This window comes from Roseovarius autotrophicus, from assembly GCF_018069895.1.
GTDB classification, from domain to species: domain Bacteria; phylum Pseudomonadota; class Alphaproteobacteria; order Rhodobacterales; family Rhodobacteraceae; genus Roseovarius; species Roseovarius autotrophicus.
The window spans coordinates 1-54,392 of sequence record NZ_JAGQDH010000002.1 but is presented as its reverse complement, the minus strand read 5'-3'; the positions used below and the strand labels follow the sequence as shown (position 1 = coordinate 54,392).

Here is a 54,392-nt window from a genome sequence, read left to right as displayed (position 1 = left end):
TGCGAATCGCAGAACGCCACCACCCAGTGATCGTCCATCATCACAAAATCGAGTACCGCGCCGAGAAACTCGGCCTCCGCCGCGCGCGCGCGGAAATCCGCCTCCGAGGCCCCGGTCGCGCCGAGAAACACCGGCCACAACTCATCATTCCCGGCCAGCCAACCCAACGCCTGTAGCGCGACAGTTTCGGCGGTTTCCCGCATCATGGTCATGTTTATCAAATCCCGGAAAGGTTTTCTTAACCACTTAGCGCGAGAGTAAGCGAAAGGTAAACGCTAAGGGCAAAGGCGCAACCGCGATGTCGGGCACCATTCTCATCGTTGACGATCTGGCCACCAACCGGATCGTCCTCAAGGTCAAGCTCGCGACCGCGCCCTATCGCGCGGTGCAGGCGGGTGCGGCGCGCGAGGCACTGCGCATGGCTATGCGTGACGCGCCCGACCTCATCCTCGTCAATGCCCGCCTCGGCGGACAAAGCGCAGAGCCGTTCGTGCGCGCGCTGCGCCGTGTGGACCGGCTCGCTCATGTGCCCATCGTCCTGCTCCAGAGCGAGGACGACACCGCCGAACGTCTGGCATTGCTGCGCGCGGGCGCCGACGAAGTGCTGAGCAAGCCGATCCCGGAACCGCTTCTTCTGGCACGGTTGCGCAACTTCTTGCGTCAGCGCATGGCCACAGAGGAACTGCTGGCCCAGATCGGCAGCGTGACAGGCTTTGCCGAGACCCAGGCCGCGCTTTCCCCGCTGGGCCGTGTCGCCCTGTTCGGGCCGGGCCGCGCCGAGATGCTCGCCTTGCGCGCATCCCTTGCCGATCAGGTGCCACATCGCCTGACCTGTCTCACGCTCGACACCCCTCCCAATCGCGAGCCACAGGATGTATTCGTGATCCGCCTCGCCATGGCGCAGGCCGAAGAGGGGCTGCGCCTTCTGGCCGATCTAAAGGCCGCACCCGGCACGCGCCATTGCCCGGTGATAGCCATGCTCGAGAACGATGCCGCTCCGCTTGCCGTGACGCTGCTCGACATCGGCGCGGATGAGGTGGTACCGGCCCGGATCAGGCCCGAGGAACTCGCTCAGCGGATCGCCCGCCAGATGCGCCACAAGCGCCTGAAAGAAGGGTTGCACGCGCATATGCGCTCGGGGCTGGAGGCGGCGCTGCGTGACCCGCTCACCGGGGCCTATAACCGTCGCCATGCCCTGCCCTGGCTCGAACGGCAGATCGCGCGCCTCACACTCAACCGCAAGAGCCTTGCCGTGATGGTGGCCGATCTCGATTTCTTCAAGCGGATCAATGACCGGCATGGCCATGTCGCGGGCGATGCCGTGCTGTGCGCGGTGACCGAGCGGTTGCGCGCGCATCTGCGCGAAGGCGATCTTCTGGCGCGCATCGGCGGCGAGGAATTCCTGATCGCGCTGCCCGACACGTCGCGCGCCCAGGCACAGGAGGTGGCGGCCCGGCTCTGCGAGGCGGTCAGCGCCACCCCGGTGATCATTCCCGGCGGGGGGGCGCCGATTCCGGTCACCCTCAGCATCGGCGTCACCGTGGCCGCCTCCCGCCCCGGACTTCCGCCGCCCCTCATGCAGACCCTGCTGGAACAGGCCGATCGCGCTCTTTATGCGGCCAAGGCGCGTGGACGCAATCAGGCGCGGTTCTGCGCACGATCCGCCGCCTGAGCGCCGCGCGCGCGAAAGGCGCGCGGCGCTTCGCCCCACATGGCGACAAAGGCGCGGCTAAAGGCGCTCCGGCTCTGGAAACCCACCGCACGCGCCACCTGATCCACCGGCGCACGCCGCTCTGTCAGCATCTGCGCGGCGCGCGCAAGCCGCAAATCGCGCAGAAGCGTCATCGCACCCTGGCCGTAAGCCGCCTGAAACCGCGCCGCAAAGCGTGACCGGCTCATCCCTGCCGCCCCGGCAAGGCTTTCCAGCGTGTGGGGGCTGCCGGGTTCGTCAAGCATCGCGCGCAAACCCCGCCACAACCCCGGATCGGCCAGCGCCGCCAGCCATGTCACCCCCGGATCGCCCGCCTCCAGCCGCGTGCGCAACATCTCGATCAGGCATTGCAGCAAGAGCGCGCGCACCATTGCGCCTTGACCGGGCCGCGCGCTGCCCATCTCGGCCACCAGCGCTGCCATCGCCTGCGCGGCCACCGGGCTCGCGGTCACATCGAGGCTGAGCGGCGCGCGCAAAAGGTCAATCAGCCCATGCGTCCCGCGCAACCCCAGCGAGATGGTCGAGCACAGCACGACCATCACCCCCGCCCCCTCGCCACGCGCCAAATGCGCCTCCAGATCGAGCCCGACCGGCCGACACGCGGGCAAGCCCACCTGCCCACCCCCGCGATTGTTCAACGAATGGCTTCGGCTCGCCGGCACCAGCACAAGCCGCCCCGGTTGCAGCTCCAGCGGTGCCATCCCCTGCACCGACAAGACACCTTGCCCGCCCAGCACATAATGCAGCGTGGCGCGCGGATTGCGGCCCAACCCCATGCTGCACGCGCCTTCAAGCGCACAGATCGCAAAGGGGTCGGCGCTAATCTCAAGCGCGTCGAGAATCCGGTCGTGGGGATGCTCCTGCATGGCCTCACCTTGCCGCAGCCTGCAAGGAAAGGCACGAAAAATTCATCTCTTGCCCCAGATTCGGGACGCAAAGGCACATCGCCCCCGCCAGACTACCGCCAACACTCACCAAGGGAGGACCCCATGTGCAATTGCCCTGACCACGATCATGACCCCAAATTCACCCGCCGCGCCGCGTTGACCGGCACCGCCGCACTTGCCGCCGCCACCGGCCTTGCGACCACCGGCGCGCGCGCGCAAGACAACCCCTACGCGCCACCCGCAGAGCCGTTCCTGCCACCAAGCGACATGGTGCTCGACCTCAGCCGCGCCGCGCTCGTCGTCACCGATCCGCAGATTGACTTTCTCTCGCCCGACGGCGTCGCCTGGGGCGCGGTCGGCGCGAGTGTCACCGCCAACAACACCGTCGCGAACATCGAACGGCTGTTCAAGGCGGCCAAGGGCGCGGATATCCCCGTCGCCATCTCGCCGCATTACTACTACCCAAGCGATCACACGTGGAAATTCGGCGGCGCGCTGGAAAAACTGATGCATGCCATCGGCATGTTCGACCGCACCAGCCCGGTGAGCATGGAGGGGTTCGAAGGCTCGGGCGCCGATTACATGCCGCAATACAAGCCCTATATCCTTGACGGCAAGACGATCATTTGCTCGCCGCACAAGGTTTACGGGCCGGAAACCAACGATCTTGCGCTGCAATTGCGCAAGGCGGGGGTGGATCAGGTGATCCTTGCCGGCATGTCCGCCAACCTCTGCACCGAAGCGCATATGCGCGAACTGCTCGAACAAGGCTTCGAGGTGGCGGTGGTCTCGGACGGGACCGCGGCGGCGATGCTGCCCGAGGGTGACGGCTATCTCGCGGCGCTCATCAACTTCCGTTACATGGCCAACGCGCTCTGGACCACGGATGAGGTCGTGGCGATGCTCGGCTGAGTGCGCCACCGGCCGTTGCCGGGGATGAACGAGGCCGCCCGCGCGGGATCACGCAACCGCGCGGGCATTTTCTTTTGCCGCGATCCGGCCTAAGCCTGCATCAGACCAAGACGGAGTCAGGGCAATGGCAAAGACCATGATCGGGGTGATCGGCGGTTCGGGACTGTATGATATCGACGGGCTGGAAGGCGCCACATGGCAGAACGTCGAGACGCCCTGGGGCGCCCCCTCGGACGCGATCCTGACCGGGCGGCTAGACGGCGTGCCCATGGCTTTTCTGCCGCGCCACGGGCGCGGCCATGTCCATAGCCCCTCCTCTGTCCCCTACCGCGCCAATATCGACGCACTCAAACGGCTGGGCGTGACCGATGTGATCAGCGTCTCGGCTTGCGGATCGTTCCGCGAAGATCTGGCCCCCGGCGATTTTGTCCTTGTCGATCAATATATCGACCGCACCTTCGCGCGCGAGAAATCCTTTTTCGGCCCCGGCTGCGTGGCCCATGTCAGCGTTGCGCACCCGACCTGCGCGCGCCTTTCGGACGCCTGCGAGCAGGCCGCGCGTGACGCGGGTATCACCGTGCATCGCGGCGGCACCTATCTGGCGATGGAAGGTCCGCAATTCTCGACCATGGCCGAATCGAAACTCTACCGCGATCAATGGGGTTGCGACGTGATCGGCATGACCGGGATGCCCGAGGCCAAGCTCGCCCGTGAGGCCGAGCTTTGCTATGCTTCGGTCGCCATGATCACGGATTATGACAGCTGGCACCCGGATCATGGCGCGGTCGATATCACCACGATCATCGCCACGCTCGGGGCCAATGCCGACAAGGGCCGCGCCCTTGTCCGCCGCCTGCCCGCGCTTCTGGGCGCGACCCGCGCCCCCTGCCCGCATGGCTGCGACCGCGCGCTCGACTTCGCGCTGCTCACCACGCCCGAGAGACGCGCCCCCGAGGCTCTGGCGCGGCTCGACGCGGTGGCGGGGCGGGTGCTGTAGAGGCTTCAGTCCCTGACCGCGCCGTCGCCCGTCACCAGATATTTGAAGCTGGTCAGTTGTTCCGCCCCCACCGGGCCGCGCGCGTGCATCTTGCCGGTGGCTATACCGATTTCCGCGCCCATGCCGAATTCGCTCCCGTCGGCAAATTGCGTCGATGCGTTGTGCATCAGGATGGCGCTGTCGAGCCGGGAAAAGAAGCGCGCCACCGCGCCCGCGTCCTCGGTCACGATGCAATCGGTGTGGCTCGACCCATACTGCCGGATATGGGCGATGGCGGCGTCAAGGTTATCGACCACTCTGGCAGCGATGATGCTGTCGAGATACTCGCGCCCCCAGTCCTCGTCGCTGGCAGGCGTCACGCCGGGGATGGATTGAAGCGCCGCGTCGGCCCGCACCTCCACGCCCGCGTCGATCAGCGCCCGAATCACGCCCTGCCCTATGGTGTCGGCGATCTCGCGGTGGATGAGCAGGCATTCGGCGGCGCCACAAATCCCTGTGCGCCGGGTCTTGGCGTTGAGCACGACCTTGAGCGCCTTTTCCGGGTCCGCCTCGGCGTCAAGATAGATATGCACGATGCCTTCGAGATGGGCAAAGACCGGCACCCGCGCCTCGGCCTGCACCAGGCCCACAAGGCCCTTGCCGCCGCGCGGCACGATCACGTCGATATGGTCGGTCATGCCCAGCATGAGCTGCACCGCCGCACGGTCGGTCACCGGCACGCGCTGGATCGCATCCTCGGGCAATCCGGCGGATTTCAGCCCCTCGACAAGGCAGGCATGGATCGCGCCCGAGGAGTGAAAGCTCTCGGACCCGCCGCGCAGAATCACCGCATTGCCCGATTTGAGGCACAGCGCACCGGCATCGGCGGTGACGTTGGGACGGCTTTCGTAGATCACGCCGATCACGCCCAGCGGGGTGCGTACCCGCTGGATATGCAGGCCATTGGGCCGATCCCATTCGGCAATGATCTGCCCCACGGGATCGTCCTGCGCCGCCACCGCGCGCAACCCTTCGACCACGCCCCAGAGCCGCTTTTCGTCGAGCATGAGCCGGTCGAGCATGGCCGGCGTCAGCCCCTTGTCGCGGCCGGCCTCCATGTCCTGCGCGTTGGCGGCCAGAATCGCGTCGCGGCCCGTCCAGACCGCCTCGGCAGCGGCTTCGAGGGCGGCCTGCTTGGTCTCTGGTGTGGCGGTGGCGAGGTCCGCGGCGGCCACGCGGGCGCGCGCGCCGATTTCGGCCATGAGGGCGGGAATGTCGGTGAGATCCTTCATCGGCTTGCCTTCCGCTGCTGAGGGCCCCTTATAGCCCGGCACCGCACCCGCCTGCAACGCCCTCGCCCGCAGATGGCAGGTCAAGGACCGATCAGCGGATCGTCAGTCCCGAAATCGGGACGATGAGAACCACACCGCACTTGCGCGCGCTGACAAGTCGGCCTCCGGACAGCCGCCCCGCAGGAAACCGGATCAAGCCCTATCACGTCAGGCATCGGGGTCGGCGAGGCGCGGCGCAATCCCGCCGAGCAAGCGCCTGCGCCGCCTCACGACAAGGGCACCAAGCCACGCAACTCGGGCCATTCCCCGGGCGCACCGCCCTCGCCTTCGGGCCGCGCAAGCAGCACCTGGGCATGGAAATGGCCCGTGGTCTCGTAGCCCTCGGGCGCGTGTCCGGCCGCGCGGGCATTGGCGATGGCGCGGGCCTGCTCCTCGGGGCTTTCGAAACGGCGGTGGATGAAGGGCGCCACCGGCAGCACCTCCTGCCGCATGCCGTGGCGCACCAGCACCTCGACCGCTGCCGCGCGCTCGTTGCCGCGAATGGGCGAGGTCATGATCCAGGGCTTCCTCTCGCCGCAGGCCGTCAGAACACGGTCAAGCGTGCGCGGCATGAGCTGCGCGACCGAACCGCATTCCACGATCATGTCCACCTGCCCGAGCGCGGCCGCCAGAGCGGGCGAGGCTGCGTCCACTTCGAGGTTCTCGGCAAAGCCTTCGTCGAACAGCCCCACGGCGTGACCATAGGCGATGGCATTCGGCATCACGTCGAGGCCAATCACATGCAGGGGCGGCGAGTAGCAGGGCAGACGCGCCAGCCAGGTGCGATCCCCCGCGATCACCTCGGCGGGCGACATGCGATCGAAGTCCGGCGCGCGGTAGCGGTCGAACACATCGATCAGCGAAATCTCGTGGCGCATCAGGAGCGTGACAAGCCCATAGCTTGACGCGAAATCCAGAAGGCGCGGCGCGGCAAGGCCGCGCACCCGGCACAACGCACCCAGCCCCTTGCGAAACAACGCCACAGCATGCATCTGGTTGCGATAGCCAAGCGCGTCCAGCATGCGGAAATAGGCGCGGCAATCGGGCTGGTCATAAGTGTCATCGAAGATCGTGACAAAGCTTTCGTCTTGTGGCTGGTTGTTCATGGCCTTGGTCCCTCGGGTCACGGGATGGATGGGGCGAACCTGCCCGCCCGGATACGCGATTACAAGCGGCACAGGCGGTTTCGCAATACGGCGCACGGTGGCGTGATCGGCGCGGCGTGCACACAAGAGCGCCTGAAACAATGTTGCGCCGCGATTTACCGAAAGTGAACGCCTGTGCGGTAACGTCATTTGCAAGCATGGATTGTGCAGCGCATGTTGGGGCAGCCGTTCATGTGCTCACAAGGATTATCTCGATGGCCGAGGCCAGCACTCAAACCCTGCCCGACAATTCCCGTGTGATGATGGGCGCAAGCCTCGCCTGGCTGGCAGTGGTGATTTTCGCTGCGGGCAATTCCATCGTCTCGCTTCTGGCTGAGATCGGCATGGAAAACCGGGTGATGGGGCGCAATGTCATCACCTATTGCAACCTGCTGTTCGTGGGTTCGCTCATGTCGATCGTGCCGATGAGTTTCATGTTCTGGCGTGAATGGACGCTTGAAAACCTGCGCAAGCTGACGCGCCGGCACTGGATGATCCTGACACTATCGGCCTTCCTGTCCTCGGCGCTGACGCCGGGGCTTTTCTTTTATGCACTGGAAAAAACCACGGTGACCAACGTGGTCCTTGTGGGTCGGATCGAACCGCCTCTGTTTTTGCTCGCGGTCTGGCTCTTCCTGCGCGAGGAGTTCGAGCCTTGGGCCTTTGTCGCCGGTCTCGTGGCGCTTGGCGGCGCGGTGCTGATGCTTTGGCTGAACGGCGGCGGCGGCTTCGACATCGGCAAGGGCGAGATCGGGGCGCTTCTGGCGACATTGTCCTATATAGCCTCGACACTGGTTGCGCGCACCGGTCTGCGCGGTATCCCGATGGGGATTTTCGCGATCTACCGCACCGTGGTAGGCACCATCTTCTATTTCTTCCTCGCGATCTATCTCTTCGGCCCTGACCATTTCCAGGACGTGTTCCATCCGCTGGTGTGGGAATGGGTCTGGATCTATGCGCTTATCGTGGTGATCGGCGGACAGTTCGCCTGGGCGCTCGGGCTGAAATACGCGCGCTCGGGCGATGTGTCTCTGGCCACCTCGTTCTCGCCACTCGCCGCCATCCTCATTGCCATGATCCTTCTGGGCGAGGATCCTGGTCCGGGCCTCATTCCCGGCGGGGCGATCATCCTGCTGGCCATCGGCCTCGGGCAATACGGGCGCATCCGTTCACAACGGATGCGCGAGGATTGCGCAACGAGAAGACAGGCGGCGGAACGCGCGCTGGAACATGAGGGCGAGGTGAATTTCAAGGGCGCGTGAGCGGAAACCCCGTCATCCTCGGGTCAAGCCCGAGGATGACGGGCGCGATCATTACCCCTCGGCCACCACCCGAAAAACCTCGCGCGGGGAAACCGCGCCCGACAGTCCCAACCGGTCCAGCGCCGCGCGCTTGAGCGCCCCCCCGGCGCCGGTCCCGACCGAAACATCCGCCGCAAATCCCGCCGCGCCGGGCATCTCCCAGATGTCCACCGGCACGGGGGCGCGCATCGCCTCGGGCCGGATGGCGTGCGACGCAATTACCCGCTGCCGTGCCGCATTCGCGTGGGGCACATGGCGCGCGGCCTTGGCAAGCGGCGCACGACGATAGGTGGGATAGACCGCAAACACAGCGTCAAGCACCCCGCCGCCCTCGGCCAGATAGACGCTCACCCGCGCCCCCGAGATCAGCTTTCCTGCGATCACCCCCCCCGCATGACGCGCGACATCCGTCTCGGTCTCGGCCATAACCACCACTTCTTCCAGCAGCCCAAGCGGTTGACGCGAGAGGAAAAACGCGAGGATCTGCTCGGCCATGGCATTGTAATGGCCCACGTCCCGTGCATCATGCACGATCCGCCCGATATCGACCTCCGCCACCCCCGCCCCCGCCGCGTAAACGCGCAGCATCACGTCAAGATCGACGGCGTAATCGCCAGTCAGCTGCTCGTGGGCAATCATGGAACGATCGAAAAGATAAATCCCGGTATTGGGCGCGTTGAGCCCCCCCAGCCCCGGAAACATGAGGCGCAGCGCGGGCCGCACCAGAAGCCGCGTCATCGGCATGTTGTCGTGCGGATCGTTCCAGGCACCTTTCACCAGCCCCACGCCCGGCGCGCGCGCCTCGGCCATGCGGGCAAAAAGCGCCGTGTCGAACCGCCCCAGATCGGCATCGACCTTCATCACCCAGTCATGCCGCGCCGCCGCCACGCCGCACCGCACCGCGTGCCCCATACCGCGCCGTGCCTCGCTGACGACAGTGGCGCCCGCCATACGCGCAGCCTCGGCCGTGCCGTCCTCAGAACCGTTGTCGATCACCACCACCTCGGCCACAGGGGCCATGGCCCGCATGGTGGTGACGACCTTCGCGATGGTCGCGGCCTCGTTGTGGGCGGGAATGATGGCGCTGATGGGGGCGTGCATGGCGGCTCCTCCTGTTTGGGCGGAGCCTAGAACGAAGCTGAGCGCGCCACAACGGGCGCGCTCACACCGATAGCGTCGCCGTGATCGCCCGCGCCCAGGCCGCACATTTGCGCGCGCGGGTCTCGGCGGGCATTGTGGGCAGGAACTGCCGCTCGAGCGCCCAGCTTCGGGCAAATTCCGCCTGTCCGGGATAGATCCCCGCGCGCATTCCCGCGAGCCACGCCGCGCCGAGCGCCGTCGTCTCAAGCACCTGAGGACGGTCCACCGGCGCGTCAAGAATGTCGGCCAGAAACTGCATGGTCCAATCGCTCGCGCTCATGCCCCCATCCACCCGCAGGACGGCATCAGCCCCCTGCCCCGCCCAGTCGGCACGCATCGCCTCAAGCAGGTCGCGGGTCTGGAAACCCACGCTTTCAAGCGCCGCGCGCGCCAGTTCCGCAGGCCCCGTGCCGCGCGTAAGGCCAAAGATCGCGCCCCGGCAATCGGGGCGCCAATAGGGCGCGCCAAGCCCGGTGAAGGCGGGCACAAGCACCACCTCCTGATGCGGGTCGGCGGCATCGGCCAGCGGCTGCGTCTCGCGCGCCTCGCGGATCACTTTCAGCCCGTCGCGCAGCCATTGCACCACCGCGCCCGCGACAAAGATCGAGCCTTCGAGCGCATAGGTGGGCTGGCCGTCCAGCTGATAGGCGATGGTGGTGAGCAGGCGGTTCTTCGAGGTGACCGGCGTCTCGCCCGTATTCAACAGCGCGAAACAGCCCGTGCCATAGGTGGATTTGAGCATTCCGGGCTGAAAACACGCCTGCCCCACGGTCGCCGCCTGCTGATCGCCCGCCACGCCCAGAATGGGGATTTCGTGGCCAAAGAGATCGGCACGCGTCGTGCCATATTCGGCCGCGCTGTCGCGCACCTCGGGCAGCATCTGCATGGGAATGTCGAGCAGATCGCAGATGGTCGCGCTCCACCGCCCCTTGCGGATGTCGTAAAGCAACGTGCGCGCGGCGTTGGTGGCGTCGGTCGCGTGAACCCGCCCGCCTGTGAGCTTCCAGATGATGAAACTGTCCACCGTGCCAAAGAGCAGATCGCCCGCGCGCGCCTTCTCGCGCGCGCCCTCCACATTGTCGAGGATCCAGCGCAGTTTCGTGCCCGAAAAATAAGGATCGAGCAGCAGGCCGGTGCGGGCGTTCACCATCTCCTCATGCCCGGCCTCGCGCAGCCGCGCGCAGAATTCGGCGGTGCGCCGGTCCTGCCAGACGATCGCGCGATGGATCGCGCGGCCGGTGTGGCGGTCCCAGACCACGGTGGTTTCACGCTGGTTGGTGATGCCGATGGCGGCCACATCCGCGCCGGTGATCCCGGCCTTCTCGATGGCGGCGCGGCAGGTTGCGGCGGTGGTGGACCAGAGGTCATCTGCCTCGTGCTCGACCCAGCCGGAATCGGGGTAATGCTGCGGAAATTCCTCCTGTGCGCTGGCTATGGGGCGCATCGCCGCATCGAAAAGGATCGCGCGGCTCGACGTGGTGCCCTGGTCGATGGCTAGGATATGGGTCATGACTCGGTCCATTATATTTTGCACGTCATCCTCGGGCATGACCCGAGGATCTCCCGATCCAGAGATCATCCGGTCAAGCCGGATGATGACGCCTGCACCGGGGCGCGCCTGAACGCGCCCCGGCACCTGTCGTCACTGCCAGGACTTGATCAGTTCCTCATAGGAGATCGTGATCGGGGTTTCCTCCTCGTTCTCCAGCTTGGGCTTGGGCGATCCCGGCTGGCTCAGCCAGTATTCGGGGTTCTGCGGGTCGTTCAGCTTGGGGCCGAACTCGCCCTGCACACCCGCACGCTCAAGCCGCGCCATCACCGCCTCCTGCTGTTCGCAAAGCGCATCGAGCGCCTCTTGTGCCGTCTTGGCACCCGACGAGGCATCACCGATATTCTGCCACCACAGTTGCGCAAGGCGCGGATAATCCGGCACGTTGAAGCCGGTATCGGACCATTGCGTGCGCGCGGGCGAGCGGTAGAACTCGACCAGACCGCCAAGCTGCGGCGCACGGTCGCTAAAGCTCTGGTGGTTGATGGTGCTGTCGCGCACGAAGGTCAGGCCGGCATGGGATTTCTCCAGATCGACGGTCTTGGCCACCAGAAACTGACCATAGAGCCAGGCCGCCTTGGCCCGGTCCACCGGCGTCGATTCCAGAAGCGTGACAGACCCCGCATCCTGATAGCCGACCTTCATGCCCTCTTCCCAATAGACACCGTGCGGGCTGGGGGCCATGCGCCACTTGGGCGTTCCGTCCTCGTTCATCACCGGCAGGCCGGGCTTGACCATGTCGGCGGTAAACGCAGTATACCAGAACATCTGCTGGGCAATGTTGCCCTGCGCAGGCACCGGCCCGGCCTCGCCAAAGGTCATGCCGGCTGCGGCGGGCGGGGAATATTGCTGCAACCACTTGATGTATTTCTCGATCGCATAGACCGCCGCCGGGCTGTTCGTCGCTCCGCCCCGCGCCACACAAGAGCCGACGGGCTGATACTGGTCGTTCACCCGAATGCCCCATTCATCGACCGGAAAGCCGTTCGGCTCGCCCTTCGATCCCATGCCTGCCATCGACATCCAGGCATCGGTAAAGCGCCAGCCAAGGCTTGGGTCCTTCTTGCCATAGTCCATGTTGCCATAGACGGTCTGTCCGTCGATCTGGCGGCCGGTAAAGAATTCGGCAATGTCCTCATAGGCCGACCAGTTGACCGGCACGCCCAGATCATAGCCGTATCTCTCCTTGAACTCGGCCATGATCGCCGGGTCGGTGAACCAGTCATGGCGGAACCAGTAGAGATTGGCGAATTGCTGGACAGGCAGTTGATAGAGCTTGCCATCCGGCCCGGTGGCAAAGCTCAGCCCGATGAAATCGCCAAGATCCAGGTCGGGATTTGTCACATCCGCACCCTCGCCCACCATCCAGTCGGTCAGGTTGCGGGTCTGCTGATAGCGCCAGTGCGTGCCGATCAGATCGGCATCGTTGATATACATGTCATAGACGTTCTCGCCGGTCTGAAGCTGGGTTTGCAGCTTTTCGACCACATCGCCCTCGCCGATCAGATCATGCTTGATGGTGATCCCGGTGATGGCGCTGAAGGCGGGGGCCAGCACACCCGCCTCCCATTCATGGGTGGTGATGGTTTCAGAGACGACGTTGATCGTCATGCCCCGGAACGGTGCCGCCGCGTCGATGAACCATTGCATCTCCGCTTCCTGCTCCGCGCGGCTCAGGACCGAACGCTCGATGCGCTCGTCCAGAAAGGCGCGCGCAGCCTCCATGTCAGCGAAGGCCGGCCCGGCCATCAGGCCGAGCGAGACAAGCGCCGTTGTCGTGGTCAATCGCAAGTTCATGTTGTCCTCCCTTATGAACTCTCAGTCAGGTGGTTATGCCCCTCACACCCAGCGAAACACCGCCGCAGCATAGATGAGGCACACGATCAGCGCATAAGGTTGATTTGCGCCGACAAGTCCGAGCCAGGCCAGATTGATGAAGGCCGAGCCCAGAAGCGTAATGAAAAGACGATCCCCCCGCGTGGTCTCTATCCTGAGAATACCGACGCGCGGGGTTTCGGGGAATTTGATCGCCAGCACCGTGAAGGTGATGAGCAGACAGGCGATGACGACGAAAAAGATCGCCGTGGGCGTGGTCCATGCCATCCAGGCCATTGTTCAAAGCCCCTTATTCTGGTTCTTGGAAACGCGAAGTGTCGTAGCCCATTTGATCCAGCGCATTACGAACATGCTCATTGTGAAAGTTTACCTTTCGCTCATAACGCCAAACCATCATAGCTCTTTCCAGTTCTTCAATCGGAGCACCAATCCCGAGTTGAGACATGAGTATCAGTGCCCCCTCCTCAGGAGTCAGGCGGTGGCCGATTGCAAAGTCCTGCACTTTCCTTCGGAGTTCTTTTGGAAAGGCGTTGGGATTGATACCAATACTAGCAACAGCAGCATTGAATTTTAGTGGAAATAGAAGACTCATCACACCCTCCCTAGGGCAAAGCCCTTGGCGATGTTGTTGCGCACGAACAAGATCAGCAGAGCACATGGCAAGATCGTCGGGGCGACCATTCCGGGAGCGATTACCGCGAAAAAGGCGGCGGAGGACCATGTCCATGCCATCTATTTGCACTCCCTTTTTTGAGCTGTGTATACCGTGCCGTCCCCGATCTCGATTGGATCGGTGGGCCTTGTTCTGTTCTTTATTTCAAACCAGTCGTAGAACCATTTGTCGTTGGAACGACGGGTGGAATTTATTATTTCACTTGGGCAAAGCTCTCTCGCGTATAAACGCTCAAGCAATTTGTTGATGTTGCAGCCGCTTGGAACGGTCCATTCATCCGTGCAGGTATCGCCATCGAATCGTTTTATCACCCACTCGGATTTCATGTTCACACCCTCCCCAGGGCAAAGCCCTTGGCAATGTAATTGCGCACGAACCAGATCACCAGGGCCCCCGGCAGGATGGTCAGCACCCCGGCGGCAGCCAGCACGCCCCAGTCCATGCCGCTTGCCGAGACGGTGCGCGTCATGGTGGCGGCAATCGGTTTGGCGTCCACGCTGGTGAGCGTGCGCGAAAGCAGCAGTTCCACCCATGAGAACATGAAGCAGAAGAACGCGGCCACGCCCACGCCGCTTGCGATCAGCGGCATGAATATCTTCACGAAGAAGCGCGGGAACGAATAGCCGTCGATATAGGCGGTCTCGTCGATTTCCTTCGGCACGCCGCGCATGAACCCTTCCAGAATCCACACCGCCAGCGGCACGTTGAACAGCGTATGCGCCAGCGCCACCGCGATATGCGTGTCAAACAGGCCCACCGAGGAATAAAGCTGAAAGAACGGCAGCGCAAAGACCGCAGGCGGCGCCATGCGATTGGTCAGCAGCCAGAAGAACAGGTGCTTGTCGCCCATGAACCGGTAGCGCGAGAATGCATAGGCCGCAGGCAGCGCCACCGCCACCGACAGCACCGTGTTCATGCTCACATAGATGATCGAATTGACATAGCCCATATACCAGGCCGGATCGCCAAGGATCTTGGCATAATTGGCAAAGGTCAGATCGCGCGGCCAGAGGCTGAAGCCGCCGAGAATCTCGGTATTGGTCTTGAGGCTCATGTTCGCCAGCCAGTAGATCGGCAGCATCAGGAACAGGAGATAGAGCACCATCACGATGTTGATGCGCGGCAGATGTCGGCCAGTCATTGCGATACCCCCACGCATGCCGCGTCATCCTCGGGCTTGACCCGAGGATCTCGTGAAGGACAGATCCTCGGGTCAAGCCCGAGGATGACGTGGAAAATGAACAGACCCGCCATCACTTGCCCTCCCGCTTGTCGAGATTGGTCATCACCGTGTAGAACACCCAGCTCACCAGCAGGATCACGAGGAAATACATGATCGAGAACGCCGCCGCCGGGCCAAGGTCGAACTGCCCCAAGGCCATCTTCACAAGGTCGATGGAGAGGAACGTGGTGGCATTGCCGGGGCCCCCGCCGGTGACCACGAACGGCTCGGTATAGATCATGAAACTGTCCATGAAGCGCAGGAGAATTGCGATCATCAGAACCCCCATCATCTTTGGCAGTTCGATATAGCGGAACACCGCCCACCGGCTTGCCTGATCTATGCGGGCGGCCTGATAATAGGCGTCTGGGATGGATTTGAGACCAGCATAGGCCAGAAGCGCCACCAGCGAGGTCCAGTGCCAGACATCCATCACGATCACCGTCACCCAGGCGTCAAAGGTGTTCTGCGTATAGTTGTAGTCGATGCCCAAAGCGGCCAGCGTATAGCCCAGAAGCCCGATATCGACGCGCCCGAAGATCTGCCAGATGGTGCCCACCACGTTCCACGGGATCAGAAGCGGCAGCGACATGAGCACAAGGCAAACCGAGACCCAGACGCCGCGTTTGGGCATATGCAGCGCAATGAGCACGCCAAGAGGTACCTCGATGACAAGGATGATGGCCGAAAAGATCACCTGCCGCCGCAGCGCCGCCCACATCCGGTCAGAGGCCAGCATCTCCTCGAACCATTCGAGGCCGACCCAGAAAAAGCGGTTGTTGCCGAACGTGTCCTGCACCGAATAGTTGACCACAGTCATCAGCGGGATGACGGCGGAGAACGCCACCAGCACCAGCACCGGCAGCACCAGGAACCACGCCTTCTGATTGGTGGTCTTTTCCATCAGGCGGCCTCCTCGCGGCGGATTCCATTCATGGCGACGTCATCCTCGGGCGCGCAGTCATCTGAAACCCGAACCATCATGATACCTCCTCAAGGGCCTGTGTCGGCGCGATGCGCCAGTCATCGACATAGACATTGACCGCATCGGGGGCAAAGCGCGCGCGGCGCGCCCCCTCGCTCAGCGCCGCGCCCTCGGGCAGGATGGCGTTGATCGCATGGCCCCCCGCATCGAGCCGCGCAATACGGTGGCGACCCACGTCCTCGATCCGCCTGACCGTGACCGGCAGGCCTTCTTCTTGCGTGAGCGTCACGAAGTCGGGCCGCACGCCGATCTCCACCCGGCCCGTCGGTCGCCCGTAATCGGCCCCAAGCGCCACCTCGTGTCCGGCCACCCGCGCGCGCGCGCCCTCGACTTCGGCGGGCAGCAGGTTCATCCCCGGCGAGCCGATGAAATAGCCCACGAATGTATGCTCGGGCCGCTCGAACAGCTCTTGCGGCGTGCCCATCTGCACCACGCGCCCCTCATGCATCACCACCACCTTGTCGGCGAAGGTCAGCGCCTCTGTCTGGTCATGCGTCACATAGATCATGGTATGCCCGAACTGGTGGTGAAGCGCCTTCAACTGCGTGCGCAACTCCCATTTCATATGCGGGTCGATCACCGTCAGCGGCTCGTCGAACAAAAGCGCGTTCACATCCTCGCGCACCATCCCGCGCCCGAGGCTGATCTTCTGCTTGGCATCCGCCGTCAGGCCGCGCGCCTTGCGGTCAAGCTCGGCCTCCATGCCGATCATCGCGGCAATCGCCTGCACGCGGGTCGCGATATAGCCCGGCTCCGCGCCGCGATTGCGCAGCGGAAAGGCAAGGTTCTCGCGCACGGTCATGGTGTCGTAGACCACCGGAAACTGGAACACCTGCGCGATGTTGCGCGCCGCCGTCGGCGCATCGGTCACGTCCGTGTCGCCAAACAGGATCCGCCCGCGCGAGGGCCGCAGGAGGCCGGAGATGATGTTCAAGAGCGTGGACTTGCCGCAGCCCGAGGCCCCCAGAAGCGCATAGGCCTCGCCATCGCCCCAGACATGGTTCATCTCCTTGAGCGCCCAATCCTCGTCCGATGCCGGATTGTCCAGATAGCTGTGCGCCAGATTGTCGAGCGTGATCTTCGCCATCTTTCCCCCTCAGGCCGCCAGCGCATAGGCGGCAGGGGCCACCAGCGCGCCATCGGTCGAAAACACATAGACATGCGCCGGATCAAGCCAGACCCGCAACTCCGCCCCAAGCTCCAGATCGCGCACCCCGTGGATAAGGCCCACCCACCGCTCGCCATGGTGGTCGAGATGCACGAAAGTCTCGGACCCGGTGATCTCGGTCACTTTCAGCCGTGCCTCGAACGCCATCGCCGCGCCTTCGGGGCGGTCGATCTCCAGATGATTGGGCCGGAACCCGGCAAGATAACGGCCATCGGCAAGCCCCGCGAGACTGCCGATCGCCGGGGCCTTTTGCCCGGCGCCAAAGCCTATGCTGTCCCCTGCCTTGGTCACGGCGAGGAAATTCATCGGCGGATCGCTGAACACGCGCGCGGTGGTGGCGTCCTTCGGCTGCCGGTAAACCTGCGGCGTGGGGCCGAACTGCGTCACCCGCCCCTCCCAGAGCGTCGCGGTGTTGCCGCCCAGCAAGAGCGCCTCCTCGGGTTCGGTGGTGGCATAGACGAAAATGCTGCCCGCAGCCTCGAAGATGCGCGGGATCTCAAGGCGCAACTCCTCGCGCAGCTTGTAATCGAGATTGGCCAGCGGCTCATCCAGCAACACCAGCCCCGCCCCCTTGACCAGCGCGCGCGCCAGCGCGCAGCGCTGTTGCTGCCCGCCCGACAGCTCCAGCGGCTTTCGCGCCAGCATCGGCGTCAATTTCATCATCGCGGCGGTTTCCTGCACCGCCCGGTCGATCTCGGTGCGCGACTTGCCCTGAAGCCGCAAGGGCGAGGCGATGTTGTCGTAAACGCTCATCGAGGGATAGTTGATGAATTGCTGATAGACCATCGCCACCGCGCGATCCTGGACCCGCATCCCGGTCACATCCGTCCCCTGCCACAGGATGCGCCCGGTCGCAGGCACATCCAGCCCCGCCATCAACCGCATGAGCGAGGTCTTGCCCGCAAGGGTCGGCCCCAGAAGCACGTTCATTGTGCCGGGCGCAAACGTCAGCTCGGTCGGGTGGATATGCACCTGACCGTTCACCACCTTGGAAACCCCATCAAGTGTCAGCGTCACGCCCCGGCCCTCCCTTCCTCGGCCTTCTCCGCGCGTGCAGCGCGCATCCAGTCGTCCAGCACGGCGATTTCGGTTCCTGTCATCCTGAGACCCAGCCGCGTACGCCGCCAGAGCACATCCGCCGCCTCGCGCGCATATTCATGCGCCATCTGCCAGCGCACCTCCGCCTCGGTCAGCGTCGCGCCGAAATCGCGGCCAAGATCCTCCGCCGACCTTGCCCCGCCCATGATCTCCGCCGCCTCCGTGCCATAGGCACGCACCAGCCGCCGGGCATGCGCCTCCGACAGGAACGGATAGTCCTGCCGCAGACTGTCCACCAGCGCCCCGAACCCGTCAACGGCGAAATCCCCCCCCGGCAGCGCCACGCCCGCCGTCCAGTTCCCGCCCGCGCGCGGGAAATGCGGCGCAAGCCGCGCCATCGCCGCCTCGGCCAGCCGCCGGTAGGTGGTGATCTTGCCGCCAAAGACATTGAGCAGCGGTGCGCCCGCTTCGTCGAGCGACAGCACATAGTCGCGCGTCGCCGCCGTCGCCGATTTCGCCCCGTCATCATAAAGCGGGCGCACGCCGGAATAGGTCCAGACGATATCGGCCTCGGTCACCGGACGCTTGAAATACTCGCTGGCAAAGCGGCACAGATAGACCGCCTCCTCGGGCGTGCATTCGGGACGCGCGTCGGCGCTGTCGTGTTCGGCATCCGTCGTGCCGATCAGGGTGAATTCCCCCTCATAGGGAATGGCAAAGATGATCCGCCCGTCACCGCCCTGAAAGAAATAGCATTTGTCGTGGTCATAGAGCTTGCGGGTAACGATATGGCTGCCGCGCACCAGCCGCACCCCTTCGGTGGAATTAAGCCGCAGCACACCCCCAATCACGTCGCGCACCCATGGACCCGCCGCATTCACCAAAGCGCGCGCCGCGACCACCTCGCGCGCGCCGCCTGCCTCCAGCGTCACCTTCCAGACATCGCCCGCGCGCTCGGCGGCCACCACGCGGGTGCGGGTGCGGATCACCGCCCCGCGCTCCTCGGCGTCGCGGGCATTGAGCACCACAAGGCGGCTGTCCTCGATCCAGCAATCGGAATATTCGAACGCGCGCGCGAACTTGTCCCTCAGAGGCGCGCCCTCGGGGCTGCCGCGCAGATTGATCGTGCGCGTCCCAGGCAGGATCCGGCGCCCGCCCATGTTGTCATAAAGGAACAGGCCCAGCCGGATCAGCCAGGCGGGCCTGCGCCCCCGCATCCACGGCAAGACCAATGACAAAAGCCGCGAGGTCGGTGTCTCGGCCTCGAACCGCATGTCGCGGTGATAGGGCAGCACGAACCGCATCGGCCACGAGATATGCGGCATCGCGCGCAACAACACCTCGCGCTCCACCAGCGCCTCATGCACGAGGCGGAATTCGAAATACTCCAGATAGCGCAGTCCGCCATGAAACAGCTTGGTCGAGGCCGATGAGGTGGCCGAGGCCAGATCATCCATCTCGGCAAGCATGACCCGCAGGCCCCGCCCCGCCGCGTCGCGCGCGATGCCGCATCCGTTGATGCCACCGCCGATCACGAAAAGATCGACCATATCGCCCTCGGCGCAATCCACGATGCGATCCCCTCCCTGATCCCGTGAACGAAAACGAAGCATCTTTTTCACCCCTCAGTCAAGAACGAATGTTCGTTTAATTTCCTTTTCACATGATAATCGCAAATGGATAGCTTTTTTACCTTGCACGCAGAGAAAAACGCATCCCTCCGCAAGGATCGCAAAGGCAACGCTGCGCAAAACGACGCAAAATGACCCGAATCGCGCACTAGCGCTTGCACATGGCGCGAAACCGAACATAATCGAACACGAAATCGATACAGGCCCGCCATGTCCCAGACCTTTCGCCAGCCCGACATCCTCGAGATCGCCCGCGCCGAGGGCAAGGTCATGGTCGAGGATCTTGCCGAACGCTTCAACGTCACCGTGCAGACCATCCGCCGCGACCTCACGGAACTGGCCAACGCGGGCAAGCTCGAGCGCGTGCATGGCGGCGCGATCCTGCCCTCGGGCGTGACCAACATCATATACGAGGAGCGCCGCCGCCTGAACGAGCCCGCCAAGACCGCCATCGGGCGGGCCTGCGCGGCGGCCATCCCCGAGGATTGCTCGATCTTCCTCGACATCGGCACCACCACCGAGGCGGTGGCGCAGGCGCTCATCGACCACCGCAACCTGATGGTGGTGACCAACAACATGAACGTGGCACACATCCTTCTGGCCAATCCCGATTGCGAGATCGTGCTGGCGGGCGGCGCGCTCCGGCGCTCGGATAACGGGCTGGTGGGGCACCTGACCGCGCGCGCCATCGAGAATTTCAAGTTCGACCACGCCATTCTCGGCTGTTCGGCGCTTGATGAGGACGGCGACATGCTCGATTTCGACATTCAGGAGGTGCTGGTGGGCCAGACCCTCCTCAAACGCTCACGCGAGGTGATTCTTGTGGCCGACGCCTCCAAGTTCCAGCGCAGCGCGCCGGTGCGCATCGGATCGCTGCGCGACGTGGACCACGTCTTTACCGACGCGCCCCTGCCCGCGTCTCTGGCCGCGCGCTGCAAGGAGTGGGGCACAGGCGTCAATGTGGCCACACCATAAAGACACGGCCCGACCGGAACGGACGCACGAGGTTTCGACCCGCCAAGTATATCCAGGTCGTGCCGCCGTTCTTGGCGACAGGGCTGCGCCCCGCCCCCTCAGCCGTTCAGGAAGCTCGCAAAGGGGATATAGCGCACCGGATCGCCGGGGCCGATCTCCACAGCGGCGTCGGGTAGTTCCACCAGACCCTGGGCCCAACTCAACCCGCTGATGCGGCCCGAACCTTCGGATTTGAACACCTCCACGCGCCCCTCGCGGATGCGCGCGCGCAGGTATTCACGGCGTCCGGGTTTCTTGCGCTTTTCGAAAGCGGCGGGCACGTCGAACCCCTGCGGCTCGGCCCATCCCGCCCCCGACAGGAGCCGCAGCGCAGGCCGCGCGAAAATCAGCGTGCAGACCAGGGCGGCCACTGGATTGCCCGGCAGGCCGAAGACCGGCGCGCCCTGCCAGACCCCGAGTGCCAGAGGCCGCCCCGGCTTGAGCGCGATGCGCCATTCGGCCATGGCCCCCGCCTCGGTGAGCAGCGCCGAGACATGGTCCTCATCCCCGGCTGACGCCCCGCCCGAGGTCAGGATCGCATCTGCCTGCCCCGCGCCCCGGTCAAGCGTTGCGCGCAGGGCGGCGCGGTCATCCGCCACACGGCCCAGATCAATCGCCTCGTGCCCCATCTGCCGCGCGAGCGCGAGCAGCATGGGCCGGTTGGCATCAAATATCTGCCCCGGCGCGGCCTCGGCCCCCGGCTCAACCACCTCATCCCCGGTCGAGAGCACCGCCACGCGCAGCCGCCTGTAAACCGGCAGATCGGCCAGCCCCACGGCGGCGCAAAGCGCCAGATCGGCCGGCGTCAGAACGCGCCCCACCTCCAGCACCGTCGCGCCGCTCTCCACATCCTCGCCCGCGCGCCGCGTGTTGGCCCCGCGTTTCAGCCCGCCGCGAAACGCGATGCGCCCTTCACCAACCGTCACATCCTCTTGCAGGATCACGGTGTCCACCCCTTCGGGCAACGCCGCGCCGGTCAGCACCCGCACCGCATGGCCCCCCGGCACCGTGCCCGGATAGGGCACCCCAGCCGCCGCGCGCCCCGCGACCAGCGGCACAACCTGATCGCCCTCGCCAAGCGTGCCATGGGCAAAGCCGTAACCATCCACCGCCGAATTCGCCTCGGACGGATTGGCGCGGCGCGCGCGCTGCCCCTCGGCCAGCACACGCCCCGCCGCCGCGCCCAGCGCCACGCGCTCCTGCCCCACGACGCAGGACAACCGCGCGCGCAGCATGGCCAGCGCGTCATCGACCGGCGTCCAGTCCACCCCGGCGGGCAAGGCAAAGCAATCGTCGCGCAGGGGCGGCGGTGTGAGCGGGTCATCACAGGCAGCCATCAATGCCTCCTCATGTCCAAGGCCCAGAATCCAGCCCTCCTCGGGCGCATCGACCGCCAGCATGGCGGCAAGCCGCGCGGCAGGCAATCCCGCCAGCGCGCGGGTCAGAAGCCGCACCTGATGCGCGTCGCGGATACCGCCCCGTGCCTCGGCCCGTTTCACCGCCCGGTTGATCAGGCCCGGCCATATCTCCACAAGCGCCACCGGCGCGGTAAGCGGCTCGAACGGCCAGACCGCCAGCGCCGCGCCGAATCGCCGTCGCAGACGGTTCAGCACCGGAAGCCCGGTCAGCACCTGCCCGCCCACGGCCCCCGCGCCGCCCATCTGCCAGCAGGCAAATGCCCCCTTGCAGGCCGCCTCAACCGCGCGCCGCTCGGGCAGGCCATGGCCCGACCGCGTATCGCGGCGCGGCAGGTGGTCGATCTCGCGGTGCAAACCGTTGAACCAGAACGGCCCCGTGCCGGGAAATCGCGCATTGATCGCGCCCGCCACGTCAAAGCGGTTGTTGGCGCGCGGGCTGTCCTTGATGGCGGCCTCCAGCCAGTCCCAGACCGCGAAGGGATCGGCCCGCCCGGTCAGCGCCCCGGCAAACCCCACCGGAAAGCCGAACGGGAAATCGCATCCCAAAAGCAACCGCCGCCCCGCCGCCTGCTCCGCCTCGATCAGCGCGATCAGCGCCACCCCGGCCTCCACCCGGTTGCGACAGTAGCGCGGTTCCTCCTCCTGCCCGCCGCGCATCACCCCCAGCCAGATCGCATCCTTCCTCTCGCGCGGGCCGGTATCGTTGCCGCCCGACCAGTCGAGCACGGCAAAGCTGTCGAATGGGGTCACAGCCCCACCTCTCCCAATATGAAATCGGCAATCGCACGGGTGTCGTTGAGATCAAACACAGGCCGGTCGAGATCGAGGGCCACGTCGCTTGCCACCGCGCGGATGGTCGGATCACCCGGCGCGATCAGCGCATTGCCGGTCTCGGCGCGAAACGCCTCCATCTTGGGGTGGCCGTCGCGCTTGTAGCCCTCGATCAGCACCAGATCGCAAGGCGCAAGCATGGCCAGAAGCTCCGCCAACGTCGGCTCGGCCTGTCCCCGCAATTCGCGCATCAGCGCCAGCCGGTGCCGTGAGGCCAGCAGCACCTCGCCCGCCCCCGCCACACGATGGCGATAGCTGTCGCGCCCCGGCTGATCCACGTCAAAGCTGTGATGCGCGTGCTTGACGGTCGAGACCCTCAGCCCCCGCGCCGTCATCTCCGCCACCAGCCGCTCCATCAGCCCGGTCTTGCCCGCGTTCTTCCAGCCGGTCACACCATAGAGCCTCATGCTCCCGCCCTCCGCTGCGCGAGGGCCAGATCCTCGGGCGTGTTGACGTTGAAAAATGCGTCCGTCTCGTCGAAAAGCGCCTCGCGCCCGCCCTGTTTTTCGGTCCAGAGCACCACCTTGCGCAATCCCCCTTCAAGCGCCGCGCGCAGATCATGGCGCAACGCAACGGGCCAGAGGCCGAAGGTGGGGTGGCGCACATGGCCGCCCCGGCTCATGGATCTGGTCGCCGCCACCCCGCGCGGCGTGGCGGCCAGAACCAGCGGATGCGCCATCCCCTCGGCGGCCAGTTGCAGACGCGGCACCAGATCGCAGGGAAAGAACGGCGTGTCGGCGGCGACGCTCACGATGGCCTCGGCCCCCTGCCCCGCCGCCCAGTCAAGCCCCGCCAGCACCCCCACCAGCGGACCGGGATAGCCCGGCAGCGGGTCGGCCAGCACCGGCAGGCCGAAGCGGGCGAACCGCGCCGGATCGCCATTGGCATTGAGCGCGAGCGCCCCCACCTGCGGGGCAAACCGCGCGATGACGTGATCGAGGATCACCCCATCCCCGAGCGCCAGCAGCCCCTTGTCGCCCCCACCCATCCTTGTCGCCTGCCCACCGGCAAGGATCACCCCAAGCGGCGCGCTCATTCGCGGGCACTCTTGCGGCGGTGCTTGCTGTCTTCCTCGCCCACGCTCTCGGGGTCGGCGTCGCGCACAAGGCGCTCCTCGCCGCTCAGACAGACGAACCGCCGCCCGCGCAGCCGCCCGATCAGCGTCAACCCCACGGCCTGCGCAATCTCCACCCCCCAGGCGGTAAAGCCCGAGCGCGAGGCCAGCACCGGAATGCCCATCATCGCCGTCTTGATCACCATCTCCGACGTGAGCCGCCCGGTGGTGTAGAGCAGCTTGTCGCCCGCGCTCACGCCCTCACTGAGCATCCAGCCCGCGATCTTGTCCACAGCATTATGCCGGCCCACATCCTCCATGTAGACCAGCGGCAGCGCCCCCTGACAGAGCACCGTGCCATGGATCGCGCCTGCCTCCAGATACAGCGAGGGCGTGCGGTTGATCTTCGCTGCCAGCGCATAAAGCTGCGAGGTTCTCACCTCGACTTCGGGCAGCGTCACCCCCTCCAGCCCCTCCATCATGTCGCCAAAGACCGTGCCCACGGCGCAACCGCTGGTGCGGGTCTTCTTCTTCAGCTTCTCCTCGTAGGTGGTTCGTCCGTCGGTGCGCACCACGACCGTTTCCAGTTCTTCGTCGTAATCGACACCCAGAACACGCTCGCCCTCGGCCAGCATCCCCTGATTGCGCAGAAACCCGAGCGCAAGATACTCGGGGTAATCGCCGATGGTCATCGCCGTCACGATCTCCTGCGCGTTGAGAAAGATCGTGAGAGGACGCTCCTCCACCACCGAAATCGTGGCGCGACGGCCCGCATGGTCCATTCCCTCCACCACGCGCGTCAGTCGCGCCGCGCACGGGTCGGGCGCGATCAGATAGCCCGTCAGGTCGATCTCCTCGGACAATTGCATCTCCTCCCGCTGTCGGATACCCCGTCCCCATACTCAGCGACCGGGACAAAAAACCGTGCCAAGGCAAAGCATCAATTCGCCCTATTGGCAAGGCGTGCGCGACGGCGCGCCCTTCGTGCTCGTGATCGTGCCCTTCTCGCTGCTCTTCGGCGTGGTGGGCACCGAGGCGGGGCTGTCGATTGCCGAAACGATGGGATTTTCGGTGCTGGTCATCGCAGGGGCGGCGCAGTTCACCGCGCTGCAACTGCTGACGGACAATGCGCCCACGCTCATCGCGCTCGTCTCGGCGCTGGCGGTCAATCTGCGCATGGCGATGTATTCGGCCTCGCTCACGCCGTATCTCGGCGCGGCCCCGCTCTGGCAGCGCGCCATCGCCGCCTATTTCACCGTCGATCAGAGCTATGCCTGCGCGGTGATCAAGTTCGAACAGGAGCCGCGCTGGTCGGTGCCCGAGCGCCTCGCCTATTTCTTCGGCGTGGTCACGCCCATCTGCCCGCTCTGGTATGTGTTCACCCTCGTCGGCGCGCTCGTGGGCACAGCCGTGCCGCCGGGTCTGCCGCTCGATTTCGCCCTGCCAATCACCTTTCTGGCGATGATCGGCCCGATGCTGCGCACGCCCGCGCATGTGGTGGCGGCGCTGGTATCGGTGACGCTGGCGCTCGTGTTCGCCTGGCTGCCCTATAACCTCGGCCTGCTGGTGGCGGGGATCGCGGGGATGATGGCCGGCGCGCAGGCGGAGATGACGTTCGAGCGCCGCAAGGAGGCACGCCTGCCATGATCGAGGGATCCGCGCTCTGGCTCTTCATCGCCGCTCTCGGGGCTGGCACCTTCGGGCTGCGCTTCGTCTTTCTGGGGCTGGTGGGGAACCGCCCCCTGCCCGCCTGGCTGTTGCGGCACCTGCGCTACACGGCGGTCGCGGTGCTGCCGGGACTGGTTGCGCCGCTGGTGGTCTGGCCCGCCGCCACCGGCGGCGCGCTCGACGCCCCGCGCATGGCCGCAGCCCTGGTCACGCTCACGCTCGGCTATGCCTTCCGCAACGTTATCCTTGCCATCGCGGCAGGGGCGGCGACGCTTTTCGCGGGCCTCGCCTTTTTCGGCTGATCCCCGGTTTCTTCTGGCCGCAAATATCCCGGGGGAGCCGCGCAACGCGCGGCGGGGGCAGCGCCCCCTATCTCGGGGCGGCGGCGCGGCGCAGCCGGTCGTTGATCGCGCGCCCCAGACCCACCTCGGGAATCGGGGCCACGGCGATCCCCGCCGCGCCCGTGGCATCGAGCGCGTGCAGGTGATGAAAGAGATTGGCCCCCGCCTCGCGCAGATCGCCCGACGGCGAAAGGTTCAGATCGCCCGCAACCGCGCCAAAACCCAGCATCGCCTCGCCCGGACCCGCCGCCGCCGCCCCGAGCCGCACCTTTGCCCCCGGCGCGTAATGCGAGGCCATCTGCCCCGGCGCGATGAGTTGCCCCCCCCCCTGATGCACCGCCAGCGGCGCACCCAAAGCTGCCTCCAGCACCTCGACCGGCACGCCGCCGGGGCGCAGCAAAGCGGGCGCATCCCAAAGCCCGACGATGCTCGACTCAACGCCCACCGTGCAGGGCCCGCCGTCGATCACAGCTTCGATCCGGCCCGACAGTCCCGCCAGCACATGGTCCACCGTGGTCGGGCTGATCCGCCCCGAGGGATTGGCCGAGGGGGCGGCCACCGGCCCGCCAAAGGCGCGCAGCGCGCCTTGCGCTACCGGATGCGCGGGCACGCGCACCGCCAATGTCCCCAGACCCGCCGTCACCAGCGGCGATATGCCCGCGCCACCCTGCAGCGGCAGCACAAGCGTGAGCGGCCCCGGCCAGAAGGCCGAGGCAAGCCGCTCGGCCTCATCCGACCAGCATACCAAAGCGCGCGCAACCGCCGCATCGGGCACATGCACAATCAGCGGATTGAACCGGGGCCGCCCCTTGGCCTCGAAGATGCGGGCAACGGCAAGATCGTCGCGCGCATCCGCCCCAAGGCCATAGACCGTCTCTGTCGGCATCGCGACAAGCCCGCCCGCGCGCCAGATTGCGGCGGCCGCCGCAAAGCCCGCCGGGTCGGCCTGCAATATTTTGGTTGCATTCGGCATGTACGGCCCCTGACCTGACGCGGCGTTCCGGTTGCCAGCCCGCCGCGGTTGATTACCCTCGTCCAGAGGGTTAAGCCCATAACGCGACGCGGCCTGCCTGCCAAGCCGCGCCAGCCCCATAGGAGGTATCCATGCCCTATCGTGCCCCGGTGGAGGAGTATCGTTTTCTCTTCGATCACATCGTCGGCCTGCCCGAGGTCGCCGCCACCGAGCGTTTCGCCGAAGCCACGCCCGACATGGCCACCGCCATCCTGACCGAGGCGGGGCGACTATGCGAGGAGGTGCTCGCCCCGCTGCAAAGGGCAGGCGATCTGCACCCCGCACGGCTGGAAAACGGCATCGTGCGCACCTCACCGGGCTATCCCGAGGGCTATCGCGCCATCGCCGAGGGCGGCTGGGTCTCGATCGCGGCCAGCCCCGAGCATGGCGGCATGGGCCTGCCCATGGTGCTGACCACCGCCGTCAACGAGATGATGTCGGCGGCCTGCCTGTCGCTGCAACTTGCGCCGCTGATGACGCAAGGCCAGATCGAAGCGCTCGAACATCACGCAAGCGACGAGATCAAGGCGCTCTACCTGCCGAAACTGGTGAGCGGCGAATGGTCGGGCACGATGAACCTGACCGAGGCGCAGGCCGGCTCGGACGTGGGCGCTCTGCGCAGCAAGGCAGAGCCTAATAGCGACGGCACCTATGCCATCACCGGCCAGAAAATATATATCTCATGGGGCGATAACGATTTCACCGAAAATGTCTGCCACCTCGTGCTGGCGCGTCTGCCCGACGGCGTGGCGGGCACCAAGGGGATCAGCCTCTTTCTGGTGCCCAAGTTCATTCCCGACGAGAACGGCAACCCCGGCAGGCGCAATTCGCTGAATGTGGTCAGCCTCGAGCACAAGATGGGCCTGCATGGCAGCCCCACGGCGGTGATGCAGTATGACGGCGCTGTCGGCTGGCTGGTGGGGCACGAACATGACGGGATGCGCGCCATGTTCACCATGATGAACAACGCCCGCCTCGGCGTTGGCGGTCAGGGTGTGGGGGTGGCCGAAGGTGCCTGTCAACACGCGCTCGCCTACGCGCAGGAGCGCCGTCAGGGCCGCACGGCAAACGGGGCCAGCGGCGGCGCGATCCTCGGTCACGCCGATGTGCGCAGGATGCTTGCCACCATGCGCGCCGAAACCTTCGCCGCGCGCGCCATCGCCCTTGCCTGCGCGCAGGCGATCGACATGCAGACCGCCACAGCCGAGCCGCGCTGGCGCGCGCGCGCCGCCCTTCTCACCCCGCTCACCAAGGTCTGCGGCACCGAGACCGGCATCGCCGTCGCCGATATGGGCGTTCAGGTGCATGGCGGCATGGGCTTTGTCGAGGAGACCGGCGCCGCGCAGTATTTCCGCGACGTGCGCGTGACGGCGATCTACGAGGGCACCAACGGGATTCAGGCGATGGATCTGGTAGGGCGCAAGCTGATGGACGGGGGCGAGGCGGCCAGCGCGCTCATCGACGAGATCGAGGCCACCGCCGAGACCGCGCGCGGCCCCCTGCCCGATCTGGCCGGCAAGGTCTGGCAGGCCGCGGAAACCCTGCGCGAGACAACCGACTGGATGCTCGCGCAGACCGAGATGACCGAGCGTTTCGCGGGTGCGTTGCCCTTTCTGCGCGGCTTTGCCCGCGTTCTGGGGGCGCATTTCCACCTCAAGGCGGCGTTGGCCGAGGGCGGCACCGGTCCGCGCACGCGGCTGGCGCGGTTCTACATCACCCGGCTTCTGCCCGATCATACCGGCCATTTCGCCCATGCCACGGGCGGCGCGGGCGATCTTTACGCGCTGGAAGACGCGGATTTCGCCGCCTGATGGACGGCAGCGCGCTCATTCATCACCCGTGGGAGGCCCCGCCGCCCGAGGGGGAGGCCACCGAGGTCGCTCCCGGCATCCTCTGGTTGCGCCTGCCGCTGCCGATGGTGCTCGACCACGTCAATGTCTACGCGCTCGACGAGGGCGAGAGCTGGACCATCGTGGACACGGGCATCCATTCGAAGCGCACCGCGGCGCTCTGGGAGCGGCTTCTGGCCCGGCCCTTGCAGGGCAAGCCGGTGGGCCGCGTCATCCTCACCCACCACCACCCTGATCATGTCGGCATGGCGGGCTGGCTGATGGACCGTTTTGGTGCCACGCTCTGGGCCACGCGGACAAGCTGGCTCATGGCGCGAATGCTCATCCTCGACGTGGAGGAGGCGCCGACGCCGCAGGCGTGCGACTTCTGGCGCGCGGGCGGGATGGACCCCGCGATATTCGAGGCGCGGCGCGCGCAGCGGCCATACAATTTCGCCGATACCTGCGCGCCCATCCCCGTGGGCTATCGCCGGATCACCGAGGGCGAGGTGATCCGCGCCGGCGGGCGCGACTGGGACGTGCGGCTGGGTGGCGGCCACGCGCCAGACCACCTGACACTCTGGGCGCGCGACGCGGCGCTGGTGATCGCCGGCGATCAGATCCTGCCCGGCATCAGCCCCAATATCGGCGTCTACCCGACCGAGCCCGACGCCGATCCGCTGGCCGACTGGTTCGCCGCCTGCGACCGGCTCGCCCGCCACGCGCGCGGGGATCACCTGGTGTTACCCGGTCACAAGCTGCCCTTCACCGGGCTGCCGCTCCGGATGCGGCAGTTGCGCGAGAACCACGAGGCCGCGCTCGGGCGGCTGCGGGACTTCCTGCGCGAGCCACACACAGCCGCCGACTGCTTTGCGCTCCTGTTCCGGCGCAAGATCGACGCGGGCACCTACGGGCTGGCGCTGGTGGAATCGGTTGCGCATCTCAACCACCTGCTCCACGCTGGCGAGGTCAGGCGCAAGCGGCGCGCCGATGGTGCGTGGCTCTGGCAGATGCGGTAATCGAGGGAGGCGCGCATGGGCCATGAGATCAACACATCGGCAGAGGCCGCAGAGGCCGCCGCCATGCCCCGTTGTCACGAGGTGCACGCCACGCCCCACCAGCCCGGCATCGAGGAGGCGGCCAAATCCCTGACACAAAGCCCGCTGGACGATAAAACCCCCGCGCAATGGGCCTATGAGCGGCTGATCCTCTATATTCACAGTTTCGAGGAAACGCTCGACGAGGCACATGAGGTGGCCATGGGCTTTGCCGGGTCGGACGCGGGCACACTGCGCATCGAGGGCATGGGTTATTTCGAACCCGACATCCTGACCTTTTACGGGCAGGATCAGCTGGGCGTGCGCACCCAGCTTGTGCAGCATGTCAGCCAGCTTTCGGTGATGCTGCGCGCCCTGCCCAAACAGCAAGACGAGGCCCCGCCCACACGAATCGGCTTTCGCCTCGTGCAGGATCTCAACGGTGCTTGACGGCTGCGGCAGGATGGGCCGTGACAGGCCCCGCCAAATGCAGTAATCACCCCGGGGAAACATTCCTCGCGAACAGAAGGACAGCAGCACATGGCCGAGCACAAGCATGGTGAAATGGACATTACCGTTCAGGAAAAGACCTTTGATGGCTTCATCAAATGGACCGTGTGGTCAGTCGTCGGCATCATTGCCTTTCTGATCTTCCTGGCGCTGGTCAACGCCTGAGCACCCGCTTTGGACACCGCCATGCGATCCGTTTTGCTGGCGCTAGGCGTCGTTCTGATGCTTGCGGGCTGTGCCGCCGAATCGGTCTGGTCGACGGATGATGAAGTGGCGCGCGCTGCCTATCGCCATGACGGGCCGCCGCGCCTCACGCTTTACACGATGATCAACAACCGCACCGGGTCGGGGGCGCATAGCGCGCTGATGATCAACGGCGCGCAACGGGTGATGTTCGATCCGGCAGGCTCGTTCAACAGCCTGCGTACCCTGCCCGAGCGCAATGACGTGCTCTACGGCATCACGCCGCATGTCGCGGATGTCTATACCCGCTACCACGCGCGCGAGACCTTCCATGTGCGTATCCAGCGGCTCGACGTGACGCCCGAGATGGCAGACCGGGCCATGGCCCTCGCCAAGGCGGCGGGTCCCGTGCCCAATGCGGCCTGTTCGCTCGCGACCTCGCGCATTCTGGCGCAGCTTTTCCCCGGTGAGGTCAGCACCTCCTGGTTCCCGGTCAAGACCGCCGACGCCTTTGCGCGGATCCTCGGGGTAACCGAGGAAACGCTCTACGAATACGACAGCGACGACAATTCCAAGGTGCTCGCCAACTGGGATCCGGCGCGCGCGCGGGCAAACTAGGCCCACATCCCTTCACCTCTTCGCGCGCAAGCTGTCACAGGGCTGGACGTGCACGGGTCAGAACCCCATCAAGAGAGAATGTCCCGGCTGACCGACAGACTCACCGATCAGGCATGGCGCTACGCCATGGGCCGCCGCTTCGAGGCGGTGACGGACGAAATATTCCAGGTGATCCGCTGGGTTCTTGTGGTGGGCTTCGCCAGCTATCTGGCCCGCGCGCATGACATCCTCATCCTGCATGTCACCTACTGGGCGCTGTCGGCGCTGCTCTTCGGCTATATCGCTTCGCGCTTCCTGTTGCGCCCCGAGATCGGCTTTCTCGGCAATCCCGAGGGACGGCTGGCGCGCCTTGCGCAATCGGCGCTCAACTTCCTGCTCTGCGTCGTGGTCTTTGGCCTCACGCTCTATGCGGTGAGCGCGCTGACCGGGGCCATCGCCGAATATCGCGGCGCGCTCTGACACCCTTGCGCGCGCCGCGCCCCTGCGGCAGAAGCAGCGCGCAACCGAGCCGGAGACCACCCATGCCCGCGCACAAGACCGTTCAGGACTATATCCGCACCATCGTCGATTTCCCGCACGAGGGGATCCTGTTCCGCGACGTGACCACGCTTTTCGCCGATCCGCGCGGCTTTCGTATCGCCATCGACCAGATGCTGCACCCCTATGCGGGACAGCCCATCGACAAGGTGGCGGGGCTGGAGGCGCGCGGCTTCATCCTTGGCGGCGCCATCGCGCATCAGCTCTCGGTGGGGTTTGTTCCCATCCGCAAGAAGGGCAAGCTGCCCGGCGCGGTGATCTCCGAGGAATACCAGCTCGAATATGGCGAGGCGGTGGTGGAGATCCACGATGACGCCATCCAGCCCGGCGAGCGGGTGCTTCTGGTCGATGACCTTCTGGCGACCGGCGGCACGGCGGCGGCGGGCATCAGGCTCATCGAGCGGTTGGGAGGCGCGATCGTGGGCTGCGCCTTTATCGTCGCCCTGCCCGGTCTTGGCGGGCATAAACGGCTTGCCGACATGGGCATGGAGGTGCACACGCTCTGCGCCTACGAGGGGCTCTGAAGCCGCGCCGCCAGCCGCAGCGCATGGGCAGGCTCGCGGCTCATCACGGGCAGGACCGGATCATAGCCCGCCCGGATAAGCGCGCCCAGATCGGGACGCAACACCACATGGCCCATAGGCGTGCGCCCCAGTGGTGAGCGCTCGGCAAAGGCGCGATCGGACCACAGCAGGATCGTCTGTACGATCTGGCTCAGCGCCAGATCCTCGGCGGGCACGGCGGACAACTCTTCGTCCATCCGCAGAAACACAAAGGCTGCGCAGATCGCGCTGCCCGCATCGAACCGGAAAATACGGTATTGATTGGCCCCGCCCGCTATAAGCCGGTCTACCAGCGGATGCAGGTCCGGCATCAGCCGCTCCAGCCCCGGCACGGCGCGCACCTCCTCCCAGTCGCGAAGGAAGAACAGCATCAGGTTCGCGCCCAGTTCCGGGTCGGTCTCGGCCATCCGATGCCCCGAGAGCGCCACCACCGCCTCGACCGCGCCCTTTATGACTCCCAGCGTCGCGTCATCCGTGCCAAACACCACCGGCACGATGGGCCGCCCCCAGCGGGCAAAAAGAAACTCGCCATCCGCGCGGGTGAACAGCGCCGCGATCTCGTCGGCGGTCAGGGTGTCGGTCATGGGCAAGTCTCCTGAAGTCGCGCCGCTCTATCAGGCCACGCCCACGCCTGCAAATCCCCGCTTCATCGTTCCTGAAATACTCAAATTCAGCCCCGCCACGCGCGCCTCATCCCTCGAACAGATCGCCCGTTCCCGCCTGCCCCGGTGCCTCCAGCCCCAGATGCCGCCACGCCGCCTGCGCCAGCATCCGCCCACGCGGCGTGCGTTGGATGAGGCCCTGTTGCAATAAAAACGGCTCGATCACTTCTTCCAGCGCATCGCGGCTCTCGGATAGGGCCGCCGACAGCGTCTCGATCCCCACTGGCCCGCCGCCATAGGCCTCGGCAATGAGCCGCAGATAGCGCCGGTCGGCCCCGTCAAGCCCCAGATGATCCACCCCCAGCCGGGTGAGCGAGGCATCGGCCAGCGCGCGGCTGATCCGCCCGCCGCCTTCGACCACCGCGAAATCCACCACCCGCCTGAGCAGCCGCCCGGCAATGCGCGGTGTGCCGCGCGCACGCCGGGCGATCTCGCGCGCGCCATCGTCCTCGGTCGGGATATTCAGCAGCCGCGCGTTGCGGGTGACGATCTCGTGCAACTCGTCGATCTCGTAGAATTGCAGGCGGGTAGGAATGCCGAACCGGTCGCGCAAGGGCGTGGTCAAAAGGCCAAGCCGCGTCGTCGCGCCCACCAGCGTGAAGGGCTGCAACTCGATCCGCACCGTGCGCGCGGCAGGCCCCGATCCGATCACCAGATCCAGCTCGAAATCCTCCATCGCCGGATAAAGCACCTCTTCCACCGCCGGGTTGAGGCGGTGGATCTCGTCGATGAAGAGCACATCGTTGCGCTCCAGATTGGTGAGGATTGCCGCAAGATCCCCGGCCTTGGCCAGAACCGGCCCCGAGGTCATCCGAAACCCCACCCCCAATTCGCGCGCCATGATCTGCGCCAGCGTCGTCTTGCCAAGACCGGGGGGGCCGTGAAACAGCGTATGATCCATCGCCTCGCCGCGTTGCCGGGCGGACTGGATGAACACCGACAGGTTGGCCCGCGCCTCGCGCTGACCGATGAACTCCGACAGCGCCTGTGGCCGCAGGCTGCGGTCAAGGTCCTCGGGCAGGGGCGCGGGCCGCAGGGTGGGATCGGGATCGGTCATCCCCTACCCTTTCGGTGCCAGCAACCGCAACGCGGCGCGAATCAGCGCGGGCGTATCGGCCTGGCCGTCCGCGCCCGCCGCCTGTGCCACCGCGGCCGCCGCCTCGCCGGGGGCGTAGCCGAGATTTGTGAGCGCCGAGAGCGCCTCGGCCTGCACGCCGGGGCTTGGCCGGACCACGAGGGCGGACGCGGCGGCGGTCTCGATCACCACATCTTCCGCGCCCGCCTCGGGCGGGGCGGCGGCCTGCATCGTTCCCATCGCCATCACCGAGGGCGCCTTGTCCTTCAGCTCGTTCACCACCCGCTGCGCGGTCTTGGCGCCCACGCCCTTGGCCGCTGTGATCGAATGCCAGTCCCCCAGCGTGATCGCGCGGCTTACCCCCTCGGGGCCCAGCGCCCCCAGAATGGCGAGCGACGCCTTGGCACCCACCCCCTGCACACTCATCAGCAGGCGATGCCATTCCTTCTCCACCAGCGTGGGAAAGCCGAAAAGCTGCAACAGGTCCTCGCGCACCAGCAGATCGGTATAGAGCGCCGCCATGCCGCCCACACCCGGCAACGCTGCCAGCGTGCGCTCCGAGCAATGCACGATATAACCCACGCCACGCACGTCGATCAGCACATGATCCGGCCCGCGCCAGTCGATCCGCCCGGCGATGCGCCCGATCATGCCACCGCCCGCCCAAGGCTTCGCCCATAATGGGCATGACAGATCGCCACCGCCAGCGCATCCGCCGCATCCGGCCCCGCCAGCACCACGCCGGGAAGCTGTACGCGCACCATATGCGCCACCTGTTCCTTGGCGGCATGGCCCACGCCCACCACCGTCTTTTTCACCCGGTTGGGTGAATATTCCCCCACCGTCAGCCCGTATTGTGCGGGCACAAGAAGGGCCACGCCCCGCGCCTGCCCCAGCTTGAGCGTACCCGCCCCGTCCTTGTTGACGAATGTCTGCTCGATCGCCGCCGCCTGCGGGTCAAAGCGATGCACGACATCGGTGAGTTGCTCGTAAAGCGACAAGAGCCGCGCGCCCAGATCCTCGCCTGTGGAGTGGCACACCCCGTTGGCGATATGGCTCAGGCGGCTGCCCGTCACCTCGATCACGCCCCAGCCGAGATTGCGCAATCCGGGGTCAATGCCCAATACCCTCATTCTGCCCTGCCCGTGCTGTTTGCCCCAGTTAGCACGAAACAGGAACAAACGCCAAGCGGAATGCGCGACCGCCACGGTCACAGCCTTGCGGAAAACGCATATGGACTATGCAGTAACCCCTGCTTGCGGAACGCTCGTTCCGACATTAGCTGCACCACAGAAACGGAACTCTCCGTTCGCCCCATTCCAAGGAACAGACCCATGGCCCTGCTTGACACCACCCGCGCTCACGCACACAGCCGTGCGACCCCCGGTTTTTTCGCCCGCCTACTTGGCACGCTGCTTTCGTGGAGTGACCGCCGCGCCACCCGCAAGGCCCTGTCGCGGCTCAGCGACCGCGAACTTGACGATATCGGCCTGTGCCGGGGTGACATCGACGTGATCGTGCGCCGATTCTGACGCCGCGCCGCTCCACGCCACGCGAAAGCCCTGCCCGGCCGATGCCGGGCAGGGCTTTTTCTTGCACCCGGTTGCTGTCCTCGACAGGGCTCAGCGAAGGGCGCGCCCGATCTGGGACGCCAGGAACCCTGTCAGTGGGTCAGGCTGCATGACAAAGGCCCCCGCCTGTTCCAGCGGGTTCCCCTGCGCAAGCAAGGCGTGCCGCTCCTGATAGGTGACCACACCCAGATGGGCCAGCACGACCGCCTTGAAAAAGGCAAACCCGAAAATGAGGTAGATCAGCCCGCGCAACGGGACCGAGGGCAGGCGGCGTCTGGGCCTGAATTCGATCAGCCCGTCATCGCGCACCTTGCCAACATAACCACGTTCGAGGCGGGAACGCTTGAGGTCGATCTGGCGAAGCCTTTTCGTGAAACCCTGGTGTATGTCAGCCATGGCAACATTCCTGAAAGCGGCCCCCACCGCTATGCGACTGTGGTAGGGTCGAAATGTGGCAACAAAAAGGCGAATCCACCCCATCGGGCCAATTTATGTCGTATTTTCAGTAAGCTTTAGCAAGGATAAGCGTAGACCAGTCACCAATTTCGGAATGATTCTCAAGACTGTTTCCAAGTCCGGAATAAACCTTGATCACCTCGTCCGCCTGTTCATTCAGAAGACCCGAGAGAATCACCTTGCCGCCCGGCATCAGGCTGTCGGTGATGCCCGGCGCCAGCGCCAGAAGCGGGCCCTTGAGGATATTGGCGAAGATGAGGTCATATGGGGCCGCGGCGCGCAGGTCGGGATGTTCAAGCCCCTCGGCCTCGATGCAGCGCACGCGGCCCGTAAGACCATTCGCGGCCACATTCGCCTCGGCCACCTCGACCGCCACCGCGTCGATGTCCGAGGCGAGCATCACGCCCGGCCAGATCCGCGCCGCCGCCATCGCCAGAACGGCGGTGCCGCACCCCAGATCAAGCACCGAACGCCCCGTGAACCCCGCCGACGCCAGCTGGTCGAGCGCGCGCAGACAGCCCAACGTGGTGCCGTGATGCCCGGTGCCAAAGGCCATCGACGCCTCGATCAGAAGCGGCTCGACCCCTTCGGGCACGCGGTCGGCATCATGGCTGCCATAGACGAAGAACCGCCCCGCCACGACCGGCGCGAGATCGCGACGCACCTTGGCGACCCAATCCACCTCGGGCAGTTCCGAAACAAGGAAGGGACGCCCATCATGCGCCGCTGACAGAAGGTCGAGCGCAACCGCGTCCGGCGCCGCCTCGAAATAGGCGCCGACCTCCCACAGGCCCGAGCCGTCCTCACGCTCCAGCACGCCGACACCCGTGGGCTCTGGCTCGAAAGTCTCCAGCGCCTCGGCCAGCGCCTCGGCGCGGTCCTTGTCGGCCAGTGTGGTCAGCGCGGTCCATGTGGTCATCTGGCCCTCCTTGGAATCATTCGGCTGGCGCGGGCACGAAGCGCGAGAATACCGTTTCGTTGCCCGGCTCGGGGTGGCGCGGGATCAGCAGCGCAAGGCACAGCGACACGCAGGCCATACCCGCCGCCAGCAGGAACACACCCGCTGGCGACACCAGCCACAGATAGCCAAGCGCCGCAGGCAGGAATACCGCCGCGATATGGTTGATGGTAAAGGCCACGGCGGCGGTGGGGGCAATGTCGCCCGGATCGGCGATCTTCTGGAAATAGGTCTTGAGCGCCAACGCCAGCGAAAACAGGATGTGATCGACCACATAAAGCGTGGCCGCCAGCACCACCCCCCAGCCAAACATGTAAATCCCGCCATAGGCAAGAAACACCAGCGCCAGCCCGAAATACTCGAAGGCCAGTGTGTTGCGCTCTCCAAAGCGGAACACCGCGCGCCCCATCAGCGGCGCCACCACCATGTTGACCACAAGGTTGATCATGAAAAGCGCCGTGACCTCGTGCACGTCAAAGCCGAACTTCTCGACCATCATGAAACCCGCGAACACGATGAAGATCTGGCGGCGGGCGCCTGCCATGAATTGCAGCGCATAATAAAGCCAGTAGCGGCGGCGCAGCACCATCTTCTTGACTTGCGGATTGGGCGCCTCGAAACGCGGAAAGGCGAACAGGCAGAACACCGCCACCAGCGCGGTAAACCCGCCCGACACCATATAGACAAGGTTGTAGCTCAGATCGAACGCCCGCCATGTCACCACAATGAGCGCATAGGCCACCAGCGTTGCCCCGGACCCGGCCGCCAGCAGCCAGCCCAACATCTGCGGCGCGCGCTTCTTGTCCAGCCATTGCAATTGCAGCGACTGATTCACCGTCTCGTAATAGTGAAAGCCGATGGAACTCAGCAGCGTGATCATCAGTATTCCGCCGAGCGTCGGAAACTGCGCCGTAAGCGCGGTGGCCACTCCCAGCATCAGCAGCGACACCAGCGCCAGCACCTGTTCATGAAAGAAGAGGATAAGAACGATCACACCCACGGCCAGAAAGCCGGGAATTTCCCGCACCGTATGCAGCCACCCGATATCCGAGCCATCAAACCCCGCCACCTCGATGACGAAATTGTTGAGCAGCGCCGACCATGTAGCAAAGGCCACCGGCATGGCAGCAGCCATGAGAAAAAGCAGCGTCACGGGCCGCCGCCAGAAGGGCAACGATTTGGCATCGGCGATGGGAAACTGACGGCTCATGGCGGATCTCATACGCCGACGCCACGGGATTGGCGAGAGGCGAGATGCAGCGAAGCGCACGGCGCTGGCCGAACCCGCGCCCCGCGTGCCTCTCGTGATCTCCTCCGCCCACCCCTAAAAGGCGGTCACCCTCGGGCTTGACCCGGGGGTCTCTCCCCGTCTCCCGTCACCCTCGGACTTGATCCGAGGGTCTCCTGCCGCACAAGATCCTCCGGTCAAGCCGGAGGATGACGGCGGAAGAAGGAAAACCGTCCCCTTCAGTAAAAACTCTGCGGGTCGATATCCACCGCAAGCCGCATCTGCGCAGGCAGCTTTACCGGGGCGAGCCATTGCGTCAGCGCCGCCTGCAGCGCCGCACCCTTCGGGGCCTTGATCAGAAGCCGCACCCGGTGCCGCCCCCTGATCCGCGCAATCGGCGCGGGAGCGGGGCCATACACCTCGGCCCCCGCCGCGCGCAGCGGCCCGGCGTTGCGCGCCAGCCACCCGCCCAGATCGAATGCGGCCTTCATGTCGGGCGAGGACAGGATGATCCCCGCCATCCGGCCATAGGGCGGCACGCCCGCCGCCTGCCGCTCGCGCGCCTCGGCGCGCCAGAACCCTTCCTCGTCGCCACCAAGGATTGCCCGGATCACCGAATGCTCGGGCTGATGGGTCTGGAGCAGCGCGCGCCCCGGCCGCTCGGCGCGCCCCGCCCGCCCCGCCACCTGCCGCATGAGCTGAAACGTGCGCTCGGCGGCGCGCAGATCGCTGCCCTGAAGCCCTAGATCGGCGTCGATCACGCCGACCAGCGTCAGCAGCGGAAAATTGTGCCCCTTGGCCACAAGCTGCGTGCCGATGATGATATCCGCCCCGCCCTCGGCAATCGCCCCGATCTGCTCTTTGAGGGCCCGCGCCGAGGCGAAGAGGTCCGACGACAACACCGCGATCCGGGCCTCGGGGAACAGCGCCGCCGCCTCCTCTGCCAGCCGCTCCACCCCCGGCCCGACCGGGGCCATGCGCCCCTCCACCCCGCAGGAGGGGCAGGCCACGGGCATCGGTGCGCTCTCGCCACATTGGTGGCAAACAAGGCGGTTCTGGAACCGGTGCTCGACCATGCGCGCATCGCACTGATCACAGCCGACCTGATGACCGCAGGCGCGGCACACCGTCACCGGCGCATAGCCGCGCCGGTTGAGAAACAGCATCGCCTGCTCACCCGCCTTGAGCCGCTCGGCCACCGCGCGCCGCAGGGTGGGCGACACCCACCGCCCCGCCGGCACCGCCTCGGCGCGCAGATCGATCGCCGCAAGCTCGGGCATCACCGCCACCCCGAAGCGCGACGCGAGGTCAAGCCGCGCGTATTTCCCCGCCTCGGCATTGACCCAACTTTCAAGGCTTGGCGTGGCCGAGGCCAGCACCACCCGCGCCCCGCAGATCGACGCGCGCAGCACCGCCATGTCGCGCGCATGGTAAAGCACCCCGTCTTCCTGCTTGTAGGATCCGTCATGCTCTTCATCCACCACGATCAGCCCCAGATCGCGGAACGGCAGAAACAGCGCCGAACGCGCGCCCACCACCATCTGAACGCCGCCCTGCCCGGCCATCTTCCAGACCCTGCGGCGCTCGGCCATGGTGGCCCCCGAATGCCACTCGGCGGGGCGCGCGCCGAACCGCATCTCGACACGGGTGAGAAACTCCGCCGTCAGCGCGATCTCGGGCAAAAGCACCAGCGCCTGCCGCCCCTTTCGCAAACACTCCGCCACCGCCTCAAGGTAGACCTCGGTCTTGCCCGATCCCGTGACCCCGCGCAAAAGCGTGGTGCCATAGCCGCCCGCGCGCACGCCTGCGCCAAGCGCCTCTGCCGCCGCCGCCTGATCCTCGGTCAGGTGCTTCGCGGGGCGGTCGGGATCAAGGCGCGGATAGGGAGCGTCGCGCGGCGCGGTCTCCTCGATCAACGCGCCCTGCGCCACCAGCCCCTTGATGACCCCCGCGCTCACCCCCGCCAGATCGCACAGATCGCGCAGCCCAAACCCCAGGCCGCCGTGATCGCGCAGCACCGCCAGCACCCGCGCGCGCGCCTCCGTCTGCCGCGCGGGCAGGCCCTCGCCCAGCCGATAGATCTTGTGCGCGCCCGGCGGATCCGAGAGCCCCGGCGCGCGCGTGGCCAGCCGCAGCATCATGGGCAGCGGCGTCAGTGTATAGGCCGCCGCGCGCGCCAGAAATTCGCGCATCTCGCCGCGCATCGGTTCCAGATCGAGCACGCGGCCCACCTTGCGCGCCTTCGTGAGGTCAAAACCGCCCGCACCCGGCCCCCAGACCACCCCCATGATGCGGCGCGGCCCAAGCGGCACCTCGACGAAATCACCCAGACCCAAACCGCCCTCGGGCACGAGGTAATCCAGCGTGCCCCCCAACGGCTGCGCGGTCAGCACCGCCACCAGCGCACCCTCGTCGAAATGCTCGGGCAGGTTCACGCGATCGCTCCTTTGCGGGGTTTCAGGCCCCCGATCTATGCGGTAAAGGCAGACGCGAGACAACCCGGACACCGGAAAGGGCAAGCCCATGAAATTCTTTGTCGACACCGCCGAAATCGACCAGATCGCCGAATTGAACGATCTGGGCATGGTCGATGGCGTGACCACCAACCCGTCGCTGATCCTGAAATCGGGGCGCGACATCCTCGAAGTCACCCGCGAAATCGCCGCCCTCGTTGACGGACCGGTGAGCGCCGAGGTCGTGGCGCTCAAGGCCGATGACATGATCGCCGAGGGCCGCAAGCTGGCCGCCATCGCCGCCAACATCGCCGTCAAGGTGCCGCTCACCTGGGACGGGCTGAAGGCGTGCAAGGCGCTCTCGGGCGAGGGGCACATGGTCAACGTGACGCTGTGTTTTTCGGCCAATCAGGCGCTTCTGGCCGCCAAGGCGGGGGCCACGTTCATCTCTCCGTTCATCGGACGGCTTGACGATATCAACCTCGACGGGATGGAACTCATCTCCGACATCCGCCAGATCTATGACAATTACGGGTTTGAGACGCAGATCCTCGCGGCCTCGATCCGCAGCGTGAACCACGCCTATCAATCGGCCATGCTGGGCGCGGATGTGATGACTGCGCCGCCCGCCGTGATCAAGGCCATGGCCGCGCACCCGCTCACCGACAAGGGGCTGGCGGCCTTCATGGCCGATTGGGAAAAGACCGGACAGAAGATCATCTGACCTCCGCCCACGCCCCCGTCACCCCCGGGCAGCCCCACGTCACCCTCGGACTTGATCCGAGGGTCTCCCTCTCCGCCGTCACCCTCGGACTTGATCCGAGGGTCTCTTGCGGCACGAGATCCTCTGGCCGAGCCAGAGGATGACGGGGAACGGGGGGGAAACCGTCACCCTCGGACGGCACCCGAAGGACGCACGCCCCCGCGAAAACCGAAATTTCTTGCGGCATTGTCCACAGCCTTCTGTTATAACGCCTGCAAAATACCAGAGGCCCCGGCATGAGCAGCCCCACCCAGATGACCGACAGGCTACGCGAACGTATCATCGCGCAGCCCGACATGATCCTTGACGATCAGGATCTCATGCGCGCCCTCATCGCCGCGAATGAGCGGGCCATGGGCGGCAATATCGTCGATCTGCGCGGTATCGCCATGGATCGGCTCGAGGCGCGGCTCGACCGGCTCGAGGATACGCACCGATCGGTGATTGCGGCAGCCTACGAGAATCTTGCCGGCACCAACCAGGTACACCGCGCCATCCTGCGGATGCTCGACCCGGTAGAGTTCGAGACCTTTCTGCGCGATCTCGATGGCGAAGTGGCCCATATCCTGCGCGTCGATGCGGTGCGGCTGGTGCTCGAATCGGTGCAGAACGACAATGACCCGGCGGTGCGCCGTCTGGGCGATGTGCTCTCGGTGGCCGAGCCGGGCTTTATCCGATCCTACCTGTCCCGCGGCCGCGATGCGCCCGCCCGGCAGGTGACGCTGCGCCAGATCGACGAGGGCGATATGCGCGTCTATGGCCGCGCCGCCCAACATATGCGCTCGGAGGCGTGCCTTCTGCTCGATTTCGGCGCCGACCGCCTGCCCGGGATGCTGGTCATGGGGGCCGAGGACCCGCACCAGTTCAGCCCGCAGCAGGGCGCCGACCTTCTGGCCTTTTTCGCGGGCGTGTTCGAGAGGGTGATGCGCCGCTGGCTGTCGTGATCAGCGCGGCCGCCCGCGACGCGCTCCAGACGTGGCTGGCCACGCAAAAAGCGCTTGAAGGGGCCTCGGATCACACCATAGACGCCTACGGGCGCGACCTGCGTGCCTTTCTCACCTTCATGTGCGCCCATCACGGCGGGGCGCAGGGCCTTGCCGCGCTTGCCCGCATCACCACCGCCGACATGCGCGCCTTTATGGCGCATGAGCGCGGCGCAGGGCTTGGGCCGCGCTCGCTCGCCCGCCGCCTCTCGGCGGTCAAGAGCTTCTATCGCTGGCTTGCAGAGCGGGAGGGGTTCGAGCCGACTACCGTGCTCTCGGCGCGCAGTCCCAAGTTCACCCGCAAGCTGCCCCGCCCGCTCTCGGTCGGGGCGGCGCAGGAGGTGATCGATATGTCAGGCGAACACGCGACCGAGCCATGGATCGCCGCCCGTGACCAGGCCGTTGTCACCCTGCTCTACGGTTGCGGCTTGCGCATTTCCGAGGCGCTTGGCCTCACCGGCGCGGCGCTGCCCATGGCAGAGGTGCTGCGCATCACCGGCAAGGGCGGCAAGGAACGCATCGTGCCGGTGATCGCGCCCGCCCGTGCGGCGGTGATGGCCTACATCCGGCTTTGTCCCTTTCCGATCACCGCCACCTCACCGCTCTTTTACGGCACTCGCGGCGGCGCGCTCGGGGCCCGTCCGGTGCAGAAACTCATGGCGCGGGTGCGCGCGCAGCTTGGTCTGCCCGCCACCGCCACGCCCCATGCCCTGCGCCACAGCTTTGCCACGCATCTGCTCAATGCCGGCGGCGATCTGCGCACGATCCAGGAGCTTCTGGGCCACGCCTCGCTCTCGACCACCGAGGCCTATACCGGCGTCGATACCGCACGGCTGATGGAGGTCTATGCCCGCACCCATCCGCAGGGTGGTGGCTGAGCGCGGCACAGGCTCACGGCCAGCCTCACAGAATAGTTAAGTTCAATTACAGCCATAATATGCCACCCTTTGACCCGGACGACCCCTCGAGTCACGTCAGAAACCCGGAGAAGGATCATTATGAAACGTCACTATATTGCCGCCACCGCCCTCACCCTTGGTGTGATGATGGGGCAGCAGGCTGCCGCGCAGGCCTGTGCCGCGAATGTCGAGGATGCGTTCGATCTCGACGAGGCCGCGATCGCAGAAATCTATGCCTGCATCGGCGACCAGATGGCCGCAGCCTACGCGCAAGAGGGCAATGAGGTGGCCACCGCCTATCGCGACTGGGCCGTCACCGCGACCCGTCCTGCCGTGCAGGGCGCGCATGGCAACCGCCTGCTGCTGACCTTCGCCAACGATGTCGCCGCAGAGCAGTATCTCAAATTCGCCGAAGAGGACGTGACCATGCCCGCAGGCTCGGTGCTCGCCAAGGAGAGCATCACCATCTCCACCAAGAACAAGGAGGCCCGCGTCGGCCCGCTCTTCATCATGACCAAGGGCGAGGCCGGGTCCGCGCCCGAAACCGGCGACTGGGTCTATGCCGGCCTGCAGCCCAACGGCCAGCCGATGAAGTTCAAGCAGAACTTTTGCCACGATTGCCACGTCGCCTGGGAGACACAGGACATGATGGCCTATCCGGTGGAAGAGGTGCGCTTGTCCAACTGATCCGCGCCCGCGCGGTTCTTGGCCCGGTCCCCGCAAGGGGGCCGGGTTTCGCTTTGCAAATCCAAAGCCCATGAGTCATGAAACGGACATGACACCGCGCACCTGTGCCATCCTCGTCCATCTCTTCACCGCTACCGGCGCTGTCTTTGCCATGCTGGCCATGCTGGCCGCGATCGATCGCGAATGGGAACTGATGTTTCTCTGGCTGGTGGTGGCCTTTGCCGTCGATGGCATCGACGGCCCGCTGGCGCGGCGCTACCACGTCAAGAAATATGCGCCCGAATTCGACGGCGTGCTGCTCGACCTGATCATCGACTACCTGACATATGTATTCATCCCGGCCTTCGCGCTGTTCAAGTCGGGTCTTCTGCCGGGCTGGACGGGCTGGCTCGCCATCATCGTGATCACCTTTGCCAGCGCCATGTATTTCGCAGATACGCGCATGAAAACGCTTGATAATTCCTTTTCCGGCTTTCCCGGCTGCTGGAACATGGTGGTGCTGGTGCTGTTCGCGATCGAGCCGAATTTCTGGATCAGCCTTGCGCTCGTGACCGCGCTTTCGCTGGCGATGTTCCTGCCGCTCAAGTTCATCCACCCGGTGCGCACACGCCGCTGGCGCTGGTTGTCGCTGCCGATGGCGCTGGCCTGGACCTTCTTTGCCGGCTGGGCGGCCTTGGTGCATTTCGACCCGCAAAGCTGGGCGCATTGGGGGCTGGTCGTGACAAGCCTCTACCTGCTCTTCGTAGGCATCGTGCAGCAGATCGTGCGCGAGCGCCCCGAAATCTGACCGCCTCGTCCGCTATTCCAGAAGCACCACCTCGACGCGGCGGTTGGCCTCCCGGCCCTCGGGCGTGGCGTTGGATGCAATCGGGGCGAGATAGCCCACCCCGCGCGCCTCGATGCGGGCGGCATCGGTGCCATGGTCCTGGATCAGACGCGCCCGTACCGCCTCGGCGCGGGCCTGCGAGAGCGCGATATTCGGCTCAAGCCCGCCCACGCTGTCGGTATGGCCGACAAGGGCGATGCGCGCGTCAGGCGTCTCGGCCAGAAAGCGCGCCAGCGCCGCCAGATCGGCATGAGGCCCCGGCCCGAGGGCAGCGGCACCGCTGGCGAAATCGAGCCCGGCCAGCATCACATGCCCATGCGCGCGCAACCGCGCGGCCAGATCGTCCGCCTCGGGCGCGGACCCGGGTTCGGGTTCGCTCACGGCTGGCGGGGCACCGGTTCCGGCGGGGCCGACATGGGTCAGTTGCACATAGGCGCGCTCGCCCGCGCGACTGACGAAAAGCATGGCGTGTTCCTCGCTCCGCCGCGCCAGAAGGTAGCGATAGTCGAAAAGATTCACGAACATCGCAGGCGCGGGCAGAACCGGCGTGGCAAAACGGAAATCGAATCCGCCGCAGCCCTCGGCGGCGCAGTCGAACACCACCTCCCAGCCTGTCTTTTCCAGCGCCTCGCGCAGGGGGGCAAGCCGCGCCAGCGTGCCCTGCCCGCGCTCCGGTATCCGCCAGGCGCGGCTCGTGATCCGGCCATCAAGGCGCAGGCGCGGCACCGCGCCACCCGCGAACGGCCCCGAGGGCAGGTGGATCGTGTCGGCCTCGCGGATCACCTCCGCCGTGCGCTCGGCGCCGTCGGCCAAGGGCAGATCCTGCGCCAGCGCGCCTGTTGCCACGACCGCGAACAGCAGAACCGCCAGCCGCCCGCGCATCTCAGCGCGCCTGCGAATGATACTCGGGATTGGGCACCATGCCCGTGGCCGACGCGACCCGGTTCGACATGTTGAAAAACCCCGCCACATTGGCGATGTCCCAGATATCGCGGTCGGAAAACCCATGGTCGCGCAGCGCCTGCCGGTCGGCCTCCTCGATGGTGGCGCTGGCCTGCGTCACCCGCGCCGCGAAATCGAGCATCGCGCGCTGGCGCGGGGTGATCCCAGCCACGCGGTAATTCATCACCATCGCCTCGCCCAGGGCCGGATCGCCCGAGAGCGCCCGCACCGCCGCGCCATGGGCGACCTGACAATACCAGCAGCGGTTGATCGAGCTGACCACCACGGCGATCATCTCGCGCTCCAGCTTCGACAGTCCCGAGGGGGCGAGCATCAGCGTGTTGTAAAGCGCGGTGAAGGCGTCGAGTTTTTCGATATCAAAGGCGTGCGCGCGCAGCACATTGGGCACAAGCCCCAGCTTTTCCTCGCAAATCTCGAAATAGCGCGTGGTCGCCTCGGGCAGCGGATCGACCATCGGCAAATCAAGGGCTGTGGGTCTGTCGGTCATGGCTCACTCCTTTGCGCGGTAATGATACGTCCCCGCGACGCAAAAGCCCATGGCGGCATAAAGCCCGTTCGCGGCCTCGTTACCTTGGGTGCAAAGCACCGCGATATACGCCGCCCCCTGCGCCTCGGCCCAGAGCGCCGCCTGCACCATCATCAGCCGCCCGACGCCCGCCCGGCGGTGCCCCACGCGGACCTCGAGCGCGTGCACCATGGCCACATCGCCGTGGATCGCAGCAAAGCCGACACCGGCGGGCTGATCGGCATGGCGCGCGAAAAGGCCGGTTTTCGGCCCTGTCACCCGCTCCATCACCGCGATGCGCGCAGGCCCTATGCCCCCCTCGGCCCAGATCTCGCGCATGATCTCCAGCGGCTCCCAGACGGCAAAGGTCGTCAGGCGCGGCGGACGCTCCCCGGTGAGCGCCGCGACCGGCGCGACCAGCACAGTGACCGGATCGACCACCCGATAGCCCCGCGCCTCCAGAATCGCATCCAGCCCCCCCTCGCCCGCGCGCACCTGAAAGAGCGGCAATTCCCCCCGCGCGCGCATCGCCGCCTCGGCGCGGGCGATGTCCTGCGCCGTGACCGGCCCCGAGGCGGTGGCCGCCGATACGCGCTTGCCGCCGCCACGGCCCTCGCGCAACGTGACCGGGCCCAGCACTTCGGTCGCCGCGGGCGGCCATGTCGCCTCGGTCACGGCATAAAGCATGGCAAGATCCGGCATCATGCGGGAAACATCCCGGCAAGCTCGGCCATGGCGGCATCGACGCGCGCGCCATCAGCCCCCCGGATCACGATATTCGCTCCGTGACAGCCATCACGGATGAACGGATAAGAACCCACCGAAAGGTCCGGGTATCGCGCGGCCAGATCGCTCAGCGGCGTGGCAATATCGCCCTCGCCGCGCCGGATTTCGTAGCTTTGCGACAGAAGCGGCGCGCCGCCGGTGATCCCTGGCAGGACCGAGGCAAGCATCGCCTGAAAAATCGACGGCACCCCCGCCAAAACATGCACGTTCCCGATGGAGAAACCCGGCGCGGCGCTGATCGGGTTCTCGATGAGCGTGGCGCCCTCCGGGATGCGTGCCATGCGCAGCCGCGCCGCATTCAGCTCCTGCCCGCGTGCGGCATAATGCGCGGCGAGGATCGCGCGCGCATCCTCGCGCACCGAAATGGGCCGCCCGAAGGCGGCGGCCACGTTCTCGGCGGTGATGTCGTCATGGGTGGGACCGATACCGCCCGAGGTAAACACCACGTCAAAGGCGGCGCTCAGCGCCTGCACCGCAGCGACGATGGCCGGGCCGTCATCGGAGATCACACGCACCTCGCGCAGGTCCAGCCCCGCGCGCGTCAACTCGCCGGCCAGATAATGCATGTTCGCATCGCGCGTGCGCCCTGACAGAATCTCGTCCCCGATGACAAGCATGGCGGCGGTTGGGTTGGGCATGACGGCCTCCTTGATCTGCGGCATGGCCCGGTATAGGCCCGCGCCATGCGCTTTCAAAGCCCCCTGATACCTGCCGTGCTTATCCGCCGCTACAAGCGGTTCCTGGCCGATATCCGGCTCGATGACGGGACCGAGGCGACGGCCCATTGCGCCAATCCCGGCTCGATGATGGGGCTGGCAGAGCCGGGCGCGCGGATATGGGTGGAGCGCAACGACGACCCGCGCAAGAAACTGCGCTATGGCTGGCGGCTGGTCGAGACGGCGACGGGTGCGCTGGTCTGCGTCGATACCGGGCTGGCCAACCGTGTGCTGCACGAAGCACTTGTCACCCGCACGATCCCCGAACTGGCCGAGTATGACACGATCCGCCCCGAGCAACGCTATGGCGAGAAGAGCCGGGTGGATTTCCTGCTCTCGGGCAACGGCCTGCCCGCGGCCTATGTCGAGGTGAAATCCGTCACCCTCTCGCGCCAGCCGGGCCTTGCCGAGTTTCCGGACAGCGTGACCGCGCGCGGCGCGCGCCACCTGCACGATCTGGCGGCGGTGGCGCGATCGGGCGCGCGCGCTGTGCTTTTCTACCTCGTGCAGCGCAGCGATGCCGGGGCCGTGACAGTCGCCGCTGATATCGACCCCGCCTATACGCGGGCGCTGGCCCACGCCCACGCCGCCGGGGTCATGACCCTGTCATATCGCGCGACTATCACGCGAGAAGGCATCACAATCGGCCCCGGCCTGCCTGTGATCACGCCGCAGCCTCTGGTCCTTGACGGCAAATAGCCCTAAGTAAACGGAAAACCGGCAAGACGACGAGGCATGACGTGAACGAACCGCATCGCGGCAGACAGACGCGCGAAGGCATCCGCATCCACGAGGTGGCGGATTTTTCAGGCATGCACAAGGCGGGCCGCCTCGCCGCGCAGATCCTCGATGAGATCGCCGATCATGTCTTTGTCGGCCAGACCACCGGCGCGCTCGATGCGCTGATCGAGGACAAGGTGAACGCCGCCGGTGCCAAATCCGCCACCATCGGCTACAAGGGCTATCGCCACGCAAGCTGCATCAGCGTCAACCATGTGGTCTGCCATGGCATCCCCGGCGACAAGATGCTCAAGGACGGCGACATCCTCAATATTGACGTGACGGTGATCGTCGATGGCTGGTTCGGCGATACAAGCCGGATGTATGTGGCGGGCAAGCTCAGCCGCAAGGCGGAGCGGTTGATCGACGTGACCCATGACGCGCTGATGAAGGGGATCGAGGCGGTGCGCCCCGGCAACACCTTTGGTGATATCGGCCACGCGATCCAGAACTATGTGGAAGCGCAACGCATGTCGGTGGTGCGCGATTTCTGCGGGCATGGCCTTGGCCGCGTGTTTCACGCGCCGCCCAACGTGTTGCATTACGGCCGTCCGGGCAGCGGGCCGCGCCTTGAAGAGGGCATGTTCTTCACCATCGAGCCGATGGTCAATCTCGGACGACCCGAAACCAAGGTGCTGGCCGATGACTGGACGGCAGTGACACGCGACAAGTCGCTCTCTGCGCAGTTCGAGCATTCCGTGGGCGTGACCGCCTCTGGGGCCGAGATATTCACCCTCTCGCCCGCCGGGCTGTTCCACCCGACCTGGGGTCGCGCACAGAACTGACACCCGCAGGTTCCGTCGCAAACAGGCGAGACAGTCGCTTTTCCTCCTGACACCCTGATCTCGTCCGGCATTAGCGCCGTCCTGCCGCATGACACATTCGAGGCACCCCGCCCAGACGGGACCACGCGCCCGGCATCCGTGCATCCAAAGGCCAAGGAGAGAGCCATGGCGATGATGTCCGCCCATCCCGCGCCTGCGCCCTCGCGCGCGGTTCAGGGCATTCTCTGCATCGAGGTGGCGATGCTGCTGTTCGTGGCGCAGGACGCGGTGATGAAGGGGCTGCTCGCCACCTACCCGGTCTGGCCACTGCTTTTTGCGCGCTCGGTGGTCGCGGTACTTGTGCTTGTGCCGCTCATCGCGTGGCTCGGCGGGCCGCACCGGCTGCGTTCCGCACTCTGGCCGCTGCACCTGGCGCGTGCCTTTCTCTTTGCTGCCGGGTTCTCGATGTTCTACGCGGCCTTCCCGTTCATGGGGCTGGCCGAGGTGAGCACGATCTTTTATTCCGCGCCTTTGTTCACCGCGCTCATGGCGGCGCTGTTTCTGGGCGAGCGTATCGGCGCGCATCGCGCGGTGGCGCTGGTGGCGGGGTTCGCAGGCGTGGTGATCGCCATGAACCCGATGGGCGGGCAGTTCTCGTGGGTCGCCGTGCTGCCCTTTGCCTGTGCCGTCACCTATGCCGCCTCGCAGATCATCGCGCGCCATATCGGCGAGCGCGAGAGCACGCTGACCGTCGGGTTTTACACGCTGAGTTTCTCGGGCGTGATGATCCTGCCCGCGGGCTGGCTGGTGGCGCAGGTTGTGCCGATAGTGCCCGAAACGGCGCATCTGCGCTGGGGCTTGCCCGCGACCGGCTGGGCAGAGCTTGCACGCCTTGGCGGGCTGGGGGCGATCGGAATGGTGGCCTATACGCTTGCCTCGCGGGCCTATCAGGTGGCCCCGGCCAGCCTTGTCGCGCCCTTCGACTATACCTACCTGCCCTTCGCCGTGGTGCTTGGCTATCTGGTCTGGGCCGAAATCCCGACACCTGCCACGCTCACCGGCATGGCGCTCATTATCGGCGCGGGGCTCTATATCGGCTGGCGTGAATTGCGCGCGGCGCGGCGCGGCGATGCCATCCCCGTCACCGTCGAGGCGACCTTTGCCCCCGGCAATCCCCTGCCCCCACAGATGCCAGGGGAAGAGCGCGCGCCATGAGAACGGCAGCCACCACGCCCGAGCGCGACCTTTCTGGCTATCTGCTGGTTTTCATGGCGGGTGTGCTCTGGTCCACCGTGGGCCTTGGCATAAGGCTCATCGAAGATGCGGTGGTCTGGCAGATCCTGTTTTACCGCTCGCTCGCCATGAGCGTATTTCTCTACGCCGTGATCCAGATGCGCACCGGGCGCGCGCCCCTCTCTCTTATCCGCGCGATGGGATGGCCCGGCCTTATTGCCGGGGCGGCCCTCGTTGCCGCCTATTCGGGCGCGATCTTCGCGCTTCAGACCACCTCGGTCGCCAATGCGATGATGCTTTTCGCCGCCGCCCCGCTGATGGCGGCGCTCCTCGGGCGCGTGCTGCTGGGCGAGCACGTGCGCCGCGCGACATGGATTGCGATGCTGATCGCGCTCTGCGGCATCGCCGTCATGGTCTGGGACAAGACCTCTGGCGCGGCGCTCAAGGGCAATATCGCGGCGCTCGGCTCGGCGCTTGGGTTCGCGGTTTTCACCGTGGCGCTCAGGCGCGGCAAATCGGTCGAGATGATGCCCGCCGTGCTGCTCTCGGGGCTGATCGGAACCGTGGTCATGGCGGCGATTTGCGCGACCCTTGGCCTCTCGCTCGCGCTCTCGCCCCGTGACGCGGGGATTGCCTCTGGCATGGGGGTGTTCCAGGTGGGCGCGGGGCTCATTCTCTACACGCTCGGCTCGCGCACGGTGCCCGCTGCCGAACTCACGCTTCTGTCCATGGCCGAGGTGGTGCTGGGGCCGGTCTGGGTCTGGCTGTTTCTGGGCGAGACGGCAGCCGCGAGCACGCTGGCGGGCGGCGCGATCCTGCTTCTGGCGATTGCCGGCAACGCGCTTTCGGGCGCGCGACGCAAGGTGCCGCCGCCCATCCCCTGACCGGCAATTCATTGCCGAAAAACAGGATTTTTCCTGCGGCACTCAAACCTGCCCCGAATTGTTCTATATAAAAGTGACAACGGAAAGGAGCATGACATGAAACGCAACATGATCATCGGAGCGGTTGCGGGGCTGACGCTCGCGGGCTGCATCAACACGTCTGACAACCGCGAATTGACAGGCGCGGCCCTCGGCGCGGGTGCGGGCCTCATCGGTGCCGCCGTATTCGACGCCAATGCGGGTTGGACGGTGATTTCCACACTCGCAGGTGCCGCCGCAGGCACGCTCATCGCGCGCAACACCCGCACCAATCAATGCGCCTATTCCAACGGTGACGGCACCTATCGCACCGTACCTTGCTGAGGCTTGAAGAACGGCTTTATCCCCGCGCAAGCGGGGATCTCCCGCCACCGCACCAACAGATCCTCGGGTCAATCCCGAGGATGACGGGGCATCATCCCCGCCCGCGATAGGGCGGCACGCCCTGAACGGGCAGCCAGACGCCCTCAGGCGCGGGACCGCTCTGCCAGAACACGTCGATCGGGATGCCGCCGCGCGGATACCAGTAGCCGCCGATGCGCAGCCATTGCGGCTCGAGGAAGGCCACCAGACGCCGGGCGATCGAAATCGTGCAATCCTCGTGAAATGCCCCGTGATTGCGGAAACTGGTGAGGTAGAGCTTGAGCGATTTGCTCTCCACCAGCCACGCCCCCGGCACATAGTCGATCACCAGATGGGCGAAATCCGGCTGTCCGGTCATCGGACAGAGCGAGGTGAACTCAGGCGCAGTAAAGCGCACCGCATAGACCACGTCGGCCTGCGGATTGGCCACGCGCTCAAGCTCGGCCTCCTCAGGGCTTTGCGGCACCCGCGTCGCCCCGCCCAACTGTTTCAGCCCCTCATAGATATTCCCGGCCATCGCCCTCTCTCCTTTCAGACCCCGCGCCGGTTGCCCCAGAGCGTCACATGAAGCTGCGGCAAAACCCGCGCGGCATACCAGCCATCCGCCGTGACACGTCCCACCAGCCAGCGCATCCGTTCCGCGATGCCCTCGTGATCGACCACCGCGCTGTCATCCTCGGGCGGGGGCGGCGTGTGGTTGCCGGGCTGCAACACCAGCGGCAAGGCCGGGTAGCGCGCCGCCACCTCGCGCGCCCAAAGATAGTCCGTTTCGTCGAAGATGACGATCTTCAAGACCACATCTGGTTTAGCGCCCCGCCCGGCGGCAACGCCGGGCAGCGCCCGACCCGACGCTGACAAACACGCCTCGAACATGTCCCAATCCACCGTCATCCCCGACGAGGGCGGCTTGGGGCTGAGCACCAGCATGTCAAGGCCCGCGAACCAGTCACGCGCCACAGAGCCTTGCGTCTCCATCGCAAAGCGGTAGCCCTGCGCGCGGCCCATCTCGATCAGCGGCCCCAGCGGCTGGATCGCCGGATTTCCGCCCGAAAGCGTCACCAGCAAGGGCCGCCCGCCCGAAAGCCGCGCCACCTCGGCCATGATCCCGGCGGCCTGCATGGGCGTCCACTCATGGCGATACTCCGCATCCACCGCGTGCAGGCTATCGCACCACGCACAGCGGTAATCGCAACCGCCCGTGCGCACAAAGACCGTGGGCACGCCGATAAGCGCGCCTTCGCCCTGAATGGTCGGGCCGAAGATCTCGGAGACGCGGATCGCATCGCTCACGGCCGGTATTCCGCCCATGTCTTGGGCGTCTCGCTCACCCGCACCGCTGCAACCTCGGGCCAGCGCGCGCGCGCCCAGTCGTAGAAATGCTTCGCCATGCGCTCGGCGGTAACACAGCCGTCGCCCAGCACGTCGTTGAGGTGGCGATGATCCAGTTCCTCATCGATATACGTCTTCAGCGCGCCCAGATCGTGATAATCGCGGACAAATCCGGTCTCGTTCAGCGTCTCGGCGGCCAGTTCCACCACCACGATATAGTTATGCCCATGCAGCCGCGCGCAGGGATGCCCCTCGCGCAGCCCGAAGAGTTGATGGGACGCCGAAAAATGAAACTCCTTGGTGATGCGATACATCAACGCCCCTCCACCGCCGCGCGCCAGAACTCCGGGTCGTCATAATCGGTCGGGTCATCGACGCCCGCCAGATGAAACGCCTCGCGCCGCTCCACGCAGGTGCCGCAGCGCCCGCAATGACGCAGCCCCCCCTTGTAGCACGACCAAGTTTCGGCAAAAGGCACGCCAAGCCGCGCGCCATCGCGCACGATGTCCGCCTTCGAGCCGCTGACATATGGCGTCCAGAGTTGCACCTCGGCATAGCCCTCGAGCGCCGCATCCTGCATCGCCTGAAAGGCTGCTACAAAACCGGGGCGGCAATCGGGGTAGATGAAATGATCACCGCCATGCACCGCCGCCGCCACTGCCCCGGCCTTTTCCGCCGCCGCCATGCCGAACCCCACCGCCAGCATGATCGCATTGCGGTTGGGTACCACAGTGATGCGCATGGTCTCTTCGGCGTAATGGCCGTCTGGCACCTCCACCGCATCGGTCAGCGCCGACCCCGACAGCGCCGCGCCGACGCTGCGCAAATCCACCACCCGATGCGCCACGCCCAGACGGCGTGCGCAGGCCGCGGCGCTTTCCAGCTCCTTCACATGGCGCTGGCCGTAATCAAACGACAACAGCCCGCCAAGCGCGCGCTCGTCGGCGGTCTTGTGGGCCAGCGTGACGGAATCAAGCCCGCCCGAGCAGATGACAAGTGTTCTCATGCGCTGTCCTTGTTTTTTAGAGCGGGTAGGCTGCGACCGCTTGACCGCCCGGATCTAGACCTTTCGCGCCCGGAAAACAAGGCGGGGCGCCTGTCAAAGACAAAGGGCACCCCGCAAGGTGCCCTTCGACGTGATGTCGGACCCGAAAGGGCTCAGACGAGGATTTTCGACACGACGCCTGCGCCGACGGTGCGGCCGCCTTCGCGGATGGCGAAACGCAGGCCGTCTTCCATGGCGATGGGCGCGATCAGCTCAACCGTGAATTTCAGGTTGTCGCCGGGCATGACCATTTCCGTGCCTTCAGGCAGAACCACCGTGCCGGTCACATCCGTGGTGCGGAAGT

The 54,392-nt window shown here is 65.9% G+C and carries 61 protein-coding genes (1 of these 61 running past the window's edge); 25 read left to right on the top strand and 36 right to left on the bottom strand.

The window, feature by feature from the left end; all coding sequences use genetic code 11:
* Nucleotides 1–212, bottom strand: the 5' portion of a protein-coding gene (locus KAK09_RS03315) for a DUF3572 domain-containing protein (protein WP_210877435.1). It extends 73 nt beyond the left edge of the window; only the first 212 of its 285 coding nucleotides appear in the window; the start codon lies at nt 210–212; its stop codon lies beyond the left edge, outside the window.
* Between the two features lie 86 nt (nt 213–298).
* Between KAK09_RS03315 and KAK09_RS03310 the strand changes: the two genes are divergently transcribed.
* Complete coding sequence (locus tag KAK09_RS03310; RefSeq protein WP_210877434.1) at nt 299–1,672, top strand: diguanylate cyclase; 1,374 nt, start codon at nt 299–301, stop codon at nt 1,670–1,672.
* Here KAK09_RS03310 and KAK09_RS03305 read toward each other — a convergent pair.
* Complete coding sequence (locus tag KAK09_RS03305) at nt 1,639–2,577, bottom strand: AraC family transcriptional regulator (protein ID WP_210877433.1); 939 nt, start codon at nt 2,575–2,577, stop codon at nt 1,639–1,641. The genes KAK09_RS03310 and KAK09_RS03305 overlap by 34 nt on opposite strands.
* 123 nt (nt 2,578–2,700) lie before the next feature.
* Between KAK09_RS03305 and KAK09_RS03300 the strand changes: the two genes are divergently transcribed.
* Nucleotides 2,701–3,510 carry a cysteine hydrolase family protein gene (locus KAK09_RS03300; RefSeq protein WP_210877432.1) on the top strand — a complete coding sequence of 270 codons (810 nt, stop codon included), beginning with the start codon at nt 2,701–2,703 and terminating at the stop codon, nt 3,508–3,510.
* A 124-nt stretch (nt 3,511–3,634) separates the two neighbouring features.
* The gene (locus tag KAK09_RS03295) at nt 3,635–4,507 is read left to right on the top strand and encodes an S-methyl-5'-thioadenosine phosphorylase (protein ID WP_210877431.1); all 873 of its coding nucleotides are present in this window, start codon (nt 3,635–3,637) and stop codon (nt 4,505–4,507) included.
* A 5-nt stretch (nt 4,508–4,512) separates the two neighbouring features.
* On the opposite strand, the gene KAK09_RS03290 is transcribed toward KAK09_RS03295, so the two are convergent.
* Both KAK09_RS03290 and KAK09_RS03285 read right to left on the bottom strand, forming a co-directional pair.
* Nucleotides 4,513–5,778, bottom strand: coding sequence for a glutamate-5-semialdehyde dehydrogenase (locus KAK09_RS03290; RefSeq protein ID WP_210877430.1), 1,266 nt, complete (start codon nt 5,776–5,778; stop codon nt 4,513–4,515).
* Nucleotides 5,779–6,044: 266 nt separating this feature from the next.
* Nucleotides 6,045–6,923 (bottom strand): hypothetical protein, encoded by an 879-nt coding sequence (locus KAK09_RS03285; RefSeq protein ID WP_210877429.1) that lies wholly within the window; start codon nt 6,921–6,923, stop codon nt 6,045–6,047.
* A 254-nt stretch (nt 6,924–7,177) separates the two neighbouring features.
* Between KAK09_RS03285 and KAK09_RS03280 the strand changes: the two genes are divergently transcribed.
* Nucleotides 7,178–8,224 (top strand): DMT family transporter, encoded by a 1,047-nt coding sequence (locus KAK09_RS03280; protein ID WP_210877428.1) that lies wholly within the window; start codon nt 7,178–7,180, stop codon nt 8,222–8,224.
* Nucleotides 8,225–8,275: 51 nt separating this feature from the next.
* Here the strand turns inward: KAK09_RS03280 and KAK09_RS03275 are convergent, their stop codons facing one another.
* From KAK09_RS03275 to glpD, 10 genes are all read right to left on the bottom strand, one after another.
* The gene (locus KAK09_RS03275) at nt 8,276–9,364 is read right to left on the bottom strand and encodes a glycosyltransferase (RefSeq protein ID WP_210877427.1); all 1,089 of its coding nucleotides are present in this window, start codon (nt 9,362–9,364) and stop codon (nt 8,276–8,278) included.
* 61 nt (nt 9,365–9,425) lie between these two features.
* Nucleotides 9,426–10,913 carry a glycerol kinase GlpK gene (gene glpK, locus KAK09_RS03270; protein WP_210877426.1) on the bottom strand — a complete coding sequence of 496 codons (1,488 nt, stop codon included), beginning with the start codon at nt 10,911–10,913 and terminating at the stop codon, nt 9,426–9,428.
* 132 nt (nt 10,914–11,045) lie between these two features.
* On the bottom strand, nt 11,046–12,749 hold the full coding sequence (locus KAK09_RS03265) for an ABC transporter substrate-binding protein (protein ID WP_210877425.1): 1,704 nt from the start codon (nt 12,747–12,749) through the stop codon (nt 11,046–11,048).
* 42 nt (nt 12,750–12,791) lie between these two features.
* Nucleotides 12,792–13,064, bottom strand: a complete 273-nt coding sequence (locus KAK09_RS03260) for a DUF2160 domain-containing protein (RefSeq protein WP_210877424.1) — start codon at nt 13,062–13,064, stop codon at nt 12,792–12,794.
* Nucleotides 13,065–13,077: 13 nt separating this feature from the next.
* Nucleotides 13,078–13,380 carry a hypothetical protein gene (locus KAK09_RS03255; protein WP_210877423.1) on the bottom strand — a complete coding sequence of 101 codons (303 nt, stop codon included), beginning with the start codon at nt 13,378–13,380 and terminating at the stop codon, nt 13,078–13,080.
* A gap of 409 nt (nt 13,381–13,789) precedes the next feature.
* Nucleotides 13,790–14,602, bottom strand: coding sequence for a carbohydrate ABC transporter permease (locus tag KAK09_RS03250; RefSeq protein WP_210877652.1), 813 nt, complete (start codon nt 14,600–14,602; stop codon nt 13,790–13,792).
* 112 nt (nt 14,603–14,714) lie between these two features.
* The gene (locus tag KAK09_RS03245) at nt 14,715–15,587 is read right to left on the bottom strand and encodes a carbohydrate ABC transporter permease (RefSeq protein ID WP_210877422.1); all 873 of its coding nucleotides are present in this window, start codon (nt 15,585–15,587) and stop codon (nt 14,715–14,717) included.
* Between the two features lie 76 nt (nt 15,588–15,663).
* Entirely contained in the window at nt 15,664–16,755 is a 1,092-nt protein-coding gene (locus KAK09_RS03240) for an ABC transporter ATP-binding protein (RefSeq protein WP_210877421.1), read from the bottom strand.
* 9 nt (nt 16,756–16,764) lie between these two features.
* Nucleotides 16,765–17,853, bottom strand: coding sequence for an ATP-binding cassette domain-containing protein (locus KAK09_RS03235; protein WP_210877420.1), 1,089 nt, complete (start codon nt 17,851–17,853; stop codon nt 16,765–16,767).
* Nucleotides 17,850–19,424, bottom strand: coding sequence for a glycerol-3-phosphate dehydrogenase (gene glpD, locus KAK09_RS03230; protein ID WP_247651059.1), 1,575 nt, complete (start codon nt 19,422–19,424; stop codon nt 17,850–17,852). Before glpD ends, KAK09_RS03235 begins: the two co-directional genes overlap by 4 nt.
* 291 nt (nt 19,425–19,715) lie before the next feature.
* Between glpD and KAK09_RS03225 the strand changes: the two genes are divergently transcribed.
* Nucleotides 19,716–20,480 carry a DeoR/GlpR family DNA-binding transcription regulator gene (locus KAK09_RS03225; protein WP_210877418.1) on the top strand — a complete coding sequence of 255 codons (765 nt, stop codon included), beginning with the start codon at nt 19,716–19,718 and terminating at the stop codon, nt 20,478–20,480.
* Between the two features lie 98 nt (nt 20,481–20,578).
* On the opposite strand, the gene KAK09_RS03220 is transcribed toward KAK09_RS03225, so the two are convergent.
* From KAK09_RS03220 to KAK09_RS03205, 4 genes are read right to left on the bottom strand one after another with little or no spacing between them, the layout of a single operon-like run.
* Nucleotides 20,579–22,687 (bottom strand): molybdopterin-binding protein, encoded by a 2,109-nt coding sequence (locus KAK09_RS03220; RefSeq protein ID WP_210877417.1) that lies wholly within the window; start codon nt 22,685–22,687, stop codon nt 20,579–20,581.
* A complete protein-coding gene (mobB, locus tag KAK09_RS03215) occupies nt 22,684–23,175 on the bottom strand; it encodes a molybdopterin-guanine dinucleotide biosynthesis protein B (RefSeq protein ID WP_210877416.1) in 492 nt (163 codons plus the stop codon). Before mobB ends, KAK09_RS03220 begins: the two co-directional genes overlap by 4 nt.
* Nucleotides 23,172–23,804, bottom strand: coding sequence for a molybdenum cofactor guanylyltransferase MobA (mobA, locus tag KAK09_RS03210; RefSeq protein WP_210877415.1), 633 nt, complete (start codon nt 23,802–23,804; stop codon nt 23,172–23,174). Before mobA ends, mobB begins: the two co-directional genes overlap by 4 nt.
* Complete coding sequence (locus KAK09_RS03205) at nt 23,801–24,691, bottom strand: formate dehydrogenase accessory sulfurtransferase FdhD (protein ID WP_210877414.1); 891 nt, start codon at nt 24,689–24,691, stop codon at nt 23,801–23,803. Before KAK09_RS03205 ends, mobA begins: the two co-directional genes overlap by 4 nt.
* A gap of 55 nt (nt 24,692–24,746) precedes the next feature.
* Between KAK09_RS03205 and KAK09_RS03200 the strand changes: the two genes are divergently transcribed.
* The gene (locus KAK09_RS03200; RefSeq protein ID WP_210877413.1) at nt 24,747–25,469 is read left to right on the top strand and encodes an AzlC family ABC transporter permease; all 723 of its coding nucleotides are present in this window, start codon (nt 24,747–24,749) and stop codon (nt 25,467–25,469) included.
* A complete protein-coding gene (locus KAK09_RS03195; RefSeq protein ID WP_210877412.1) occupies nt 25,466–25,792 on the top strand; it encodes an AzlD domain-containing protein in 327 nt (108 codons plus the stop codon). Before KAK09_RS03200 ends, KAK09_RS03195 begins: the two co-directional genes overlap by 4 nt.
* Before the next feature lie 67 nt (nt 25,793–25,859).
* Here KAK09_RS03195 and KAK09_RS03190 read toward each other — a convergent pair whose 3' ends face one another.
* The gene (locus KAK09_RS03190) at nt 25,860–26,804 is read right to left on the bottom strand and encodes an L-threonylcarbamoyladenylate synthase (RefSeq protein ID WP_210877411.1); all 945 of its coding nucleotides are present in this window, start codon (nt 26,802–26,804) and stop codon (nt 25,860–25,862) included.
* A 131-nt stretch (nt 26,805–26,935) separates the two neighbouring features.
* On the opposite strand from KAK09_RS03190, the gene KAK09_RS03185 reads away from it, so the two are divergent.
* From KAK09_RS03185 to KAK09_RS03155, 7 genes are all read left to right on the top strand, one after another.
* A complete protein-coding gene (locus KAK09_RS03185) occupies nt 26,936–28,654 on the top strand; it encodes an acyl-CoA dehydrogenase (protein ID WP_210877410.1) in 1,719 nt (572 codons plus the stop codon).
* Nucleotides 28,654–29,691 carry an MBL fold metallo-hydrolase gene (locus KAK09_RS03180; RefSeq protein WP_210877409.1) on the top strand — a complete coding sequence of 346 codons (1,038 nt, stop codon included), beginning with the start codon at nt 28,654–28,656 and terminating at the stop codon, nt 29,689–29,691. Before KAK09_RS03185 ends, KAK09_RS03180 begins: the two co-directional genes overlap by 1 nt.
* A 15-nt stretch (nt 29,692–29,706) precedes the next feature.
* On the top strand, nt 29,707–30,159 hold the full coding sequence (locus tag KAK09_RS03175; RefSeq protein WP_210877408.1) for a DUF6173 family protein: 453 nt from the start codon (nt 29,707–29,709) through the stop codon (nt 30,157–30,159).
* Nucleotides 30,160–30,249: 90 nt separating this feature from the next.
* On the top strand, nt 30,250–30,384 hold the full coding sequence (locus KAK09_RS03170) for an aa3-type cytochrome c oxidase subunit IV (RefSeq protein WP_210877407.1): 135 nt from the start codon (nt 30,250–30,252) through the stop codon (nt 30,382–30,384).
* 21 nt (nt 30,385–30,405) lie between these two features.
* On the top strand, nt 30,406–31,020 hold the full coding sequence (locus KAK09_RS03165) for a hypothetical protein (protein ID WP_210877406.1): 615 nt from the start codon (nt 30,406–30,408) through the stop codon (nt 31,018–31,020).
* Nucleotides 31,021–31,098: 78 nt separating this feature from the next.
* Nucleotides 31,099–31,479, top strand: a complete 381-nt coding sequence (locus KAK09_RS03160; RefSeq protein ID WP_210877405.1) for a hypothetical protein — start codon at nt 31,099–31,101, stop codon at nt 31,477–31,479.
* A gap of 62 nt (nt 31,480–31,541) precedes the next feature.
* Nucleotides 31,542–32,081, top strand: coding sequence for an adenine phosphoribosyltransferase (locus KAK09_RS03155; protein ID WP_210877404.1), 540 nt, complete (start codon nt 31,542–31,544; stop codon nt 32,079–32,081).
* Here KAK09_RS03155 and KAK09_RS03150 read toward each other — a convergent pair.
* From KAK09_RS03150 to ruvC, 4 genes are all read right to left on the bottom strand, one after another.
* Nucleotides 32,066–32,704, bottom strand: a complete 639-nt coding sequence (locus KAK09_RS03150) for a hypothetical protein (RefSeq protein WP_247651043.1) — start codon at nt 32,702–32,704, stop codon at nt 32,066–32,068. The two genes, KAK09_RS03155 and KAK09_RS03150, sit on opposite strands and share 16 nt — an antisense overlap.
* Before the next feature lie 106 nt (nt 32,705–32,810).
* Entirely contained in the window at nt 32,811–33,839 is a 1,029-nt protein-coding gene (gene ruvB / locus KAK09_RS03145) for a Holliday junction branch migration DNA helicase RuvB (protein WP_210877403.1), read from the bottom strand.
* A 3-nt stretch (nt 33,840–33,842) separates the two neighbouring features.
* Nucleotides 33,843–34,508, bottom strand: a complete 666-nt coding sequence (ruvA, locus tag KAK09_RS03140) for a Holliday junction branch migration protein RuvA (protein ID WP_210877402.1) — start codon at nt 34,506–34,508, stop codon at nt 33,843–33,845.
* Complete coding sequence (ruvC, locus tag KAK09_RS03135) at nt 34,505–34,990, bottom strand: crossover junction endodeoxyribonuclease RuvC (protein ID WP_210877401.1); 486 nt, start codon at nt 34,988–34,990, stop codon at nt 34,505–34,507. Before ruvC ends, ruvA begins: the two co-directional genes overlap by 4 nt.
* Before the next feature lie 201 nt (nt 34,991–35,191).
* Between ruvC and KAK09_RS03130 the strand changes: the two genes are divergently transcribed.
* The gene (locus KAK09_RS03130) at nt 35,192–35,389 is read left to right on the top strand and encodes a DUF1127 domain-containing protein (protein WP_210877400.1); all 198 of its coding nucleotides are present in this window, start codon (nt 35,192–35,194) and stop codon (nt 35,387–35,389) included.
* Nucleotides 35,390–35,479: 90 nt separating this feature from the next.
* Here KAK09_RS03130 and KAK09_RS03125 read toward each other — a convergent pair whose 3' ends face one another.
* From KAK09_RS03125 to KAK09_RS03110, 4 genes are all read right to left on the bottom strand, one after another.
* Nucleotides 35,480–35,824 carry a hypothetical protein gene (locus tag KAK09_RS03125; protein WP_210877399.1) on the bottom strand — a complete coding sequence of 115 codons (345 nt, stop codon included), beginning with the start codon at nt 35,822–35,824 and terminating at the stop codon, nt 35,480–35,482.
* A gap of 106 nt (nt 35,825–35,930) precedes the next feature.
* On the bottom strand, nt 35,931–36,803 hold the full coding sequence (locus KAK09_RS03120; protein ID WP_210877398.1) for a 50S ribosomal protein L11 methyltransferase: 873 nt from the start codon (nt 36,801–36,803) through the stop codon (nt 35,931–35,933).
* A gap of 16 nt (nt 36,804–36,819) precedes the next feature.
* Nucleotides 36,820–38,052, bottom strand: a complete 1,233-nt coding sequence (locus tag KAK09_RS03115) for an MFS transporter (RefSeq protein WP_210877397.1) — start codon at nt 38,050–38,052, stop codon at nt 36,820–36,822.
* A gap of 257 nt (nt 38,053–38,309) precedes the next feature.
* Complete coding sequence (locus KAK09_RS03110) at nt 38,310–40,505, bottom strand: primosomal protein N' (protein WP_336244415.1); 2,196 nt, start codon at nt 40,503–40,505, stop codon at nt 38,310–38,312.
* Between the two features lie 88 nt (nt 40,506–40,593).
* Here KAK09_RS03110 and fsa point away from each other — a divergent pair, with 88 nt between their 5' ends.
* From fsa to KAK09_RS03085, 5 genes are all read left to right on the top strand, one after another.
* Entirely contained in the window at nt 40,594–41,247 is a 654-nt protein-coding gene (gene fsa / locus KAK09_RS03105; RefSeq protein WP_210877395.1) for a fructose-6-phosphate aldolase, read from the top strand.
* 275 nt (nt 41,248–41,522) lie between these two features.
* Nucleotides 41,523–42,230 (top strand): DUF484 family protein, encoded by a 708-nt coding sequence (locus KAK09_RS03100; protein ID WP_210877394.1) that lies wholly within the window; start codon nt 41,523–41,525, stop codon nt 42,228–42,230.
* Nucleotides 42,227–43,147, top strand: coding sequence for a tyrosine recombinase XerC (locus KAK09_RS03095; RefSeq protein WP_210877393.1), 921 nt, complete (start codon nt 42,227–42,229; stop codon nt 43,145–43,147). The genes KAK09_RS03100 and KAK09_RS03095 overlap by 4 nt, the downstream gene beginning before the upstream one ends.
* A gap of 120 nt (nt 43,148–43,267) precedes the next feature.
* A complete protein-coding gene (locus KAK09_RS03090) occupies nt 43,268–43,855 on the top strand; it encodes a cytochrome P460 family protein (protein WP_210877392.1) in 588 nt (195 codons plus the stop codon).
* 88 nt (nt 43,856–43,943) lie between these two features.
* Nucleotides 43,944–44,642, top strand: a complete 699-nt coding sequence (locus KAK09_RS03085) for a CDP-alcohol phosphatidyltransferase family protein (protein ID WP_210877391.1) — start codon at nt 43,944–43,946, stop codon at nt 44,640–44,642.
* 12 nt (nt 44,643–44,654) lie between these two features.
* Here KAK09_RS03085 and KAK09_RS03080 read toward each other — a convergent pair whose 3' ends face one another.
* The 4 genes from KAK09_RS03080 to KAK09_RS03065 are packed head-to-tail and all read right to left on the bottom strand — an operon-like array spanning nt 44,655 to nt 47,573.
* Nucleotides 44,655–45,563, bottom strand: a complete 909-nt coding sequence (locus KAK09_RS03080) for an OmpA family protein (protein ID WP_210877390.1) — start codon at nt 45,561–45,563, stop codon at nt 44,655–44,657.
* A gap of 1 nt (nt 45,564) precedes the next feature.
* The gene (locus tag KAK09_RS03075) at nt 45,565–46,131 is read right to left on the bottom strand and encodes a peroxidase-related enzyme (RefSeq protein WP_210877389.1); all 567 of its coding nucleotides are present in this window, start codon (nt 46,129–46,131) and stop codon (nt 45,565–45,567) included.
* 3 nt (nt 46,132–46,134) lie between these two features.
* Nucleotides 46,135–46,854 carry a GNAT family N-acetyltransferase gene (locus KAK09_RS03070; RefSeq protein WP_210877388.1) on the bottom strand — a complete coding sequence of 240 codons (720 nt, stop codon included), beginning with the start codon at nt 46,852–46,854 and terminating at the stop codon, nt 46,135–46,137.
* Complete coding sequence (locus KAK09_RS03065; protein ID WP_210877387.1) at nt 46,851–47,573, bottom strand: competence/damage-inducible protein A; 723 nt, start codon at nt 47,571–47,573, stop codon at nt 46,851–46,853. Before KAK09_RS03065 ends, KAK09_RS03070 begins: the two co-directional genes overlap by 4 nt.
* Nucleotides 47,574–47,618: 45 nt before the next feature.
* Here KAK09_RS03065 and sfsA point away from each other — a divergent pair, with 45 nt between their 5' ends.
* From sfsA to KAK09_RS03040, 5 genes are all read left to right on the top strand, one after another.
* A complete protein-coding gene (sfsA, locus tag KAK09_RS03060) occupies nt 47,619–48,350 on the top strand; it encodes a DNA/RNA nuclease SfsA (protein ID WP_210877386.1) in 732 nt (243 codons plus the stop codon).
* 41 nt (nt 48,351–48,391) lie between these two features.
* Nucleotides 48,392–49,216 carry a type I methionyl aminopeptidase gene (gene map / locus KAK09_RS03055; RefSeq protein WP_210877385.1) on the top strand — a complete coding sequence of 275 codons (825 nt, stop codon included), beginning with the start codon at nt 48,392–48,394 and terminating at the stop codon, nt 49,214–49,216.
* 165 nt (nt 49,217–49,381) lie between these two features.
* Nucleotides 49,382–50,410 carry a DMT family transporter gene (locus KAK09_RS03050; RefSeq protein WP_210877384.1) on the top strand — a complete coding sequence of 343 codons (1,029 nt, stop codon included), beginning with the start codon at nt 49,382–49,384 and terminating at the stop codon, nt 50,408–50,410.
* Nucleotides 50,407–51,312 carry a DMT family transporter gene (locus tag KAK09_RS03045; RefSeq protein ID WP_210877383.1) on the top strand — a complete coding sequence of 302 codons (906 nt, stop codon included), beginning with the start codon at nt 50,407–50,409 and terminating at the stop codon, nt 51,310–51,312. Before KAK09_RS03050 ends, KAK09_RS03045 begins: the two co-directional genes overlap by 4 nt.
* Before the next feature lie 96 nt (nt 51,313–51,408).
* On the top strand, nt 51,409–51,675 hold the full coding sequence (locus tag KAK09_RS03040; RefSeq protein ID WP_210877382.1) for a glucose-6-phosphate isomerase: 267 nt from the start codon (nt 51,409–51,411) through the stop codon (nt 51,673–51,675).
* Nucleotides 51,676–51,766: 91 nt separating this feature from the next.
* On the opposite strand, the gene queF is transcribed toward KAK09_RS03040, so the two are convergent.
* The 5 genes from queF to KAK09_RS03015 all read right to left on the bottom strand — a co-directional run.
* On the bottom strand, nt 51,767–52,231 hold the full coding sequence (gene queF, locus KAK09_RS03035) for a preQ(1) synthase (RefSeq protein ID WP_210877381.1): 465 nt from the start codon (nt 52,229–52,231) through the stop codon (nt 51,767–51,769).
* A 14-nt stretch (nt 52,232–52,245) separates the two neighbouring features.
* On the bottom strand, nt 52,246–53,022 hold the full coding sequence (queE, locus tag KAK09_RS03030) for a 7-carboxy-7-deazaguanine synthase QueE (protein WP_210877380.1): 777 nt from the start codon (nt 53,020–53,022) through the stop codon (nt 52,246–52,248).
* Complete coding sequence (queD, locus tag KAK09_RS03025) at nt 53,001–53,357, bottom strand: 6-carboxytetrahydropterin synthase QueD (RefSeq protein ID WP_210877379.1); 357 nt, start codon at nt 53,355–53,357, stop codon at nt 53,001–53,003. Before queD ends, queE begins: the two co-directional genes overlap by 22 nt.
* Nucleotides 53,357–54,049, bottom strand: coding sequence for a 7-cyano-7-deazaguanine synthase QueC (gene queC, locus KAK09_RS03020; protein ID WP_210877378.1), 693 nt, complete (start codon nt 54,047–54,049; stop codon nt 53,357–53,359). The genes queD and queC overlap by 1 nt, the downstream gene beginning before the upstream one ends.
* Nucleotides 54,050–54,201: 152 nt before the next feature.
* Nucleotides 54,202–54,392: EF-Tu C-terminal domain-related protein (locus KAK09_RS03015; protein WP_472908845.1), on the bottom strand; the 191-nt coding region annotated here is incomplete at its 5' end.

Bases quoted from the DNA above. Each gene is read 5' to 3' on its own strand.
- KAK09_RS03310 (WP_210877434.1), top strand. From the start codon at position 299: ATGTCGGGCACCATTCTCATCGTTGACGATCTGGCCACCAACCGGATC.
- KAK09_RS03305 (WP_210877433.1), bottom strand. From the start codon at position 2,577: ATGCAGGAGCATCCCCACGACCGGATTCTCGACGCGCTTGAGATTAGC.
- KAK09_RS03300 (WP_210877432.1), top strand. From the start codon at position 2,701: ATGTGCAATTGCCCTGACCACGATCATGACCCCAAATTCACCCGCCGC.
- KAK09_RS03295 (WP_210877431.1), top strand. From the start codon at position 3,635: ATGGCAAAGACCATGATCGGGGTGATCGGCGGTTCGGGACTGTATGAT.
- KAK09_RS03290 (WP_210877430.1), bottom strand. From the start codon at position 5,778: ATGAAGGATCTCACCGACATTCCCGCCCTCATGGCCGAAATCGGCGCG.
- KAK09_RS03285 (WP_210877429.1), bottom strand. From the start codon at position 6,923: ATGAACAACCAGCCACAAGACGAAAGCTTTGTCACGATCTTCGATGAC.
- KAK09_RS03280 (WP_210877428.1), top strand. From the start codon at position 7,178: ATGGCCGAGGCCAGCACTCAAACCCTGCCCGACAATTCCCGTGTGATG.
- KAK09_RS03275 (WP_210877427.1), bottom strand. From the start codon at position 9,364: ATGCACGCCCCCATCAGCGCCATCATTCCCGCCCACAACGAGGCCGCG.
- glpK (WP_210877426.1), bottom strand. From the start codon at position 10,913: ATGACCCATATCCTAGCCATCGACCAGGGCACCACGTCGAGCCGCGCG.
- KAK09_RS03265 (WP_210877425.1), bottom strand. From the start codon at position 12,749: ATGAACTTGCGATTGACCACGACAACGGCGCTTGTCTCGCTCGGCCTG.
- KAK09_RS03260 (WP_210877424.1), bottom strand. From the start codon at position 13,064: ATGGCCTGGATGGCATGGACCACGCCCACGGCGATCTTTTTCGTCGTC.
- KAK09_RS03255 (WP_210877423.1), bottom strand. From the start codon at position 13,380: ATGAGTCTTCTATTTCCACTAAAATTCAATGCTGCTGTTGCTAGTATT.
- KAK09_RS03250 (WP_210877652.1), bottom strand. From the start codon at position 14,602: ATGACTGGCCGACATCTGCCGCGCATCAACATCGTGATGGTGCTCTAT.
- KAK09_RS03245 (WP_210877422.1), bottom strand. From the start codon at position 15,587: ATGGAAAAGACCACCAATCAGAAGGCGTGGTTCCTGGTGCTGCCGGTG.
- KAK09_RS03240 (WP_210877421.1), bottom strand. From the start codon at position 16,755: ATGGCGAAGATCACGCTCGACAATCTGGCGCACAGCTATCTGGACAAT.
- glpD (WP_247651059.1), bottom strand. From the start codon at position 19,424: ATGGTCGATCTTTTCGTGATCGGCGGTGGCATCAACGGATGCGGCATC.
- KAK09_RS03225 (WP_210877418.1), top strand. From the start codon at position 19,716: ATGTCCCAGACCTTTCGCCAGCCCGACATCCTCGAGATCGCCCGCGCC.
- mobB (WP_210877416.1), bottom strand. From the start codon at position 23,175: ATGAGGCTCTATGGTGTGACCGGCTGGAAGAACGCGGGCAAGACCGGG.
- mobA (WP_210877415.1), bottom strand. From the start codon at position 23,804: ATGAGCGCGCCGCTTGGGGTGATCCTTGCCGGTGGGCAGGCGACAAGG.
- KAK09_RS03205 (WP_210877414.1), bottom strand. From the start codon at position 24,691: ATGCAATTGTCCGAGGAGATCGACCTGACGGGCTATCTGATCGCGCCC.
- KAK09_RS03195 (WP_210877412.1), top strand. From the start codon at position 25,466: ATGATCGAGGGATCCGCGCTCTGGCTCTTCATCGCCGCTCTCGGGGCT.
- KAK09_RS03190 (WP_210877411.1), bottom strand. From the start codon at position 26,804: ATGCCGAATGCAACCAAAATATTGCAGGCCGACCCGGCGGGCTTTGCG.
- KAK09_RS03185 (WP_210877410.1), top strand. From the start codon at position 26,936: ATGCCCTATCGTGCCCCGGTGGAGGAGTATCGTTTTCTCTTCGATCAC.
- KAK09_RS03180 (WP_210877409.1), top strand. From the start codon at position 28,654: ATGGACGGCAGCGCGCTCATTCATCACCCGTGGGAGGCCCCGCCGCCC.
- KAK09_RS03175 (WP_210877408.1), top strand. From the start codon at position 29,707: ATGGGCCATGAGATCAACACATCGGCAGAGGCCGCAGAGGCCGCCGCC.
- KAK09_RS03170 (WP_210877407.1), top strand. From the start codon at position 30,250: ATGGCCGAGCACAAGCATGGTGAAATGGACATTACCGTTCAGGAAAAG.
- KAK09_RS03165 (WP_210877406.1), top strand. From the start codon at position 30,406: ATGCGATCCGTTTTGCTGGCGCTAGGCGTCGTTCTGATGCTTGCGGGC.
- KAK09_RS03160 (WP_210877405.1), top strand. From the start codon at position 31,099: ATGTCCCGGCTGACCGACAGACTCACCGATCAGGCATGGCGCTACGCC.
- KAK09_RS03155 (WP_210877404.1), top strand. From the start codon at position 31,542: ATGCCCGCGCACAAGACCGTTCAGGACTATATCCGCACCATCGTCGAT.
- KAK09_RS03150 (WP_247651043.1), bottom strand. From the start codon at position 32,704: ATGACCGACACCCTGACCGCCGACGAGATCGCGGCGCTGTTCACCCGC.
- ruvB (WP_210877403.1), bottom strand. From the start codon at position 33,839: ATGACCGATCCCGATCCCACCCTGCGGCCCGCGCCCCTGCCCGAGGAC.
- ruvA (WP_210877402.1), bottom strand. From the start codon at position 34,508: ATGATCGGGCGCATCGCCGGGCGGATCGACTGGCGCGGGCCGGATCAT.
- ruvC (WP_210877401.1), bottom strand. From the start codon at position 34,990: ATGAGGGTATTGGGCATTGACCCCGGATTGCGCAATCTCGGCTGGGGC.
- KAK09_RS03130 (WP_210877400.1), top strand. From the start codon at position 35,192: ATGGCCCTGCTTGACACCACCCGCGCTCACGCACACAGCCGTGCGACC.
- KAK09_RS03125 (WP_210877399.1), bottom strand. From the start codon at position 35,824: ATGGCTGACATACACCAGGGTTTCACGAAAAGGCTTCGCCAGATCGAC.
- KAK09_RS03120 (WP_210877398.1), bottom strand. From the start codon at position 36,803: ATGACCACATGGACCGCGCTGACCACACTGGCCGACAAGGACCGCGCC.
- KAK09_RS03115 (WP_210877397.1), bottom strand. From the start codon at position 38,052: ATGAGCCGTCAGTTTCCCATCGCCGATGCCAAATCGTTGCCCTTCTGG.
- fsa (WP_210877395.1), top strand. From the start codon at position 40,594: ATGAAATTCTTTGTCGACACCGCCGAAATCGACCAGATCGCCGAATTG.
- KAK09_RS03100 (WP_210877394.1), top strand. From the start codon at position 41,523: ATGAGCAGCCCCACCCAGATGACCGACAGGCTACGCGAACGTATCATC.
- KAK09_RS03090 (WP_210877392.1), top strand. From the start codon at position 43,268: ATGAAACGTCACTATATTGCCGCCACCGCCCTCACCCTTGGTGTGATG.
- KAK09_RS03085 (WP_210877391.1), top strand. From the start codon at position 43,944: ATGACACCGCGCACCTGTGCCATCCTCGTCCATCTCTTCACCGCTACC.
- KAK09_RS03080 (WP_210877390.1), bottom strand. From the start codon at position 45,563: ATGCGCGGGCGGCTGGCGGTTCTGCTGTTCGCGGTCGTGGCAACAGGC.
- KAK09_RS03075 (WP_210877389.1), bottom strand. From the start codon at position 46,131: ATGACCGACAGACCCACAGCCCTTGATTTGCCGATGGTCGATCCGCTG.
- KAK09_RS03070 (WP_210877388.1), bottom strand. From the start codon at position 46,854: ATGATGCCGGATCTTGCCATGCTTTATGCCGTGACCGAGGCGACATGG.
- KAK09_RS03065 (WP_210877387.1), bottom strand. From the start codon at position 47,573: ATGCCCAACCCAACCGCCGCCATGCTTGTCATCGGGGACGAGATTCTG.
- sfsA (WP_210877386.1), top strand. From the start codon at position 47,619: ATGCGCTTTCAAAGCCCCCTGATACCTGCCGTGCTTATCCGCCGCTAC.
- KAK09_RS03050 (WP_210877384.1), top strand. From the start codon at position 49,382: ATGGCGATGATGTCCGCCCATCCCGCGCCTGCGCCCTCGCGCGCGGTT.
- KAK09_RS03045 (WP_210877383.1), top strand. From the start codon at position 50,407: ATGAGAACGGCAGCCACCACGCCCGAGCGCGACCTTTCTGGCTATCTG.
- KAK09_RS03040 (WP_210877382.1), top strand. From the start codon at position 51,409: ATGAAACGCAACATGATCATCGGAGCGGTTGCGGGGCTGACGCTCGCG.
- queF (WP_210877381.1), bottom strand. From the start codon at position 52,231: ATGGCCGGGAATATCTATGAGGGGCTGAAACAGTTGGGCGGGGCGACG.
- queE (WP_210877380.1), bottom strand. From the start codon at position 53,022: ATGGGCGGAATACCGGCCGTGAGCGATGCGATCCGCGTCTCCGAGATC.
- queD (WP_210877379.1), bottom strand. From the start codon at position 53,357: ATGTATCGCATCACCAAGGAGTTTCATTTTTCGGCGTCCCATCAACTC.
- queC (WP_210877378.1), bottom strand. From the start codon at position 54,049: ATGAGAACACTTGTCATCTGCTCGGGCGGGCTTGATTCCGTCACGCTG.